This is a genomic window from Streptomyces spinoverrucosus (assembly GCF_006539505.1).
GTDB lineage: Bacteria > Actinomycetota > Actinomycetes > Streptomycetales > Streptomycetaceae > Streptomyces > Streptomyces spinoverrucosus.
The window spans coordinates 1-45,069 of record NZ_BJND01000073.1 but is presented as its reverse complement, the minus strand read 5'-3'; the positions used below and the strand labels follow the sequence as shown (position 1 = coordinate 45,069).

At 71.2% G+C, this 45,069-nt stretch carries 33 protein-coding genes, 1 other RNA gene and 1 pseudogene; 18 read left to right on the top strand and 17 right to left on the bottom strand.

All coding sequences use genetic code 11. The annotated features are described in order from the left end of the window. Window positions 1-247: 247 nt before the first annotated feature. A complete protein-coding gene (locus SSP24_RS35755) occupies window positions 248-814 on the bottom strand; it encodes a DJ-1/PfpI family protein (protein WP_141314269.1) in 567 nt (188 codons plus the stop codon). Window positions 815-1,416: 602 nt separating this feature from the next. On the opposite strand from SSP24_RS35755, the gene SSP24_RS35750 reads away from it, so the two are divergent. Continuing rightward, the gene (locus SSP24_RS35750) at window positions 1,417-6,342 is read left to right on the top strand and encodes an NAD-glutamate dehydrogenase (RefSeq protein ID WP_141314267.1); all 4,926 of its coding nucleotides are present in this window, start codon (window positions 1,417-1,419) and stop codon (window positions 6,340-6,342) included. A gap of 81 nt (window positions 6,343-6,423) precedes the next feature. Here the strand turns inward: SSP24_RS35750 and SSP24_RS35745 are convergent, their stop codons facing one another. Both SSP24_RS35745 and SSP24_RS35740 read right to left on the bottom strand, forming a co-directional pair. Then, entirely contained in the window at window positions 6,424-7,260 is an 837-nt protein-coding gene (locus SSP24_RS35745) for an ABC transporter ATP-binding protein (RefSeq protein ID WP_141314265.1), read from the bottom strand. Then, window positions 7,253-8,182: an ABC transporter permease gene (locus tag SSP24_RS35740; protein ID WP_141314263.1), complete on the bottom strand. Its 930-nt coding sequence runs from the start codon at window positions 8,180-8,182 to the stop codon at window positions 7,253-7,255. The genes SSP24_RS35745 and SSP24_RS35740 overlap by 8 nt, the downstream gene beginning before the upstream one ends. Before the next feature lie 172 nt (window positions 8,183-8,354). On the opposite strand from SSP24_RS35740, the gene SSP24_RS35735 reads away from it, so the two are divergent. Continuing rightward, window positions 8,355-8,993: a TetR/AcrR family transcriptional regulator gene (locus tag SSP24_RS35735; RefSeq protein ID WP_141314261.1), complete on the top strand. Its 639-nt coding sequence runs from the start codon at window positions 8,355-8,357 to the stop codon at window positions 8,991-8,993. A 44-nt stretch (window positions 8,994-9,037) separates the two neighbouring features. On the opposite strand, the gene SSP24_RS35730 is transcribed toward SSP24_RS35735, so the two are convergent. The 3 genes from SSP24_RS35730 to SSP24_RS35720 all read right to left on the bottom strand — a co-directional run bounded on the left by SSP24_RS35730 (window position 9,038) and on the right by SSP24_RS35720 (window position 12,839). Beyond that, window positions 9,038-9,958, bottom strand: coding sequence for an ADP-ribosylglycohydrolase family protein (locus SSP24_RS35730; RefSeq protein WP_141314277.1), 921 nt, complete (start codon window positions 9,956-9,958; stop codon window positions 9,038-9,040). Between the two features lie 546 nt (window positions 9,959-10,504). Continuing rightward, window positions 10,505-11,485: a UDP-glucose 4-epimerase GalE gene (gene galE, locus SSP24_RS35725; RefSeq protein WP_141314259.1), complete on the bottom strand. Its 981-nt coding sequence runs from the start codon at window positions 11,483-11,485 to the stop codon at window positions 10,505-10,507. 88 nt (window positions 11,486-11,573) lie between these two features. Beyond that, window positions 11,574-12,839, bottom strand: a complete 1,266-nt coding sequence (locus SSP24_RS35720; protein ID WP_141314257.1) for a glycosyltransferase family 87 protein — start codon at window positions 12,837-12,839, stop codon at window positions 11,574-11,576. A 92-nt stretch (window positions 12,840-12,931) separates the two neighbouring features. Between SSP24_RS35720 and SSP24_RS35715 the strand changes: the two genes are divergently transcribed. After that, a complete protein-coding gene (locus SSP24_RS35715; RefSeq protein ID WP_308439636.1) occupies window positions 12,932-14,698 on the top strand; it encodes a glycosyltransferase family 39 protein in 1,767 nt (588 codons plus the stop codon). Here SSP24_RS35715 and SSP24_RS35710 read toward each other — a convergent pair. Then, on the bottom strand, window positions 14,616-15,119 hold the full coding sequence (locus tag SSP24_RS35710) for a MarR family winged helix-turn-helix transcriptional regulator (protein ID WP_141314255.1): 504 nt from the start codon (window positions 15,117-15,119) through the stop codon (window positions 14,616-14,618). The two genes, SSP24_RS35715 and SSP24_RS35710, sit on opposite strands and share 83 nt — an antisense overlap. Window positions 15,120-15,240: 121 nt before the next feature. Between SSP24_RS35710 and SSP24_RS35705 the strand changes: the two genes are divergently transcribed. Continuing rightward, window positions 15,241-15,654 carry an organic hydroperoxide resistance protein gene (locus SSP24_RS35705; protein ID WP_141314275.1) on the top strand — a complete coding sequence of 138 codons (414 nt, stop codon included), beginning with the start codon at window positions 15,241-15,243 and terminating at the stop codon, window positions 15,652-15,654. Window positions 15,655-16,098: 444 nt separating this feature from the next. On the opposite strand, the pseudogene SSP24_RS45370 reads toward SSP24_RS35705, so the two are convergent. The 5 genes and pseudogenes from SSP24_RS45370 to SSP24_RS35680 form a co-directional block, all read right to left on the bottom strand. After that, a pseudogene (locus tag SSP24_RS45370) lies at window positions 16,099-16,617 on the bottom strand (glycosyltransferase family 2 protein); the annotation flags it as partial. A 234-nt stretch (window positions 16,618-16,851) separates the two neighbouring features. Then, the gene (locus tag SSP24_RS35695) at window positions 16,852-17,742 is read right to left on the bottom strand and encodes a carbohydrate ABC transporter permease (RefSeq protein ID WP_141314253.1); all 891 of its coding nucleotides are present in this window, start codon (window positions 17,740-17,742) and stop codon (window positions 16,852-16,854) included. Next, window positions 17,739-19,019 (bottom strand): carbohydrate ABC transporter permease, encoded by a 1,281-nt coding sequence (locus SSP24_RS35690; RefSeq protein WP_141314251.1) that lies wholly within the window; start codon window positions 19,017-19,019, stop codon window positions 17,739-17,741. Before SSP24_RS35690 ends, SSP24_RS35695 begins: the two co-directional genes overlap by 4 nt. Window positions 19,020-19,095: 76 nt before the next feature. Further along, window positions 19,096-20,478, bottom strand: coding sequence for an ABC transporter substrate-binding protein (locus SSP24_RS35685; protein ID WP_141314249.1), 1,383 nt, complete (start codon window positions 20,476-20,478; stop codon window positions 19,096-19,098). A 160-nt stretch (window positions 20,479-20,638) separates the two neighbouring features. Further along, entirely contained in the window at window positions 20,639-24,145 is a 3,507-nt protein-coding gene (locus SSP24_RS35680; protein WP_141314247.1) for an FHA domain-containing protein, read from the bottom strand. Between the two features lie 355 nt (window positions 24,146-24,500). On the opposite strand from SSP24_RS35680, the gene SSP24_RS35675 reads away from it, so the two are divergent. From SSP24_RS35675 to SSP24_RS35660, 4 genes are all read left to right on the top strand, one after another. Beyond that, window positions 24,501-26,180 carry a serine/threonine-protein kinase gene (locus SSP24_RS35675; protein WP_141314245.1) on the top strand — a complete coding sequence of 560 codons (1,680 nt, stop codon included), beginning with the start codon at window positions 24,501-24,503 and terminating at the stop codon, window positions 26,178-26,180. A 122-nt stretch (window positions 26,181-26,302) separates the two neighbouring features. Further along, window positions 26,303-27,532, top strand: a complete 1,230-nt coding sequence (locus SSP24_RS35670) for a serine/threonine-protein kinase (RefSeq protein WP_141314243.1) — start codon at window positions 26,303-26,305, stop codon at window positions 27,530-27,532. A gap of 123 nt (window positions 27,533-27,655) precedes the next feature. After that, a complete protein-coding gene (prfB, locus tag SSP24_RS35665; RefSeq protein ID WP_141314241.1) occupies window positions 27,656-28,762 on the top strand; it encodes a peptide chain release factor 2 in 1,107 nt (368 codons plus the stop codon). Window positions 28,763-29,058: 296 nt separating this feature from the next. Next, window positions 29,059-29,661, top strand: coding sequence for an LPXTG cell wall anchor domain-containing protein (locus tag SSP24_RS35660; RefSeq protein WP_141314240.1), 603 nt, complete (start codon window positions 29,059-29,061; stop codon window positions 29,659-29,661). 87 nt (window positions 29,662-29,748) lie between these two features. On the opposite strand, the gene SSP24_RS35655 is transcribed toward SSP24_RS35660, so the two are convergent. Next, on the bottom strand, window positions 29,749-29,940 hold the full coding sequence (locus tag SSP24_RS35655; RefSeq protein ID WP_141314238.1) for a hypothetical protein: 192 nt from the start codon (window positions 29,938-29,940) through the stop codon (window positions 29,749-29,751). A gap of 233 nt (window positions 29,941-30,173) precedes the next feature. On the opposite strand from SSP24_RS35655, the gene ftsE reads away from it, so the two are divergent. The 6 genes from ftsE (at window position 30,174) to SSP24_RS35625 (ending at window position 35,203) form a co-directional block, all read left to right on the top strand. Further along, entirely contained in the window at window positions 30,174-30,863 is a 690-nt protein-coding gene (gene ftsE, locus SSP24_RS35650; RefSeq protein WP_141314236.1) for a cell division ATP-binding protein FtsE, read from the top strand. A gap of 54 nt (window positions 30,864-30,917) precedes the next feature. After that, the gene (ftsX, locus tag SSP24_RS35645; protein WP_141314234.1) at window positions 30,918-31,835 is read left to right on the top strand and encodes a permease-like cell division protein FtsX; all 918 of its coding nucleotides are present in this window, start codon (window positions 30,918-30,920) and stop codon (window positions 31,833-31,835) included. Window positions 31,836-31,902: 67 nt separating this feature from the next. Next, window positions 31,903-33,066, top strand: coding sequence for a S41 family peptidase (locus SSP24_RS35640; RefSeq protein WP_167529798.1), 1,164 nt, complete (start codon window positions 31,903-31,905; stop codon window positions 33,064-33,066). A 63-nt stretch (window positions 33,067-33,129) separates the two neighbouring features. Beyond that, window positions 33,130-33,609, top strand: a complete 480-nt coding sequence (gene smpB, locus SSP24_RS35635; RefSeq protein WP_141314232.1) for an SsrA-binding protein SmpB — start codon at window positions 33,130-33,132, stop codon at window positions 33,607-33,609. 100 nt (window positions 33,610-33,709) lie between these two features. Beyond that, window positions 33,710-34,078: a transfer-messenger RNA gene (gene ssrA, locus SSP24_RS35630) on the top strand. A 141-nt stretch (window positions 34,079-34,219) separates the two neighbouring features. Further along, window positions 34,220-35,203 (top strand): extracellular catalytic domain type 1 short-chain-length polyhydroxyalkanoate depolymerase, encoded by a 984-nt coding sequence (locus SSP24_RS35625; RefSeq protein ID WP_141314230.1) that lies wholly within the window; start codon window positions 34,220-34,222, stop codon window positions 35,201-35,203. 193 nt (window positions 35,204-35,396) lie between these two features. On the opposite strand, the gene SSP24_RS45000 is transcribed toward SSP24_RS35625, so the two are convergent. The 4 genes from SSP24_RS45000 to SSP24_RS35610 form a co-directional block, all read right to left on the bottom strand. Continuing rightward, window positions 35,397-35,531, bottom strand: a complete 135-nt coding sequence (locus SSP24_RS45000) for a hypothetical protein (protein WP_268255088.1) — start codon at window positions 35,529-35,531, stop codon at window positions 35,397-35,399. 122 nt (window positions 35,532-35,653) lie between these two features. Then, window positions 35,654-36,664 carry a LacI family DNA-binding transcriptional regulator gene (locus SSP24_RS35620; RefSeq protein ID WP_174864781.1) on the bottom strand — a complete coding sequence of 337 codons (1,011 nt, stop codon included), beginning with the start codon at window positions 36,662-36,664 and terminating at the stop codon, window positions 35,654-35,656. Further along, window positions 36,664-38,913, bottom strand: coding sequence for an alpha-xylosidase (gene yicI, locus SSP24_RS35615; RefSeq protein WP_141314228.1), 2,250 nt, complete (start codon window positions 38,911-38,913; stop codon window positions 36,664-36,666). Before yicI ends, SSP24_RS35620 begins: the two co-directional genes overlap by 1 nt. A gap of 121 nt (window positions 38,914-39,034) precedes the next feature. Then, complete coding sequence (locus tag SSP24_RS35610; protein WP_141314226.1) at window positions 39,035-40,249, bottom strand: MFS transporter; 1,215 nt, start codon at window positions 40,247-40,249, stop codon at window positions 39,035-39,037. Between the two features lie 83 nt (window positions 40,250-40,332). Here SSP24_RS35610 and SSP24_RS35605 point away from each other — a divergent pair, with 83 nt between their 5' ends. The 4 genes from SSP24_RS35605 (at window position 40,333) to SSP24_RS35590 (ending at window position 44,796) form a co-directional block, all read left to right on the top strand. Then, window positions 40,333-41,301, top strand: coding sequence for a LysR family transcriptional regulator (locus SSP24_RS35605; RefSeq protein ID WP_141314224.1), 969 nt, complete (start codon window positions 40,333-40,335; stop codon window positions 41,299-41,301). 54 nt (window positions 41,302-41,355) lie between these two features. After that, window positions 41,356-42,018, top strand: coding sequence for a hypothetical protein (locus SSP24_RS35600; protein WP_141314222.1), 663 nt, complete (start codon window positions 41,356-41,358; stop codon window positions 42,016-42,018). A gap of 116 nt (window positions 42,019-42,134) precedes the next feature. Next, a complete protein-coding gene (locus SSP24_RS35595) occupies window positions 42,135-43,520 on the top strand; it encodes a nitrate/nitrite transporter (RefSeq protein ID WP_141314220.1) in 1,386 nt (461 codons plus the stop codon). 103 nt (window positions 43,521-43,623) lie between these two features. Then, window positions 43,624-44,796: a uroporphyrinogen-III synthase gene (locus SSP24_RS35590; RefSeq protein WP_141314218.1), complete on the top strand. Its 1,173-nt coding sequence runs from the start codon at window positions 43,624-43,626 to the stop codon at window positions 44,794-44,796. The last annotated feature ends 273 nt before the right edge of the window (window positions 44,797-45,069 follow it).

The window sequence follows — 45,069 nt, the reverse complement described above, 5'->3', positions numbered from 1 at the left end:
TGAGTGGGGTTCGGTGCGGTGCCGTCGGAGCTGCCTGAGTGGGGTTCGGTGCGGTGCCGTCGGAGCTGCCTGAGTGGGGTTCGGTGCGGTGCCGTTGCGAGCCGCCTGAGTGGGGTCCGGTGCGGTGCCGTTGCGAGCCGCCTGAGCGGGTTCGGGTGGTCCGTCGCCTGCTTGCGGGGGTCCCAGCGTCCCGGGGGCGGCGCAGCGCGCCTGGCGTGACGCCCCCGGGACCTAGAGGGACGTTGCGTCAGGTCACCGGGGCCTTGGCGCGGAGCACGTTCAGGAATTCGCGCATCCACGCGGGGTGGTCCGGCCAGGCGCGGGACGAGACCAGGGTGCCGTCGACGACCGCCTCGGTGTCCTTGAAGGTGGCGCCGGCCGCCTGCATGTCGAGTTCCAGCGCGGGGTACGCGGTGACGCGGCGGCCGCGGAGGCTGTCGATCGCGGCGGTGAGGAGGGGGCCGTGGCAGATCTGGGCCACGGGTTTGTCGGAGTCGAAGAAGGACTTGAGGATCTTGCGGAGTTCGGGGTCGTTGCGGAGGTACTCCGGGGCGCGGCCGCCGGGGATGACCACGGCGGCGTACTGGCCGGGGTCGACCTCCGAGAAGGCGAGATCGGCCGGCCAGGTGTAGCCGGGCTTCTCGGTGTAGGTGTCGAAACCGGGCTCGAAGTCATGGACGACGAACTGCAGCATCTTGCGGGTGGGGGCGGCGATATGGACCTCGTAGCCCTCCTCGCGAAGGCGCTGGTAGGGGTAGAGGACTTCGAGGGACTCTGCGGCGTCGCCCGTGAGGACAAGGATCTTGGCGGTCATGGGGGTTGCTCCCCTTTGAGGTGGCTTTGTGAGTGCTTTGGGTTCCACTGCCAACGTGCCTCGGGGGTGCGGCCTTGCCTAGGGGACGCGCCGGTTTTCCGGATGCCGCTGTGTCGGATCCGAGTCGGATACGAGCCGGATGCGAGCCGGATACGACGCATCCCGCTTCCCCGCCCCTGTGCAGACTGTCAAAGTTCCACCCCCGGATTTGTACACATACGGCTCATGACGGGCCCCCCGTAAGGAGCGATAGCCTTGTGGCGTGATCAGCGCGATAGTTCGCGGGGGCCTCGGTGTCCCTGCCCTGCGCCCGGGGAGCATGGGAGACATCCGTGTCCGGGCGGCAGTCGCTGATCCTCGCGGGCGGGGCGGGGCTTTCGAGGGCTCCGCGGTGCCGCGCACACCCCGGGAGCGGACGCCGTCGAGAGCAGCGTCACACTCCCCGGGCGTGTGGGATATGGCCGATAACCCCCCGCTCATCTCACCTTGCGGCATAGCGTCGAAACGGACCGGACACCCCGCGTCACGGCGTCGCGTCGGAAGGCCGGAGACAGTACTTCCTTCTACGTCACGCAACGGCGCGCGACAGGAGCCAGAGGACAATGCAGACCAAGCTGGACGAAGCCAAGGCCGAGCTGCTCGATCGGGCCGCCCGGGTAGCTGAGAACAGCCCGGTCGGGGGGCACCTACCGACTGGGACGACGGAACACGGCACCCCGGACCGGGCCGCCGTGCTCGCGTTCCTCCAGCGCTACTACCTGCACACCGCCCCGGAGGACCTCACCGACCGCGACCCGGTCGACGTCTTCGGAGCCGCCTACTCCCACTACCGACTGGCCGAGAACCGCCCCCAGGGCACGGCGAACGTCCGGGTGCACACCCCGACGGTCGAGGAGAACGGCTGGACGTGCAGCCACTCCGTCGTCGAGGTCGTCACCGACGACATGCCCTTCCTGGTCGACTCCGTCACCAACGAGCTGACCCGGCAGGGCCGCGGCATCCACGTCGTCATCCACCCGCAGATGGTGGTGCGCCGTGATGTCACCGGCAGGCTCATTGAGGTGCTCACCACCCCGCCCACCGGTGTCCTCCCGCACGACGCCCACGTCGAGTCCTGGATCCACGTCGAGATCGACCGCGAGACCGACCGCTCGGACCTGAAGCAGATCACCGCCGATCTGCTGCGCGTCCTGTCCGACGCCCGCGAGGCCGTCGAGGACTGGGGCAAGATGCGGGACGCGGCGCTGCGCATCGCCGAGGGCCTGCCCGATGAGCCCATCGCCGGCGATCTGCCGCAGCAGGAGATCGAGGAGGCCCGCGAGCTGCTGCGCTGGCTGGCCGCCGATCACTTCACGTTCCTCGGCTTCCGCGAGTACGAGCTGCGCGACGACGACTCCCTCGCCGCCGTCCCCGGCACCGGCCTCGGCATACTGCGTGCGGACCCGCACCACGAGGCCGGCGAGAGCCACCCGGTCAGCCCGTCCTTCGAGCGGCTGCCCGCCGACGCCCGCGCCAAGGCCCGGGAGCACAAGCTGCTCGTGCTGACCAAGGCGAACAGCCGGGCGACCGTGCACCGGCCGTCGTACCTGGACTACATCGGCGTCAAGAAGTTCGACGAGCAGGGCAACGTCGTGGGCGAGCGGCGCTTCCTGGGCCTGTTCTCCTCCGCCGCCTACACCGAGTCCGTCCGCCGGGTTCCTGTCATCCGCCGCAAGGTCGACGAGGTGCTGGCCCGCGCCGGGTTCTCGCCCAACAGCCACGACGGGCGCGATCTGCTGCAGATCCTGGAGACGTACCCGCGCGACGAGCTGTTCCAGACCCCGGTCGACGAGCTGCAGGCCATCGTCACCTCCGTGCTGTATCTGCAGGAGCGGCGCCGGCTGCGGCTCTACCTGCGCCAGGACGAGTACGGCCGCTACTACTCGGCCCTCGTCTACCTCCCCCGCGACCGCTACACCACCGGCGTCCGGCTCAGGATCATCGACATCCTGAAGGAGGAACTGGGCGGCATCAGCGTCGACTTCACCGCCTGGAACACCGAGTCGATCCTCTCCCGGCTGCACTTCGTGGTGCGTGTCCCGCAGGGCACCGAGCTGCCGCAGTTGTCCGACTCCGACAAGGAGCGCATCGAGGCCCGCCTGGTCGAGGCCGCCCGCTCCTGGATGGACGGATTCGCCGAGGCGCTCAACGCCGAGGTCGGCGAGGAGCGCGCCGCCGAGATGCTGCGCAGCTACCACAACGCCTTCCCCGAGGGCTACAAGGCCGACCACACCCCGCGCGCGGCGGTCGCCGACCTGGGCCATCTCGAACGGCTCGACCAGGACAAAGACTTCGCGCTCAGCCTGTACGAGCCGGTGGGCGCCGGCCCCGACGAGCGCCGCTTCAAGATCTACCGCAAGGGCGACTCCGTCTCCCTGTCCCGCGTGCTGCCGGTGCTCAACCGGCTCGGCGTCGAGGTGATGGACGAGCGGCCGTACGAACTGCGCTGCGCCGACCGCAGCGTCGCCTGGATCTACGACTTCGGCCTGCGCATGCCCAAGGCGAACGGCACCGACTACCTCGGCGACGACGCCCGTGAGCGGTTCCAGGAGGCGTTCGCCGCCAGCTGGACCGGCAAGGCGGAGAACGACGGCTTCAACGCCCTCGTGCTGAGCGCCGGGCTGACCTGGCGGCAGGCGATGGTGCTGCGGGCGTACGCGAAGTACCTGCGCCAGGCGGGGTCGACTTTCAGCCAGGACTACATGGAGGACACCCTCCGCAACAACGTCCACACCACCCGGCTGCTCGTCTCCCTGTTCGAGGCGCGGATGTCGCCGGACCGGCAGCGCGCCGGGCGCGAGATCGTCGACGCCCTGCTGGAGGAGCTGGACGCCGCCCTCGACCAGGTCGCGAGCCTCGACGAGGACCGGATCCTGCGGTCCTTCCTCACCGTCATCAAGGCCACCCTGCGCACGAACTTCTTCCAGGAGGCGCGGGGCGGCAAGCCGCACGCGTACGTGTCGATGAAGTTCGACCCGCAGGCCATCCCGGACCTGCCGGCACCGCGCCCGGCGTACGAGATCTGGGTGTACTCGCCGCGCGTCGAGGGCGTCCACCTGCGCTTCGGCAAGGTCGCCCGCGGTGGCCTGCGCTGGTCCGACCGCCGCGAGGACTTCCGTACCGAGATCCTCGGCCTGGTCAAGGCGCAGATGGTGAAGAACACCGTCATCGTGCCGGTCGGCGCCAAGGGCGGCTTTGTCGCCAAGCAGCTGCCGGACCCGTCCGTGGACCGGGACGCATGGCTGGCGGAGGGCATCGCCAGCTACAAGACGTTCATCTCGGCGCTGCTGGACATCACCGACAACATGGTCGCGGGCGAGGTCGTCCCGCCGCCGGACGTCGTCCGGCACGACGAGGACGACACGTACCTGGTGGTCGCCGCCGACAAGGGCACGGCGACGTTCTCGGACATCGCCAACGAGGTGGCCGAGTCGTACAACTTCTGGCTCGGCGACGCCTTCGCCTCCGGCGGCAGCGCGGGCTACGACCACAAGGGCATGGGCATTACCGCGCGCGGCGCCTGGGAGTCGGTCAAGCGGCACTTCAGGGAGCTGGGCGTCGACACGCAGACCGAGGACTTCACGGTCGTCGGCATCGGTGACATGTCGGGTGACGTGTTCGGCAACGGCATGCTGCTCAGCGAGCACATCCGGCTGGTCGCCGCCTTCGACCACCGGCACATCTTCATCGACCCGGACCCGGACGCGGCGACCTCGTACGCGGAGCGCCGCCGCCTGTTCGAGCTGCCGCGCTCGTCGTGGGCCGACTACAACACCGACCTGCTGTCGGCGGGCGGCGGCGTCTTCCCCCGCAGCGCCAAGGCCATCCCGGTCAACGCGCACATCCGCGCCGCCCTCGGCATCGAGGACAAGGTCGCCAAGCTGACCCCGGCCGACCTGATGCGGGCGATCCTCAAGGCGCCGGTGGACCTGCTGTGGAACGGCGGCATCGGTACGTACGTCAAGTCGTCCGTCGAGTCCCACACCGACGTCGGCGACAAGGCCAACGACCCCATCCGCGTCGACGGCTCCGACCTGCGCGTCAAGGTCGTCGGCGAGGGCGGCAACCTGGGCCTGACCCAGCTCGGCCGGATCGAGTTCGCGCACCACGGCGGCAAGGTCAACACCGACGCCATCGACAACAGCGCGGGCGTGGACACCTCCGACCACGAGGTGAACATCAAGATCCTGCTCAACAGCCTGGTCGCGGACGGCGACATGACCGTCAAGCAGCGCAACAAGCTGCTCGCCGAGATGACCGACGAGGTCGGCAGCCTGGTGCTGCGCAACAACTACGCGCAGAACACGGCCATCGCCAACGCCCTCGCCCAGTCCAAGGACATGCTCCACGCCCAGCAGCGCTTCCTGCGCCATCTGGTGCGCGAGGGCCACCTCGACAGGGCGCTGGAGTTCCTGCCGACCGACCGCCAGATCCGCGAGCGGCTCGGCCAGGGCCAGGGCCTGACCAGCCCGGAGACGGCGGTCCTGCTGGCGTACACGAAGATCACGGTCGCCGAGGAGCTGCTGCACACCTCGCTGCCGGACGACGCGTACCTGCGCGAACTGCTGCACTGCTACTTCCCGGCCGCGCTGCGCGAGCAGTTCCCCGAGCACATCGACAGCCACCCGCTGCGGCGCGAGATCACCACGACCGTGCTGGTCAACGACACGGTCAACACGGGCGGTACGACGTATCTGCACCGGCTGCGCGAGGAGACCGGCGCCTCGCTGGAGGAGATCGTCCGGGCGCAGACCGCGGCCCGCGCGATCTTCCGCCAGGCGCCGGTGTGGGACGGGGTGGAGGCGCTCGACAACAAGGTCGAGGCCGTCGTCCAGACCCGTATCCGACTGCACTCGCGGCGGCTCGTCGAGCGCGGCACGCGCTGGCTGCTCAACAACAGGCCGCAGCCGCTCCAGCTCGCCGAGACGGTCGACTTCTTCGCCGAGCGGGTCGAACAGGTGTGGGCGCAGCTGCCCAAGCTGCTGCGCGGCGCGGACCTGGAGTGGTGGCAGAAGATCTACGACGAGCTGAGCGCCGCCGGTGTCCCGGACGAACTCGCCACCCCGGTGGCCGGTTTCTCCTCCGCCTTCCCGACGCTCGACATCGTCTCGGTGGCCGACCGCATGGGCAGGGAGCCGATGGATGTCGCCGAGGTCTACTACGACCTCGCCGACCGTCTGACCATCACCCAGCTGATGGACCGCATCAGCGCCCTGCCCCGCACCGACCGCTGGCAGTCGATGGCCCGCGCGGCGATCCGCGAGGACCTGTACGCCGCCCACGCGGCCGTCACGTCGGACGTCCTGGCCGTGGGCAACGGCTCGGCGACGCCGGAGCAGCGGTTCAAGGTGTGGGAGCAGAAGAACGCGGCGCTGCTGGGGCGGGCACGGACGACGCTGGAGGAGATTCAGAGCTCCGAATCGTTCGACCTGGCGAACCTGTCGGTGGCGATGCGGACGATGCGCACCCTGCTGCGGGCGCACTCGTAAGCCTCGGTACAGGCTCAGTACGACAGTGAGGGCGCCCCGGGCCGGAAACGGCTCGGGGCGCCCTCGTGCGTGCAGCGTGGGTCAGGACGGCTGAGCCACCTTCGGCGCCGGCTTGGGCTTGGGCTTCGGCTTGTTGTCCCCGGTGAAGGCCTCGTACGCCTTCATGACCTCCTCCGTGGGCCCGTCCATGCGCAGCTCACCGCGTTCCAGCCACAGCACCCGGTCGCAGGTGTCGCGGATGGACTTGTTGTTGTGGCTGACCAGGAAGACCGTGCCGGCCTGCTGGCGCAGCTCGCGGATACGGGCCTCGGAGCGCTTCTGGAAGGAGCGGTCGCCGGTGGCGAGGGCCTCGTCGATGAGCAGGACGTCGTGGTCCTTGGCGGCGGCGATGGAGAAGCGCAGCCGGGCGGCCATGCCGGAGGAGTACGTCCGCATGGGCAGCGTGATGAAGTCGCCCTTCTCGTTGATGCCGGAGAACTCGACGATCTCCTGGTAGCGCTCCTTGACCTGCTCGCGGCTCATGCCCATCGCCAGGCCGCCGAGGTGGACGTTGCGCTCACCGGTGAGGTCGCTCATCAGGGCGGCGTTGACGCCGAGGAGGGACGGCTGGCCACCCGTGTAGATCCGGCCGTTCTCCACGGGGAGCAGGCCAGCAACGGCTTTGAGCAGGGTCGACTTGCCGGAGCCGTTGGTGCCGATCAGGCCGATGGCCTCGCCCTTGTACGCGACGAAGGAGACGTCCCGGACGGCGTGCACGGTGCGCACGCCGGCCGCCTTCTCGGCGTGCCCCCGGCGCAGCATGCGGTTGAGGGCGGCGGTGGCGGAGCCGCGGCCGGCGCCGGTGCCGTTGACGCGGTAGACGATGTCGACGTGGTCGGCGATGACGGTGGGGATCGGGTCGTTCGGGTTCTCAGCCACGGCCGTACGTCTCCTCAGCCTTCCAGAAGTAGATGAAGCCGCCGACGCCGGCGAGCAGGGCCCAGCCCGTGGCGAGCATCCAGACGTGGTCGGGCAGCTGGCTCGCGTGGAAGCTGTCGATCAGCGCGAAGCGCATCAGGTCGATGTAGACGGCGGCGGGGTTGGCCTGGAGCACCGGACCGACCCAGCCGGGCAGGCTGTTGTGCTGGCTGAGCAGGTGGTCGATGCTCCACATCACGCCGGAGACGTACATCCAGGTGCGCAGCACGAACGGCATCAGCTGGGCGATGTCCGGCGTCTTGGCGCCCAGCCGGGCCATGATCATGGACACGCCCGCGTTGAACGTGAACTGCAGGATCAGGGCCGGGATCGCCAGCACCCAGGACGCGGCGACCGGAACGCCGAAGACCAGCAGGATGACGACCAGGGCCGCCATCGAGAACAGCAGCTGCTGGAGCTGCTGGAGGCAGAAGGAGATCGGCAGGGCCGCGCGGGGGAAGTGCAGGGCGCGGACGAGGCCGAGGTTGCCGGAGATGGCGCGGGTGCCGGCCAGGATCGAGCTCTGCGTGAAGGTCCAGATGAACACGCCCGTGACCAGGAACGGGACGTAGTCCGGCACGCCCTTCTTGGTCTGCAGCAGCACGCCGAAGATCAGGTAGTAGACGGCCGCGTTCAGCAGCGGGGTCATCACCTGCCAGACCTGGCCGAGCTTCGCCTGGCTGTACTGGGCGGTGAGCTTGGCCGTCGCGAACGCCGTGATGAAGTGGCGGCGCGCCCACAGCTGGCGGACGTACTGGGGCAGGGAGGGGCGGGCGCCGCTGACCGTGAGGCCGTGGCGGGCGGCGAGGGCCGCGAGGTCGTCGTCGGCCGGGGTGGTGGGGCGGGCCGTCGTCTGGGGCGGTGTGTCGAGGACCTGGCTCACATCCGCTGCTTTCGGTCGGGGGGTGGAGGTGCGGCGCGGCCCGGGCAAGCGTCGTCCGGCGTTTTCTCACGCGTTTCTTCACGTCTTCTTACGTCGGGACGGGACCGTATCGTCGCAACGTGAGCGTAGGCCTTGTGAACGTCGGAACGCAACCGTTTCGTCGTAACGCCCTATGCTGGTCCGCATGACGACGAACGCCGACGGGCACCAGCCGCGCCCGCGCCGCCGGGCCCCCGCGGGGGCGGCTGTGCTGCGGGCGGATGTGACGGAAGCCATCCGGGCCGCCGTCTTCGAGGAGCTCGCGGCCGTCGGCTATGCGCGGATGTCGATCGAGGGCATCGCCCGCCGGGCCGGGGTCGGCAAGACCGCGGTGTACCGGCGCTGGCGCTCCAAGCTGCACCTGGTGCTGGACGTCGTGTCGGCGATCGCCGTGCAGGGCCTGCCCGCGCCGGACACCGGCTCCCTGGAGTCCGACCTGCGGCTTCTCTACGAGGTGACGTCCCGCGCGCTGCGGCACCCCGTGGCCTCGCAGATCCTCCCCGACCTCCAGGCGGAGGCGGCCCGCAACCCCGAGATCGCCGACGCCGTCCAGAAGGCGTTGCGCGAGGGGCAGGAGGGCGTCGCCAGCAAGATCGTGGCGGCGGCGGAACAGCGCGGGGAGGTCGGTTCGGGCTACGACCACGACCTCGCCCTCGACCTCATCTCGGGGCCGCTGTACTGGCGCTCGGTGGTGATCCGCAGCCCGAAGCTGCCGAAGGGGTACCTGGCGTCGTTGGCACGGTCGACTGCGGCGGCGCTCAAGGCGCTGTAGGGGTTGTAGGGGCTGGGTGGCTTTAGGGGCTGTAGCCGGGGCGCCTAGCCGTTGAGCCGCCGGGCCAGTTCCGCCAGGTCCGGGGTTCGCAACACCCGCTCGTCGAAGCCGGGCAGTGGCACGTGCAGGGTGTCGGTCCAGCGGGCGGGGATCGCGTCCACGCCGTACACCGCCCCGGCGAGCCCGCCCGTCACGGCCGCGACGGTGTCCGTGTCGCCGCCGAGGTCGATCGCGGCGCGCACGGCGTCCTCGTACGACGACGTGGTCCGTACGGCCCACAGGGCGGAGCCGAGACAGGGCCACACCGCACCGTTGAACTCGGTCGCCAGGTCGGGATGCCAGCCCGGGTCGAGTACGACGGCGTACCGCTCCCGGTGCCCGGGGTGGACGAGCGCGAGCGTCTCCGGTACGGCCCTCAGCGGGTCGCCACCGTCCAGCGCGACCCGCACCAGCTCGTGGAAGACCGCCGTGCCCTCCCACGCCGCCCGGTCGCCGTGCGTGAGGGCGGCCAGACGGCGGGCGGCGTCCATGGTGGCGTCCCGGCCGTGGGCCGCGAAGTACACGGCGGAGGTGGTGGCCCGCATCAGCGAACCGTTGCCCGCGGCCCGCTGGTTCACCTGGAAGTGCAGCGCGGCGGCCGTGTCCCAGGGATCGCCGCTGCTCAGCACGGCCTCGGTCTGCAGGCCGATGTCCTTGGGCCCGGCGGCGGCCCACCGCTGGAACCGGCGGAAGACGTCCGGCAGATCCAGGCCGCCCCGCTCCAGCAGAGACTCCCCGACGAGTACGGCCATCTGCGTGTCGTCGGTCGCCTCGCCCGGGTCCCAGCCGCCGCCCCCGCACATCTCACCGCCCTGCCCGGGTCGGGGGAAGCGGACGGAGAACGCCCCTTCGGGCCCGAACTCGAAGGGCGCCCCCAGGGCGTCGCCGACGGCCGAGCCGACGACGGCACCAAGCGCACGGGTCAGGCGGTGGGGTTCGGCTGGGCGGTGGGCATCGGTGGGGCGCTGGGGGTCGGTCGGGCCCTGGGAGTCGGTGGGGCGCTGAGGGTCGGTTGGGCGGTGGGGCTCGGTCGGGCGGTGGGAGTCGGTCGGGCCCTGGGAGTCGGTGGGGTGGTGCGCACCGGTCGGCCGGTGGGAGTCGGCCAGTCCCTGGGGGCCGGTGGGGCGCTGGGGCTCGGCCAGGCCCTGGGAGTTGGCGAGGTCCTGAGAGTCGGTGGGGCGGTGGGCACCGGTCGGCCGCTGGGAGTCGGCCAGGCCGTGGGCATCGGTCGAGCAGTGAGCACCGGTCGGGCGGTGAGCGTCGGTCAGGCGCTGGGAACCGGTCAGGCGCTCGGAGTCGGTCGGGCGGTGAGCGTCAGTCCGGCGCTCGGAGTCGGTCCGGCGCTCGGACCCGGTCAGGCGCTCGGAGTCGGTCCGGCCGTGGGCATCGGTCACCCGCCGCACGCTAGTCCAGTGCCGCCCTCGGATGCCTCCGCACGCTAGTCCAGCGCCGCCCTCGGATGCCTCCGCACGCTAGTCCAGCACCGCCCCCGGATGCCTCCGCACCCACCCCTCCCACGCCGAAGCGATCATGTCCTGGACGTCGTACCGGGCCTTCCATCCCAGCTCCGGGGTGATGCGGTCGGCGGAGGCGACGACGCGGGCGGGGTCTCCGGGGCGGCGTGGGGTGACGATTGCGGGGCGGTGGTGGCCGGTGACCGTGTTGATGCGGTCGATCATGTCGCGGACCGAGACGCCCTCGCCGCGGCCGATGTTGAGGGTGAGGTCGCGGCCGGGGGCGGCCCGCAGGGCGCGGGCGACCGCCACATGGGCCTCGGCCAGGTCGACCACGTGGATGTAGTCGCGGATGCAGGTGCCATCGGGGGTCGGGTAGTCGTCGCCGAAGATGCGCGGGGGCGCGCCCTCGGTGAGTTTCTCGAAGACCATGGGGATGAGGTTGAAGACGCCCACGTCCGCCAGCTCCGGGCTCGCCGTGCCCGCCACGTTGAAGTAGCGCAGGGACGCCGTGGCCAGGCCGGTCGCCCGGCCCGTCGCCCGGACCAGCCACTCGCCGGCCAGCTTCGTCTCGCCGTACGGGCTCATCGGCACGCACGGCGTCTCCTCCGTGACCAGGTCCACGTCCGGCATGCCGTACACGGCCGCGGAGGAGGAGAAGACGAACGACGGGACCCGCGCCGTCGTGACCGCTTCGAGCAGGATCCGCAGGCCCTCGACGTTCTCCCGGTAGTAGTGCAGCGGGCGGTCCACGGACTCGCCGACCTGCTTCTTCGCCGCCAGGTGAACGACCCCGGTGACCTGGTGATCCGCCAGCACCCGGCCCAGCAGCCCGCCGTCCAGCGTCGAGCCGACCACCAGGGGGACGCCGTCCGGGACGCGCTCGGCGAGGCCGGTGGACAGGTCGTCGTACACGACCGCCCGCTCGCCCGCCTCGGTCATCGCCCGCACCACGTGCGCCCCGATGTATCCCGCGCCGCCGGTGATCAGCCAGGTCATGTGCGGTCGTCCCCTCGTCCGTTGCCCTGTGAGCCGTTCCCTGTGAGCCGTCCGCCTCAAAGCGAAGTCGCCTCACAGTGAATTCGCCTCACAGTGAAGCAGGTGACGGGGCCCCCGCCTCGCGATCGTCGCTCCTCGTACGACCGTCGGCACAGGTGGCATCGGTTCCGGGCACGGACACCGTCGTGCGCCACAGACGGGTGAACGACAGGACGGCCGCCGCCGCCAGCAGTCCGTTGCGTACGACCATCAGCGCGCAGCCGGTCCAGGTGCTGTGCACGACCTCCGCGTACAGCCCGGGATACGCGACCGCGCTGACCGCCGTCGCCGCCACCAGCAGCACCGCCACCGGGCGTTGCGTGGTGTGCCGGGAGGTGAGGCACACGGCCGCCAGGCCGAGCAGCCACACCATGTACTGCGGGCTGATCATCCGGCTGGTGACGGTGAACAGCAGCACCGCGGTGAGGGCCGCGTCGTACGGCACCGCCTCACCGAAGGCGTCCGCCCGCGCCCTGAGCCGCCACAGCAGGAGGAGGGCGAAGGCGACGGCCGTGAGCGCGAGCGACGCCGCCGCCACGGCAGAGACGTACGGGCCGGTGAACTCCATCGCCCCGTACTGGTACTTCACCTCGCCCGGCCAGCCCACATGCGTCGCGAGGCCGAGCAGAGTGCCGCCGAACGACTCGATCTGCACGCCCCGCTCACCCTGGTGGAGCAGGAAGGCGAGGGGATTGTTGAACAACACGCACAGGAGCAGCAGTACGGCCGTCCCGGACACCGCCGCCCACCCCCACGCCGACCTGCTGACCCGCCCCTTCGGCGTACCCAGCAGCACCAGGGCCGGCCACACCTTCACCAGCGCCCCCAGTGCCGCGAACACACCGCACGCGCGCGTGGAGCGGCCCAGCGTCAACAGGGAGATGACGGCAAGGGCCGTGACCTGCACGTCGTAGCGCGCGAGCGGGATGTGCAGCAGCAGGGGGAGCGCGAGGATCCAGAGGGCGGCACCGAGGAGCGTGCGGCCGGGGCGGGTCCCCGCGCGGGTCAGCGCCAGGGCGATCACGGCATCGGCGACGAGCGTGAGAGCGACGAACGCCCGGAAGTACGTCAGGCCCGGAAGCAGCGCGGGGGAGAGCAGCACGGGGCCCGCGCCCGGCGGGTACTGCCACAGCGGGTCGTCGGCCGGGAAGGCGCCCTGGGCGAGCGCCTCGTACCAGCGGTGATAGGTGACCCACACCTCGCGCGCCACGGCCCCATGGCCCAGCAGGGGCTGTGAGTTGTGGGCGAGCAGCCACAGCATCAGGGCCCGGGTGAGGAGCCAGGCGGTGGCGAGAGCGAGAGGGTGACGTCTCATCACCGGCGGATCGTAAGCCGCAGGAGGGTCGTATCAGCGCCGATACGCCGTCAATCACCTGCATTCGTCAGAAAATAGTACAAACTGGCCCTGTGGTGAACGGGGAACCGGAAACGAAAGGAACCGGCCGGGTCGGCGTCGCGGTCGTCGCGATGCCCGCGTTCGTCATGCTCGGCATCGGGCTGTGGGGCCTCGACCGGGGCGGGATGTGGCGCGACGAGGCCGTCACCTTCCAGGTCGCCCGGCGCTCGTTACCGGAGATCTGGCGGCTGCTGCACAGCGTGGACGCCGTGCACGGCCTGTACTACCTGCTCATGCACCCCGTCCTCGCCCTCCGCGCCGACGAGGTCGTCCTGCGCCTGCCGTCGGTGTGTGCGGCTGCCCTCACCGCGGGTCTGGTCGCGGCCCTCGGTGCCAGGCTGGCCCGGCCGCGCGTCGGCCTCTGGGCGGGGTTGCTGTACGCGGTGACACCCATGGCGGGCCACTTCGCCCAGGAGGGCCGCTCGTACGCACTCGTCGCCGCCTGCGCGGCCGGCGCGACGCTGCTGCTGGTGCGGGCGGTCGCGGGGGCCGCCTGGTGGCCGTACGGGCTCGTCGTCGCTGTCACCTGCCTGCTGCACGAACTGGCCGTGCTCGTGCTCCTCGCCCACGCGCTGACATTGGCCCACGCGCGCGTGCCGCGTGCCGTATGGGGGCGGTGGGCGCGCGCGGCAGTGGGCGCGGTGCTGGTGCTGGTGCCGCTGATCGTCGTCTCGTGGACGCAGGCCGAGCAGGTGGCATGGCTGCCGGTGCCCCGCATGGGCAGCGTGGAGCGGCTGCTGCGGTCGTTCACGGGGGCGGAGGGTGAGGTCTTCTGGGCGTACGTCATTCTGATCGCCGCCGCTCTGTGGCCGGGGCGGGGGCGTGCGACGCTCCCCAGGAGGCGCCCGTCCCTCGTCGGCGTCGCCCTGCCCCTGATGACCGTGCCGCCGCTCACGCTGATCGCGGTGTCGCAGATCAAGCCGATGTACGACGACCGGTACGTGCTGTACGCGCTCGCCGGGGCACCGCTGCTGGCCGCCGCCGGGGCCGACCGGCTGCTCCGGGGCGTCGGGCGCTCCCCCCTGGCCACCGTCACCGGCGTCCTCGCGGTGGGGCTGGCGTTCGCCCACCAGTTCCCCCTGCACCGCCAGGAACGCACGCCCTCCGTGCGCGCCGACAACCTCTCCACCGTCTCCGCCGACGCCGCGCGCGAGCTGAGCCCCGGCGACCCGGTGCTGTTCGTGCCGGCCATCGGGCGGCGGGCCGCGCTGGCCTACCCGGAGGCGTTCCGGGGCGTGTGGGACGTGGCGCTCGGGGTGCCCGCGCCGGAGTCCGGGACGCTGTACGGGGAGGAGGTCCACGCCGCCGAACTGCGCCGCAGGCTCGCCGGGCTGGACCAGCTGTGGGTGGTGGCCGAGCTGTACGCGCGGCGGGCGCGCTGGGTCCCCCGGGATCCGGCCGAGCGCGTGAAGCTCACCGTGGTGGCGGAGCAGTTCGTGCCGTACGAGCCGCGGCAGGAGTTCGTACGCGGGGGTGCGACGCTTCGGCTCTACGTCCGCAGGGCGGGGGCTGCGAGCCCCACGGCGCTCACGGCGAGCGTATGGGGCGTACGGGGCGGCGCCGGAAGCCCGGCGTCGACGGGGAGTGCGCCGGGTGCCGCCGTGGGCCCGGCGTCGACGGGACGCATGACGGAGGCCACGCGCAGCAGGCTCGACCCCGCCGGACGCCCCGTACCGGCCACCGGCACCCCCGGCCTCACCGCGGCTCCGCAGCCGCCGCCCCTGCTTCCGCCCCAGCCGCCGCCTCCGCCTGCGCCGCCGCGTCGAGCGCCGTCGTGAGCTCGTCGAGGCGGGCCCGCAGCTCGCGGATCTCGTCGACGTCGAACCCGGTCGCCGCCATGATCCGGCGCGGCACCTGAAGTGCCCGCTCGCGCAGCGCGACGCCCTCCTCGGTCAGCCGCACCTCCACCGAGCGCTCGTCGCGCACGCTGCGCTCCCGGCGTATCAGACCGGCCGCCTCCAGCCGCTTGAGCAGCGGCGACAGCGTGCCGGAGTCGAGGCGCAGCTGCTCGCCCAGCTTCTTCACCGGCAGGTCGCCGTGCTCCCACAGCACGAGCATCACCAGGTACTGCGGGTAGGTGAGCCCGAGGTCCTTGAGGAGCACGCGGTAGACCCCGCCGAAGGCGCGCGAGGCCGCGTTCAGGGAGAAGCAGATCTGCTGGTCGAGGCGGAGCCAGTCCGCTGTGGGCGTGGTCGTCATGCGCCCAGGGTAGCTCGTGCCCGCCATTTAGTTGTGCGCAATTGAATTGTGTGCTCTACTTTCTGTTGTCAGGCTGGCCGGACAGGCCGCCGGTACATGACTTGAGAGGGATGGTTTCTCCATGGACGCGCTCTACACCGCCGTCGCCACCGCCACCCACGGCCGCGATGGTCGTGCCGTCTCCTCCGACGGCAAGATCGACCTCAAGCTGGCCCCGCCGGTGGAGCTGGGCGGCAACGGCCAGGGCACCAACCCCGAGCAGCTCTTCGCCGCCGGGTACGCGGCCTGCTTCGGCAGCGCCCTCGGCCTGGTCGGCCGGCAGGCCAAGGTCGACGTCAGCGAGGCCGCCGTCACCGCCGAGGTCGGCATCGGCAAGCAGGGCGAGGGCTTCGCGCTCGCCGTCACCCTCCGCGTCGAGCTGCCCGACACCGTCGACCAGGCGACCGGCCGCAAGCTGGTCGAGCAGGCCCACCAGGTCTGCCCCTACTCCAACGCCACCCGCGGCAACATCCCGGTCGAGCTCGTCATCGAGTAACCGGCCGCGCAACGGCAGCGCGCGGAAGGTCGTGTAGGCACCGGCCCACAGGAGCCACTGCCGCACCCCCGGCGGCCGGTGCCCGGCGGGCCGGTAACGCCGATACAGCACACCCGCCTGCCGGAAGAAGGCGCGCCGCCGACGCGCGGGCAACCGGCGTGCATCGGCCGCCACTTCCACCACCACGGCGAACAGCTGGTCGAACAGCGCCCGCGACCGCGCCGCCGACACCCGCTCGGCATCGGCCTGGAACAGCACCAGCTCGACCTGGTCCAGCAGGTCGAGCTGGTGCTCACTAGGAACGTCGAGCAGACTCCCCGGCGCCCGCATCAGATGCCGTACGACCACCGACGGCAGCACCGCCACCCGCTCCGCCAGCACCGTCACCATCCCGCCCCACCCGAGGTCGGTGAAGTGGCCGTAGGGAAAGGCGAGTTGGTGCACCGCCAGAAACCCGCGCCGGTAGGCGGCGCTCCACACGGGCCGGTTCACCACTGTGAGCCAGGGGGCCGCGTCGGGGTGAAAGGTTCCTGGGGGCGCGGGCGGGCAGGCGATGGGGCGAGCGCCCAGTCGTTCCCTCAACGCCCGCGCCGACGCCCGCTCGTGCGCGTAGTGCAGCACATCCACCGGCCCCGTCTCCCGCAGCCGGGCGTCCAGCGCCGCCAGCGCCCCCGGTACGAGGACGTCGTCGCCGTCGAGAAACAGCAGATAGGCACCGGAGGCCGCGCGCAGCCCGGTCGTGCGGGCCGCGCTCAGACCGGCCGAGGGCGGTGAGTACGCCGGTCTCACCCGGCGGTCCCGCCCGGCGTACCCGGCGGTGATGTCCGCCGCGAGGGCATCCGGCTCGTCACACACCGTGATCAGCTCGAAGTCGCCGAAGGACTGGGCCAGAACCGACTCCAGGGCCCGGGCCAGCCGGCCCTCGACCCCGTGAGAGGGAACGATGATGCTGAAACGGGGCATTGCGCTCTTTCCGTCTTCGTCGTCCGTGCTCGGCGGGAGGCGCGCGGGGCATTCGGACTCCCGGTAGGTGAACGGCGGTCGGTGGCGTTCGGTGACGGTGAAATGACCAGAAGGTTGCGAAATAGTGGCTGCCGGGGGATTGAGGGGCATCCATGGGTCAGTGCGGGGGATTTCACCGGGAACGCGAAGGGGCGGGCCGTTGTCCGGCCCGCCCCGACGTCGTTGCTTCTGCCGCTACTTCACCGCGCCCGCCATCACACCGGACACGAACTGCCGCTGGAACGCGAAGAACACGGCGAGCGGAATCACCATCGAGATGAACGCGCCGGGCGCCAGCACGTCGATGTTGTTCCCGAACTGCCTCACCTGCGTCTGCAGCGCCACCGTGATCGGCTGGTTGCCGGAGTCGGAGAACACCAGCGCGACCAGCATGTCGTTCCACACCCACAGGAACTGGAAGATGCCCAGGCTCGCGATCGCAGGCCCGCCCAGCGGCATCACCACCCGTGCGAACAGCCGCAGTTCACCGGCGCCGTCCAGCCGGGCCGCCTCCAGCAGCTCGCGCGGGATCTCCGCGAAGAAGTTCCGCAGCAGGAACACCGCGAACGGCAGCCCGAAGCCCACGTGGAAGAGGATCACGCCGAGCAGCGAGCCGAACAGTCCGATGTTTCCGAACAGTTCGGCGATCGGGATCAGCGCCACCTGCACGGGCACCACCAGCAGGCCGACCACGCCAAGGAACCACCAGTCCCGGCCCGGGAACTCCATCCAGGCGAAGGCGTATCCGGCGAGCGAGCCGATGACCACGACCAGCACCGTCGCCGGGACCGTGATCAGGACCGTGTTCACCAGGGAGTCGGTGATGTCGCTGTTGTTGAGCAGCTTCTCGTAGCTCTCGAAGGTGAGTTGGGCGGGCTTGGTGAACACCGTCCACCAGCCGCTCTCGTTCATGTCCGCCGGAGTGCGCAGCGAGGAGAGCAGCAGCCCGATGGTCGGCACCAGCCAGAACAGGCCGACGACGATCAGGAAGACGCGGACCAGACCGCCGCTGACGCCCTCCGCGAGACGAGAGCCGAGGGACGCCCTGGCCTTGCCGGACTCCTTGGTCACGGCCTGCGTGCTCATCGCCGCACCTCCCGCCTGAGCCTGCGGATGTTGAACCACATCACCGGGATCACCAGAAGCAGCAGGAACACCGCGATGGCGCTGGCGATGCCCGGCTGGTCCTCGGAGAAGCCCTTGCGATACAGCTCCAGGGCGAGCACGTTCGCGTCGTCCTGGGAGGAGCCCGGGGCGATGATGAAGACCAGGTCGAAGATCTTCAGCACATTGATCATCAAGGTGACGGTGACCACCGCCAGGACCGGCGCGAGCAGCGGCACGGTGACCCGTCTGAACACCTGCCACTCATTGGCCCCGTCGACCCGCGCCGCCTCCAGCAGCTCACGGGGCACCCCCGCCAGCCCTGCCGCGATCAGCACCATCGCGAAGCCCGCCCACATCCAGATGTACGACCCGATGATGGCCGGCGTGACCAGCGACGGGCCGAGCCAGTCCAGGCCGTTGTACGGCTCCTTGAAGTTGTCGGCGGGCAGCCGCAGTTGAGCTCCGTCGGCGGCGGCCGGGAGGGAGAAGGTGCCGTCGTCGGCGGCCGTGGTCGAGGCGACGACCTTGCCGTCCTTGACCGCCTCGATCTTCATGCCGGGATAGCCCAGCTCCGACGGGTCCGGGGCGCCGAGGGTGCCGACGCCCTCGCCGCGCGTGAAGTCCTGCCAGGTGGTGCCTGTGACCTTGCCCGGGTCGGGCCGCGCCGCCACGGCCTTCGCGGCGTCGTCGGGCATCTGGTCGGGGGCGACCCCCACGAGAGGCAGGTTGACCGGCTCGCCCAGGCGGACCGGTTCCTTGGTGATGAAGCCGCCTTGATCCACCGTGAGCGGCGACTCCCGGCCCGGGTGCGCCTTCGGGAACGCCGACGCCTCGGCGAACGTGTCGTGCACACCCACCCACACCGCGTTCGCGACGCCCTTGTCCGGATCCTGGTCGTACACCAGACGGAAGATGATGCCCGCCGCGAGCATCGAGATCGCCATCGGCATGAAGACGACCAGCTTGAACGCCGTGCCCCAGCGCACCCGTTCGGTCAGCACCGCGAAGATCAGCCCGAGCGCGGTCGCGACCGTCGGCGCGAACACCACCCAGATGATGTTGTTCTTCAGCGCCGTACGGATGCCGTCGTCGGTGAACAGGGCCTGGTAGTTGTCGAATCCGGCGAAGCCGTCGCCGGACTGGTCGTAGAAGCTGCGGACGACCGAGTACCCGATCGGGTAGACCACGAGCGCGCCCAGCAGCACCAGGGCGGGCAGCAGGAACAGCGCTGCCACGGTCCTGCGGGTGCCGGTCACGCTCTTGCGACTCCGGGGAGGGGTCCCGGCCTTCCTCGGCGGGACCCCTGCCGTGGATGCCGACGCCATGGCCGGCTCAGTTTCCGTACGCCGCGGCCGCGTCGGCCTCCAGCTGTTCCTGGGTGCCCTTGATGTCCTTCGGGTTCTTCAGGAAGTCCTGCAACGCTTTCCACTCGCCCTTGCCGGGCGTGCCGCCGAAGGCCTGCGGGGCCTGGTCGGACATGTCGAAGCGGAAGTCGTCCCCGGCCGCGACCAGCGACTTGGCCATCTCCTGCTGCACCGCGTTCGGGTACGCCGACGGGTCCACGTTCTTGTTCGGCGACAGATAGCCGCCGAGCTTCGCCTGGATGGTCGCCGCGTCCGGCGAGGCGAGGAAGGTGGCCAGGGCCTGCGCGGCCTTGGAGTCCTGAAGGATGACCGCCGCGTCACCGCCGGAGACGACCGGCTCGGTGTCGCCGACCTTCGGGAACGCGAACACCTTGGCGTCCGTGCCCACCTCCGCGTCCGTCTCCGCGATGTTGACCTGCACGAAGTCGCCCTCGAAGACCATGCCGGCCTTCGGCTGGTCGCCGCCGGTGAAGGTCTGCGTCACAGAGGCCGGGAACTCGGTCTGCAGCGCGCCGCTCGCGCCGCCCGCGATGTAGTCCTGCTTGCCCCAGATCTGCGCCAGCGTCGTCAGGGCCTCGGTGACGGACGGGTCTGTCCACTTGATCTCGTGCTTGGCCAGCTGGTCGTACTTCTCCGGGCCCGCCTGCGAGAGGTAGACGTTCTCGAACCAGTCGGTCAGCGTCCAGCCGTCGGCGCCGCCGACGGAGAACGGGGTGACACCGGAGTCGTAGATCGTCTGCGCGGTGGAGAGCAGGTCCTCCCACGTCTTGGGTTCCTCGGCACCCGCGTTCTCGAAGACCTGCGTGTTGTACCAGATCAGGGACTTGTTGGCGGCCTTGTAGTAGACGCCGTACTGCTTGCCGTCGACCTTGCCGAGGTCCTGCCAGCCCTGGGAATAGTTCTTGCCGAGCTGCTCCTGGGCCTCCGGCCCGATCGGCTTGGCCCAGCCCTTGTCCACGGCCTGCTGGATGGCGCCGACCTGGGGAAGCATCGCGATGTCCGGTGGCGCGCCGCCCGCGATCTTCGAGCCGAGGAAGTTGATGATCGGGTCCTGCGCAGGCACAAAGGTCACCTTGGCGCCGGTCCGCTTCTCGAACTCCTCCAGCACCTTCTTGAAGTTGGCCTGCTCCGGGCCGGTCCAGACGGCGGCGACCTCCAGGGTCTCGCCGTCCAGCTTGGGGAGGGTGACGGTGGTGGCGGCCTCGTCCGTACCGCCGCTGCCTTCGTTTCCACTGCTGTCGTCGCCTCCGCAGGCGCTGAGCGAGAACGCGAGCGCTCCCGCCAGTGCGGCCGCGGCGGCGCGGGCGGTCCTGCGTGTCCGGGTGCGGCTGGTGCTGATGCTGCTGTGCATTACGGCCCCGTTCTTCGTTCCTCGTCGAACGTTCGAGCGCTGTCCCGTGGGACTGGTCTACGCCGGGTCTGTGGGGTCGGCAAGAGCGCGAACCGTGTCAAGACGGTGATCGTGACCGCGTCGTGACTGTTCAGGGGGGCACCGACAGGTCCTAGGGTCCTTACAACAGCGACGGCACCTCCGGAGCGGAGACTTCCCGGGCCGCCCGCTCCAACGCGCTTGCCAGGAGGGCGAGATCCGTGGGTCCGTTGCCCAGCTCGCGGACCGGGCGGCGGGCGGGCGGGTCGCCCATGCGGTGCCACTCCAGCGGGACGACGGTCGGTCGCAGGGTGGCCGTGCGCGGGATACGACCCGTCACCCGGCCGCCCTGGAACGGCGTGACCCTGCCGTCGGGGTGAGCCAGACGCCCCCGGCCCGGCGCCGGTTCGTCGGGGCCGGGCGCGGGTGCGTCGAGGGTGACGCGCAGGGTGGCCCGTCGGGCGGGTTCGGTCTCGGCGGTACGACCGCCTGGACCGGCGGCGGCCACCAGGTGCACGCCGAGCCGCTCGCCGTCGCGGGCCACCGCCTCCAGCGCACGCATCACGGACCCGGCCGCGGGTCGGCCCGGGGAGCCCAGCGGGGGCGAGACCAGGGCGTCCAGGTCGTCGACGACCACGACGAGGCGGGGCAGCGGCGGCACGTCGTCCGTCGGGCGGCGGCCGGCGGACGGGCGCAGTCGCAGGGTGGTGCTGGGCGGGGTGTCCAGGTCCCCGGCACCGGTCCCGGCACCGGCGGTGGGCACCGAGCGCTGGCTGACCATACGGCCCGACACCGCGCGCCCGGTGTGCCACTCGGCGAAGTCCGAGCGGCCGAGCAGCTCGGCGCGGCGCTTCAGCTCGGCGGTCAGGGACTGGGCGAACTCCCGCATGCGGACCGGGTCGTTGGCGAGGAGGTGCGTGGTGACGTGCGGGATGTCCATGCACAGGTGCAGACCGTCGCCGTGCCCGCTGCCCGCGCCCACGCTGTCCCGGCCGTCCATCAGCACCAGGCTCAGCCGGTCCGGCCGCTCGGCGGCGGCGAGCGAGGCGACGACGGCCCGCAGCAGTTCCGTCCGTCCGCTGCCGGGTGGCCCCTCGATCAGCAGATGCGGTCCCTCGGTGACGAGGTCCACGGCGACCGCGCCACGCGGGCCGGCCCCGAGGACGGCGTGCGCACGGCCGCCGAGTGCGTCGGTGTCGTCGGCGGCGTCGGCCCAGCGGGCCATGAGCGAGGCGGGGGTGGCGCGGGCGAGGCCCAACTCGTCGAGCAGACGGGCGGCTTGGGGGAGGGGGGCACTGACGCGCGCGTGCCGGGTGCCGGTGGCGGTCGCGTCGGTGCGCAGGGGGGCCAGCGCGCGAGCGAAGCGCTCGGCCCAGGCGGGGGAGACGGCGTCCACGGCGCCTACTGTGCCGTGGCCCACGGGGGCGGGGGATCCCGTGCCGGTTCCGGTGCCGGTTCCGGCTCGGGCGACTCGGACCAGTCGGAGGGCTGTCGCCACGTCGCCGCTGAGCAGGGCGACGGCTCCGCATGCGCGAAACGCCGGGGCCGCGGCGCAGGCTGCCTCGTAGGTCTCGGTGACCGGGGAGGCGGGCGAGGCGGGCGCGGTCTCGGCGAGGCAGATGACGTGGATCCCGGCCTGCGGGCCTTCCAGCGCCAGCCGCGCGACGGCCTCACGGAGACCGGCGCCGCCGGGGTCGCCGTCGACGAGGAGAACGGCATAGGGGCCGGTGTAAGGGGTGGGGTGTGCGGTGTCGCTGGGCGAGTCGTCGTCCGGGCGGGCCCAGGAGGGGCGGCGGGGTGGGGTGGTCGAGGTGCGGGTCGGTGCCTCGGTGTTCTCGGGGTGGCGTTGGCCCGACGTCACCGGTGCCGATGTGACGGCCTTCACGGTGGTGCCGCCCGCGCCGCCCCGCACCTCGACCGCCTTCCCAGCGGAGCTGTTCCGCTCCGCGAGGTGGTCGTCCAGGCGGCGGAGGAGTTCGTCGGTGCGGGCCGCGGCCTGTTCGCGGTCGTGGGCGAGAAGGAGGCGGCAGTCCTGGCCGTGGGCCGGGCGCAGATGCGGGAGCCAGCCGAGCCAGGCCCACTCGGCGGTGCGCTCCTCCAGGGAGCGCGCGCGGTCCGTGCTGATCAGGATGATTTCCAGGGCGTCGGGCGAGTGCAGCGCGGCAAGCTGGGCCACGACAGCGCGCGCCAGCCCGCCCAGGCGCGGGCGCGGACCGGCCAGGCCCAGGGCACCGGCCTCCCGCAGATCGGCGGTGACCGGCACCGCGGGCAGCAGCCCCGAACCGTCCGGTGCGGCCCGGTCGGCCGTACCGAGCCGTACGGTGAGCGCCTCGGGGTGGCCCGGCCCGCGCTCCCACAGCCGGGGCCCGGGGCCCAGCGCGGTCAGCAGCAGCGCGGCCGGATCCGGCCAGGTCTCCGGCGCGTCGGCGCTGACGGGCGGTAGCCCCGCTCCACCGGCCGACTCCTCGTCGTACCGCCCATGCCCGACCGCTTGCTGTTCGCCGCCGCGCCCACCGGCCAGCCGCCGTGCCCACCCCGTGAGCCCGCCCCGCTTGCGCACGCCCTGCGGTACATCGATGCCGCGCAGGGGCGTGCCTTTGCGGCGGCTCGGGGTGGCCGCGGGGGCGTCGGCCGCACCCACGCCGAGTCGTCCACCGTGCGTTGCGTCACTGGGCGGCGTCGCGTGGGGATCCTCTCGGCTCTCGATCCCCGGCGGCCTGCCCTGCTCGGGCACGAGGGGCGGCTCGACGGGTGAGTGCTCCCTGGCCGCGGTGCCCGTATGCGCCGCTTGCGTGTGCTCGTCGTGATCCGTACGCGCCGGGTCGGCAGCGGCGGCGCCCGTCAGCCCCGTTCCTTCACGAGAGACATCGGCAGCCGCGTCTTCAGGCACCCCCCAGCCCTCGGAGTCCCCGTACGCATGCCCCGTCTTACCGGCCGGTCGTCCCCCCGCCCGTACACCCGAAGCCCCGGCCGCAGGCGGCTCCCCGTCCCTCGCCCCGACCCGCACGCACCCCTCCCCATCAGGCGCGGTCCCCACCCGCCGCCCCGGCCCCCCGGCCGGCGCCAGCCGCAGTGTGGACTCCCCGATCCGCAGCAGCGCCCCCGGCATGAAGCGCGTCGGGCGGGTCCCCACGCGCGTGCCGTCGAGTGTCGTGCCGTTCGTGGAGTCGAGGTCGGCGACCGAGACACGGCCGTCCGCGTTCAGGGTCACCGCGCAGTGGACGCGGGAGACGTCCGGGTCGTCCAGCGGCACATCCGCCTCGGCGGAGCGGCCGACGCGGATCTCGCCGCCGTGCAGCAGGTGGACGCCGCCGGCGTCGGGCCCGGCGATCACGTCGAGGCGGGCCGGGGCGTCGTCCAGCTCGGGATGCGGCTCGGGGGCGGCCGGGCCGCCCACGGACAGCACGGCGCCGTCGAGCAGCGGCGGCTCGCCCAGGGTGCAGCGCTGCGGGTCGAGCCGCTCCGCACCGGCGTACAGCACGGCGGGCCCGGACGGGGCGTCGCCGGAGATCGCCGCGGCCAGCGCCGAGGCCACCGCGGACAGGGCCGTGCCGGCGGGCGCCGTGACCAGCACGTCGCGGCTCGCGGCCCGGCCCGGCGCCTCGTGAGGCGGGCCCAGCGGGTCTACGACGGTCAGCCGGATCTGCATCGCCGTCAGCGGTCCCTTCTGCGCGGGCGCCCGCGGGGCAGGGGGCCGAGTCCGCCCCGCGGTCCCCCACCGCGGACTTCCCCCACCACCACACGAGCACGTCGGCCAGTACTGCACGCATCCTCGCACCTGCCACTGACAACGCGCCCGCCGCTCCAGAACAAGTGATCTTGATTGGTCGGCTCTGCCCGCAAAAGTGCCTGCCCGGGGCGGCATCGGCGACCGGTTGAGATCGGTCACGTCCGCTTTCGGCAACCTGAAGACCGAGGCGAGCGTCTTTCCTTCGAACGCGGTCCCTCGCACCACGGCACTACAGTGGGTCGGACCATGCAAGCAAGCAGCAGGGAGCCATGACGTGCGGCCGGTAGGGAGCAAGTACCTCCTTGAGGAGCCGCTGGGACGCGGCGCCACAGGCACCGTCTGGCGAGCCCGCCAGCGGGAGACCGCGGGGGCCGAGGCGGCGGTGCCCGGTCAGCCCGGTGAGACCGTCGCGATCAAGGTGCTCAAGGAGGAGCTGGCGAGCGACCCCGATGTCGTGATGCGCTTCCTGCGGGAGCGGTCCGTCCTCCTCCGGCTCACCCATCCGAACATCGTCCGGGTCCGCGACCTGGTCGTCGAGGGCGACCTGCTGGCCCTCGTCATGGACCTCGTCGACGGCCCCGACCTGCACCGCTACCTGCGCGAGAACGGCCCCTTCACGCCCGTCGCCGCCGCCCTGCTCACCGCGCAGATCGCCGACGCGCTGGCCGCCAGCCACGCCGACGGCGTCGTCCACCGCGACCTGAAGCCCGCGAACGTCCTGCTCCAGCAGTACGGCGGCCAGATGCACCCGCTGCTGACCGACTTCGGCATCGCCCGCCTCGCCGACTCACCCGGCCTCACCCGCACCCAGGAATTCGTCGGCACGCCCGCGTACGTCGCGCCGGAGTCCGCCGAGGGCCGCCCGCAGACCTCCGCCGTCGACATCTACGGCGCCGGAATCCTGCTGTACGAGCTGGTCACCGGGCGTCCGCCGTTCTCCGGGGGCTCCGCCCTGGAGGTCCTGCACCAGCACCTGAGCGCCGAGCCGCGCCGCCCCTCCACCGTCCCCGAACCGCTGTGGACGGTCATAGAGCGCTGTCTGCGCAAGAACCCCGACCAACGGCCCAGCGCCGAGAACCTCGCGCGCGGGCTGCGGGTCGTCGCCGAGGGCATCGGCGTGCACGCGAACTCCGCGCAGATCGCCGCCGCCGAGGGCGTCGCCGCGCTCCTCGCACCCGACCCGGCCCCCGCCCCCGTACCCGGGACGCCCGGCGCGGCCGACCCGACGCAGGTGCTGCCGCACGGCACCCCCGGGTACGACCCGAACGCGGCGACCAGCGTGCTGCCGCACACCGGCGGCCCGGTCGGTGCCGCCGACCCCACCGCCGTACTGCCGAACACCGGGCCCGGCGGTGCCGACCCGACCCAGGTGCTGCCGCAGGGGCAGCAGCCCGAGCAGCCGCACCCCTGGCAGACCCAGCTGCGCGCCGCGCGCGACCGCAACGAACAGACGCAGGTCCAGTACCTCGACCCCAGCCAGGACCCGCTGCGCCGCCGCCCGCAGCGGCAGGTCGCCCGCCCGCAGCAGCAGCCGCGGCCCCAGCAGCGTCCTCAGCAGGGCCCGCCGCAGGGACCCCCGCCGGGGTACGGCTATCCGCCGCAGCAACAGCCGCAGCAGTACGCCCCGCAGCGCCCGCAACAGCAGCCGCCTCAGCGGTACGCCCCACCGCCCACGCCCGAGCCGCAGCGGCCGGCGCGGGAGCCGCGACAGCGCAGCGCCAATCCGATGCGGATCCCGGGGCTGGGCTGTCTGAAGGGGTGCCTGTTCACGATCGTCATCCTGTTCGTGGCGGGGTGGCTGATCTGGGAGCTGAGCCCGCTGCAGTCGTGGATCGGCACGGGCAAGGGCTACTGGGAACAGCTCACGGACTGGTTCGGCACGGTGACCGGATGGATCGGGGACCTGGGCGGGGATTCCGGCGGTTCCGGGGGCACGGGTACGTCCACGCCGTAGCCGGTCTGCAGTAGCGGGTGTGTTGATTTGTCGACACCTGGCGGGTGATTTCCGCCTCGGCGGTGAACGTGGGCTCTTCGGACGCGTAGTTTTAGCGACAACACGCGTCTGTAGGAGCAGTCTTGGCACGGAAGATCGGCAGCCGGTACACCGCGAACCAGATCCTGGGGCGGGGCAGCGCCGGCACGGTGTGGCTGGGTGAGGGGCCCGAGGGGCCCGTCGCCATCAAGCTGCTGCGTGAGGATCTCGCATCCGACCAGGAGCTCGTCGGACGCTTCGTGCAGGAGCGCACGGCCCTGCTCGGGCTCGAACATCCGAACGTCGTCTCCGTCCGCGACCTGGTGGTGGACGGCAACGACCTCGCCCTCGTCATGGACCTGGTCCGGGGCACCGACCTGCGCACCCGGCTGGACCGGGAGCGGCGGCTGGCGCCCGAGGCGGCGGTCGCGATCGCGGCGGACGTCGCGGAGGGGCTCGCGGCGGCGCATGCGGCGGGCGTCGTGCACCGGGACGTGAAGCCGGAGAACGTCCTGCTGGACATGCAGGGCCCGCTCGGACCCGGCGGCTCGCACCGCGCGCTGCTGACGGACTTCGGCATCGCCAAGCTGATCGACTCCCCGCGCCGCACCCGCGCCACGAAGATCATCGGTACGCCCGACTACCTCGCGCCGGAGATCGTGGAGGGCCTCCCGCCCCGGGCCGCGGTGGACATCTACGCGCTCGCGACGGTGCTCTACGAGCTGCTCGCCGGCTTCACCCCGTTCGGCGGCGGCCACCCCGGCGCCGTCCTGCGCCGCCACGTCACGGAGACGGTCGTACCCCTCCCCGGCATCCCCGAGGAGCTGTGGCAACTGCTGGTGCAGTGCCTGGCGAAGGCACCGGCGTCGCGGCTGCGGGCGTCCGAGCTGGCGTCGCGGCTGCGGGAGCAGCTGCCGGCGCTGCGGGGGATGCCGCCGCTGGACGTGGACGAGCCGGACGCGGAGCCGGAAGAGCCGTCTCAGACGCCGCCCGCCGGGCCGCCGGAAACGCCGGTACGGGTACGCCGGGGCGCGGTCCCCCTGGTCCCCGGCGCGAAGCCCGACTCCAACCGCGACACCCATACGTCGATGAGGGTCCCGGCGCCGGACGAGCTGGCGGGCGGTGCGCGGGGGACGGCACGGGCACCCAGGGCCGCGGGAGCCCCCCGTCCCGGCTCCGCCCGGCACCGGGCGACCACCCGACGCCGACGCCTGATCCTGGCGGTAGCCGCCGTCGCGGTCGCCGCGGCCGCGGGCACTGGCGCCTGGCTGGCCACGTCGGACGAGGCGGCCTCCCCGCAGGACACGAAGAACACGGCCCCGGCGTCACCCTGACGACGCAGGGGGCTATGCCCACCCACCACCCGTTTACTGTCGGTCAAGAGCCGACCCCCCTCAGCCACCAGCCCACCCCACAGCGCGGCCGAGGTCGCTTGCCGCAGCCGTTACGCTGGAGGCGTGGCAGTCGTCGATGTATCCGAAGAGCTCAAGTCCCTCTCCTCGACCATGGAGTCGATCGAGGCCGTCCTGGACCTCGACAGGATGAGGGCAGACATCGCCGTGCTCGAGGAGCAGGCGGCCGCGCCGTCCCTGTGGGACAACCCGGACGAGGCGCAGAAGATCACCAGCAAGCTCTCCCACCTCCAGGCCGAGGTCAGGAAGGCGGAGGCACTGCGCGGGCGGATCGACGATCTCGCGGTGTTGTTCGAGATGGCCGAGGAGGAGGACGACCCGGACACCCGCGCCGAGGCGGAGTCCGAGCTGGCCGCCGTCCGCAAGGCCCTCGACGAGATGGAGGTGCGGACGCTTCTCAGCGGTGAGTACGACGCCCGGGAAGCGCTCGTGAACATCCGCGCCGAGGCCGGTGGCGTCGACGCCGCTGACTTCGCCGAGCGGCTCCAGCGGATGTACCTGCGCTGGGCCGAGCGGCACGGCTACAAGACCGAGGTCTACGAGACGTCGTACGCGGAGGAGGCGGGCATCAAGTCCACCACCTTCGCCGTGCAGGTGCCGTACGCCTACGGCACCCTCTCCGTCGAGCAGGGCACGCACCGCCTGGTGCGCATCTCGCCCTTCGACAACCAGGGCCGCCGCCAGACCTCGTTCGCCGGTGTGGAAGTGCTTCCCGTCGTCGAGCAGTCCGACCACGTCGAGATCGACGAGTCCGAGCTGCGTATCGACGTCTACCGGTCCTCCGGGCCGGGTGGTCAGGGCGTGAACACCACCGACTCCGCGGTGCGCATCACGCACCTGCCGACCGGCATCGTCGTCTCCTGCCAGAACGAGCGGTCGCAGATCCAGAACAAGGCCACCGCCATGAACGTCCTCCAGGCCAAGTTGCTGGAGCGGCGCCGCCAGGAGGAGCAGGCCAAGATGGACGCCCTCAAGGGCGACGGCGGCAACTCCTGGGGCAACCAGATGCGTTCGTACGTGCTGCACCCGTACCAGATGGTCAAGGACCTGCGCACCGAGCACGAAGTCGGCAACCCCGAGGCCGTGTTCAACGGTGAGATCGACGGGTTCCTGGAGGCCGGAATTCGCTGGCGCAAGCAGCAGGAGAAGTAACAGAAGCGTTTTGTCGACAAGGCAACTGCCGCCCATCCGGCGGCAGTTGCCTTTTCCATACCTGGATGTCTGGGTTTTACATCACACTCACAGGCTTCAACGCCCGGCAAAGAACCCGTACCTGGACATCGCGTACGCAACGGCCTTGACGTTGCTTTGAAAAATGGGAAGGGTGAAGCGTGGCATGCGTATCTCTGGGGCGCATGTGAACCGGGGGGCATCAGCACAGCTACTCCCGTCGATCACGGCCCCGAGCGCCGCCTCAATGACGATCAGCTACTGGGGGTAGCAAGCACATGACCAACAAGACGCGCATCCGTGTCGCGCGGATCGCGGCCGGCACCGTGATCGCGGCCGGCGCCTCGCTGACCGCCGCGGGTGTGGCTTCCGCCGACGAGACCGACGACTGCATTCTTCTGAATATCTGCATCTCGCCGAGCCCGACGTCCACGGAGACGACGCCGACGGTGGAGCCGACTGCGACGGAGACCGTGACGACGCCGCCCACGATCCCGACGGGCAACCCGACCGTCCCCACGGGCAACCCGACCGTCCCCACGCTTGAGCCCACCGAGTCGGACAACCCCACCGCGGACCCGTCCGAGTCCTCGGACGACGACACCACCGCCCCCGGCACCGGTGGCGGCGGCGACAACACCGACCCCGACGGCGGCTCCGGCCCGTCCACGCAGGACGAGGGCTCCTCGTCCCTCACGGACACCGGTACGGAGATCCCGGCGGCCGACACCTCCGCCCAGGGCGGCGGCGACGAGCTCGCCGAGACGGGTGCCACGCAGACCACGTTCCTGCTGATCGGTGCCGCGACGATGATCGCCGGTGGCGTCGCCTTCCGTGTGCTGCCGCGCATGATGGCCGGCCGTGGCGGTGCGGCTGCCTGACGGTAGCCGAGCGTAACCGTCGAAGGGCCCGGAGCAGTCGCTCCGGGCCCTTCGACGTTAGGTCTGCTCCGCGTAGCTCTGCGGTCGTTACGCGGTCTGGTGCGCGAGGAGCGCGACCGCCGCGATCAGCACCACCAGCAGGGCGATCAGGGTCATGGGGTTGAGAGCCGCGAGGGGGTTCTGCTGCTGAAGCCGCTCGCGGTTGGCCCGGCACACGGGGCAGCGGCCCTCGGTCACGGGCGCGGCACAGTTCGCGCACACCAGCCGGTCGTACGTCATGTGCTCGCCTCCTTGCACCGGTACCAGTTCATTGTGACAACGCCTGGGGGAACGCAAACGTTCCCCCACCACTGTGCCAGGTTCCTCCGGAAAGAGCGCGGGCGCCTACGGAAGGGGGCACCTCACCGGCACAAAAAGGCACAAGCAGCTCACATCCCCACCTGTGCCTGCGCTTGCGTACCCGCTTCGCGTATGGTCACGCACATCTACCCCCGGCGACCCGTGGTGCATCCGTGATCCGATTCGACAACGTCTCCAAGGTCTACCCCAAGCAGACCCGCCCCGCCCTCAGGGATGTCTCCCTGGAGGTGGAGAAGGGCGAGTTCGTGTTCCTCGTGGGGTCCTCCGGCTCCGGAAAGTCCACCTTCCTGCGGCTGATCCTCCGCGAGGAGCGGGCCAGCCACGGGCAGGTGCACGTTCTGGGCAAGGACCTCGCCCGGCTCTCCAACTGGAAGGTGCCGCACATGCGGCGGCAGTTGGGAACGGTGTTCCAGGACTTCCGGCTGCTGCCGAACAAGACGGTCGGCGAGAACGTCGCGTTCGCGCAGGAGGTGATCGGCAAGTCGCGCGGCGAGATCCGCAAGTCCGTGCCGCAGGTGCTCGAACTCGTCGGGCTCGGCGGCAAGGAGGACCGCATGCCGGGCGAGCTGTCCGGCGGTGAGCAGCAGCGCGTCGCCATCGCGCGGGCGTTCGTCAACCGGCCCAAGCTGCTGATCGCCGACGAGCCGACCGGCAACCTCGACCCGCAAACCTCCGTCGGCATCATGAAGCTGCTCGACCGGATCAACCGGACGGGCACGACCGTGGTGATGGCCACCCACGACCAGAACATCGTGGACCAGATGCGCAAGCGCGTGATCGAGCTGGAGAAGGGCCGCCTCGTCCGCGACCAGGCCCGCGGCGTCTACGGCTACCAGCACTGAGAGAGCACCGCAGACCCCTCGCAGACGTCCCCGGAAAGGCTTGAAGCAGACGCCATGCGCGCCCAGTTCGTTCTGTCGGAGATCGGTGTCGGTCTCCGCCGCAATCTGACGATGACCTTCGCGGTCATCGTCTCCGTCGCCCTGTCCCTGGCCCTGTTCGGCGGTTCGCTGCTGATGAGCGACCAGGTGAACACCATGAAGGGCTACTGGTACGACAAGGTCAACGTCTCGATCTTCCTCTGCAACAAGAGCGACGCCGAGTCCGACCCCAACTGCGCCAAGGGCGCGGTCACCGAGGAGCAGAAGGACCAGATCCTCACCGACCTCAAGAAGATGTCGGTCGTCGACACGGTGACGTACGAGTCCCAGGACCAGGCGTACAAGCACTACAAGGAGCAGTTCGGCGACTCCCCGCTGGCCAGCTCGCTCACGCCGGACCAGATGCAGGAGTCGTACCGCATCAAGCTGAAGGACCCGGAGAAGTACCAGGTCATCGCGACCGCCTTCAACGGGCGGGACGGCGTGCAGTCCGTGCAGGACCAAAAGGGCATTCTGGACAACCTCTTCGAGTTGCTGAACGGCATGAACTGGGCCGCGCGCGCGGTGATGGCGCTGATGCTGGTGGTGGCGCTGATGCTGATCGTCAACACCGTGCGCGTCTCGGCGTTCAGCCGGCGGCGTGAGACCGGCATCATGCGCCTGGTCGGCGCCTCGGGCTTCTACATCCAGGCGCCGTTCATCATGGAGGCCGCGGTCGCCGGACTCATCGGCGGGACGGTCGCCTGTGGATTCCTGGTGATCGCGCGGTACTTCATCATCGATCACGGACTGGCGTTGTCCGAGAAGCTGAATCTGATCAACTTCATCGGCTGGGACGCCGTTCTGACGAAGCTGCCGCTCATCCTCGCGACCAGCCTGCTGATGCCCGCCTTGGCCGCCTTCTTCGCGTTGCGCAAGTACCTGAAGGTGTGACGCATGCCAAGAGAGCCGTACGGTCAACCGCCCGTACGGCCCTTGGCGTTGTCCTAGACTCACCGGCATGTCAGGTCGTGACCTGTTCTGTCAGCCCCGCCGTTTCGGCCGCGGGGCCGCCCTGACATTGGTGTTCGCGAGCGTGCTCGTCGCCGGTGCCGCGACCGGCTCGCTGCCGGGGGGCGAGCGCAGGCCCGCGCCCGGTACGACGCCCGCCGCGGCCCCCGTCGGCAGCCACCAGGACGTCGCCCGCGCCGCCGCCGAGGCCATGGCCGAGGGCAAGTCCCCCATCGAGGCCGCGCAGCGCGCCGTCAGCCGCAGCGGCAACCGCTGGGACGCGGTCTACTCCGAGGGCGAGTACGAGGAGTTCCAGGAGGCCCTCGACGGCGAGTACACCGGCGTCGGCCTGTCCGCCCGCCGCGAGCGGGACGGACGTATCGAGGTGACGAAGGTGACCGCCGGTTCGCCCGCCGCCGAGGCCGGGATCCGCGCCGGGGACGGGCTGCGCAGCGTCGACGGGAAGAAGGTCGACGGGCGTCCGGTCACCGAGGTGGTCTCCTTACTGCGCGGCGACGCCACCGACGCGGCCGCCGGTACGATCGTCCGCCTCGGTCTGGAGCGCGGCACGCGCGCGTGGACCGAGACCCTGCGCCGGGCCCGCCTGTCCACCGACTCCGTCACCGTGCGCGCCCTCGCCGACGGCGCCACCGTGATCAGGATCGCCGCCTTCACCAAGGGCTCCGGCGAGGTCGTCCGCGATGCCGTACGGCAGGCCCCGGCCACCTCCGGGATCGTCCTCGACCTGCGCGGCAACTCCGGAGGCCTGGTCACCGAGGCCGTCACCGCCGCCTCCGCCTTCCTCGACGGCGGCCTGGTCGCCACCTACGACGTCGACGGCGAGCAGCTCGCCCTGCACGCCGAGCAGGGCGGCGACACCGCAAGACCCCTGGTCGCGCTCGTCGACGGCGGCACGATGAGCGCGGCCGAGCTGCTCACCGGCGCCCTGCAGGACCGCGGCCGCGCGGTCGTCGTGGGCTCCCGCACCTTCGGCAAGGGCTCGGTCCAGATGCCCAGCCGGCTGCCCGACGGCTCCGTCGCCGAGCTCACCGTCGGCCACTACCGCACCCCCTCCGGCCGCGGCGTCGACGGCCACGGCATCACCCCCGACCTGGAGGCCGACGAGCAGGCCCTGCGGCGGGCGGAGACCATCCTCGGCGGCCTCGGCCAGTAGCGGCCCCGGCACGATAAACGACTTCCCGCACACCCCCTGCGTGGTGCGAAAATGGTCGGCACTATGGCTAAGGAAAAAGGGCGCAAGCTGATCGCGCAGAACAAGAAGGCGCGGCACGACTACCACATCCTCGACACCTACGAGGCCGGTCTGGTCCTCACGGGCACCGAGGTGAAGTCGCTGCGCCAGGGCCGTGCCTCGCTGGTCGACGGCTTCGTCCAGCTGGACGGGCACGAGGCGTGGCTGTACAACGTGCACGTGCCGGAGTACAGCCAGGGCACCTGGACCAACCACAGCGCCCGGCGCAAGCGCAAGCTGCTCCTGCACCGCGGGGAGATCGACAAGCTGGAGTCCAAGTCGGGAGAGACGGGTCACACCATCGTGCCGCTCGCCCTGTACTTCAAGGACGGCCGGGCCAAGGTCGAGATCGCGCTGGCCAGGGGCAAGAAGGAGTACGACAAGCGGCAGACGCTCCGCGAGAAGCAGGACCGCCGTGAGGCGGAGCGGGCGATGTCGGCGGTGCGGCGCAAGCAGCGGGCGTAACCCTGCGGTCGCCGGGAATACGCTGGCATGTGGCTGCGTTGATCCCGTACGATGGCATCAACACCGGTCACGGTCGGTGTGCGCATTGAAAAATCAACATGGGGATGATCGGTTTCGACAGCGGCTGTCGAAGCAGGGGAAGCGTGTCGAGGAAGCGGCCATGATCTCGTAAACCACAGGCCGAAAAAAATAATCGCCAACACCAAGCGCGATTCCTTCGCCCTCGCTGCCTAAGTAGCGACTTGCGAAGTGTCAGCCCGGGGCTGTTCCCGACCCGGATCCTGGCATCAGCTAGGGAACTAAACCTTGATCCCGGTCACGGGGTGAAGAGGGAAACCAAACAGTGACTGAGCCCGTCGGAGACTTGTCCGCGTGATCTCCGGGGCCGAGAAAAGCACAGCGGACTGCACACGGAGAAGCCCTGGTTCCGCACCGTTGGACGCGGGTTCGATTCCCGCCATCTCCACGATCTTCGTGATCTCCATGTGACGACGGCCCGGTGGTTCGACCACCGGGCCGTCGTTGTGGTTTTTGCCCACCGGGCCCTCGTCGTGTTTATGGGGTCCCACTCCATATCGAGGGGTCGTTCACGGTTCTACGGTCCCTCCCCATGACACAGACCAGAGCCGCACAGCCCCGTATCGCCGTCCTGGCGACCCTGCTGGTCGCCCTGATCGCCGCCGTCCTCACGCCGGGGCGAGCCGCAGCCGCCTCCCTCCAGGAGGTCACCGGGTTCGGGTCCAATCCCGGCGCCCTGAAGATGTTCCGGTACGTACCCGACGGGCTGCCCGCCGGGCGGCCCGTTGTCGTCGCGCTGCACGGATGTACCCAGAACGCCTCCGGGTACGGCACCGGCAGCGGCTGGCTCCAGCTCGCCGACCGCTGGGGCTTCTCCGTCGTGCTGCCGCAGCAGCAGAGCGCCAACAACCTCTCGTCCTGCTTCAACTGGTTCCAGACCGGCGACATCGCCCGCGGCCAGGGCGAGGCCGCGTCCCTCGCGCAGATGGTCGACCGGCAGCTCGCCGACGTCTCCGGCGACCGGGGGCGGGTGTACGTCACCGGGCTGTCCGCGGGCGGTGGGATGACCGCCGTGATGATGGCGGCGTACCCGGAGAAGTTCGCCGCGGGCGGCGTCGTCGCGGGGCTGCCGTACGGGTGCGCGCAGGCCGCCGGGTCGCCGTATGTGTGCATGTACGTCGGTGCCACCCAGACCCCGAAGCAGTGGGGCGACCGGGTGCGCGCCGCGCGGCCGGGGTACGCCGGGCCCTGGCCGACGCTCACCGTCCTGCACGGCACGGCCGACTACACCGTCAAGCCCGTCAACATGACCGACCTCGTGAAGCAGTGGACCGATGTGCACGGCGCCGACCGGACGGCCGACGTGACCGACTCCGTCGCCGGGTACCCGCACCAGGTGTTCCGGGACGCGGGCGGGCGCGCGGTGGTCGAGACGTACGGCATCACCGGGATGGGGCACGGGCAGCCCGTCGATCCGGGGAGCGGGAGCGAGCAGTGCGGGAGCGCCGGGGCGTACTTCCTGGACGTGAATCTGTGCGCCGCGTACCGGATGGGGCGGGCGTGGGGTTTGGGCTGAACGACGAGCCTCTTGAAGTACGCGGCATGGAAGGCGCGTTGGAGCCGCTAGCATTTGTCCTGTGACGCACCCTATGGGTGCGTCCTCCCTTCATTTCCGGGCCCCGTCCCCTCGGGGCCCGGCCCGACGAGAGCGGTCCCGGGACCCTGACTGGCCGCCTCACGTCGAAGGGAGGACGCCCCAGCATGTGCCGTCACGAGGAGCAGAAACTGACTCTCGTCATGCGGCTGATCCGGCTCTTGCCGGAGAGGGCGGCGAAGCACGCGAGGAGGTGGCTGCTCTGGTGGCTCAGCAGGTAGTCGGATATCCCCACAGGGCCTGGGGACATCCGACACGCTCCTGGTGAGCTTGGGCATCCGCCTGAGCAAAGCATCACGGTCCCCAAGCGGCGCCCTCTGCATCCAAGTACAGCACACCAGCCCCCCACCCGGCACCACGATCAGCCACTGTTCACGAAGCCGCCCGCCGCCCCGTACTCCCCCTCTCCGTCATCCTCGGCGCCAGCAACGTCGCTTCCGGCACGCCCTTCCCGTCCAGCTTCCGCATCAGCAGTTCCACCGCCCGCGAGCCCACCTCGGCGGACGGCAGCGCGATCGACGTGACCGGTACGCGCAGTGACTCGGCCAGCTCGTCGGGGCAGATCGCGGTGATGGACAGGTCGCCCGGCACGCGCAGGCCCAACTGCTCGAAGGCGTCGGTCAGTGGCTCCAGGATCGCCTCGTTGTGGACGACGACCCCCGTCAAGGCCGGTTGCTCGCTCAGCAGTTGCTCGGCGACCGCGCGGGCCGCCGCCGGTGACGCCTCGCACGGACGCACCGCCGACGACAGCCGGTGCCGGTCGGCCGCCGCCGTGAAACCCTGCACCACCCGCTGGGCGAACGCCGTCTGCCGCACGTACACCTCAGGCGGCGAGCCGACCAGCGCCACCACGCGGTGCCCCAGCCCTGCCAGATGCTCCACGCAGGCTTCACCCGCCGCCTTGAAGTCCAGGTCGATGCAGGTCAGCCCGGACGGCGCGGCCGGGAAGCCGATCATCACCGACGGGCGGTCCAGGGAGCGCAGCAACGGCAGCCGGGGGTCGTGGAGTTGGACGTCCATCACGATCAGCGCGTCCACCAGCGCCGTGTCCGCGACCCTTCGCAGGCCCTCCTCGCCCTCCTCCTGAGTGAGCAGGAGTACGTCGTGGTCGTGGCGGCGTGCCGTGGTGACGACCGAGACGGCGAACTGCATCACCACCGGGACATGGATGCCCGCCCGTAACGGCACCACCAGCGCCAGGACGTTCGACTTGCTGCTCGCCAGCGCGCGGGCGCCGGCGTGCGGGCGGTAGCCGAGGGCGCGGATGGAGGCCTCGACCCGGCGCCGGGTCTCATCCGAGATCGGGCGTTTGCCGCTGATCGCGTAGGACACCGTGCTGGGGGAGACGCCCGCGTGCCGGGCCACGTCCGTGATCTTGACCATCAGTCCAGCTCCAGGGAGAGAAATCCGGTGCCCGCCGTCGCCCGCGCCACCCGCTCCCCGGCGGCCAGCGCCCACGGCGCCGACGGATCGCTGCAAGAGGCCCGGAGCACGTCCCCCTCCCGTACGACGGTGAAGGCCACGTCACCGACGGGCACCGTCACCTGCGCACCCCGCCGCAGCCCGTACGCCCGCAAGGTCACCCCGTCGGCGTGCGGATAGTCGGGCCGGTCGTCCACCGCGCCCACCGGGATCACCGCCCCCGGCCGCACCAGCAGCGGCACGCTCAGGAAACCGTGCCGCTCCCGCACCCACCGCGGCCCGGTCACCGTCTCCCCGCTCAGAAAGTGCGTCCACGTCCCCTCGGGCACGTAGTACGTCACGTCCCCCTCGTCGCTGAACACTGGCGCCACCAGCAGATCCGGCCCGAGCATGTACTGCCGGTCCAGGAACGCGCACCCCGGATCCTCCGGGAACTCCAGCACCATCGCCCGCATCACCGGCACCCCCTCGGTGTGGGCGGCGCGGGCGGCCTCGTAGAGATAGGGCATGAGGCGGAGCTTCAGCCGGGTGAAGTGCCGGGCCACGTCCACCGACTCCTCGTCGAACAGCCACGGCACCCGGTAGGAGGCGCTGCCGTGCAGCCTGCTGTGCGAGGACAGCAGACCGAAGGCCAGCCACCGCTTGAACAGGGCCGGTGTCGGGGTGCCCTCGAAGCCGCCGATGTCATGGCTCCAGTAGCCGAACCCGGACATCCCCAGCGACAGCCCGCCCCGCAGCGACTCCGCCATCGCCTCGTACGTCGACTCGCAGTCCCCGCCCCAGTGCACGGGGAACTGCTGGCTGCCCGTGGTCGCCGACCGGGCGAAGACGACGGCCTCCTCCTCGCCGCGGTGCTCGCGCAGCACGTCGAAGACGGTGCGGTTGTACAGGTACGTGTAGTAGTTGTGCATCCGCTCCGGGTCGGAGCCGTCGGACCAGGTCACGTCCACCGGGACCCGTTCGCCGAAGTCGGTCTTGAAGCAGTCCACGCCCTGTGCGAGCAGTGCCCGCAGCTTGGAGGCGTACCACTCGCGGGCCGCCGGGCTGGTGAAGTCGACCAGGGCCATGCCGGGCTGCCACAGGTCCCACTGCCACACGCTCCCGTCCGGCCGCCGCAGCAGATGCCCGAGCGCCTTGCCCTCCGCGAACAGCGGGGAGCGCTGGGCGATGTACGGGTTGATCCAGACGCAGACCCGCAGGCCTCTCTCCTGAAGGCGCTTCAGCATCCCCTCCGGGTCCGGGAAGACCCTCGGGTCCCACTGGAAGTCGCACCAGTGGAACTCGCGCATCCAGAAACAGTCGAAGTGGAAGACGGACAGCGGGATCTCACGCTCCCGCATGCCCTCGATGAACGAGGTGACCGTGTCCTCGTCGTAGGAGGTGGTGAACGACGTCGACAGCCACAGGCCGAACGACCAGGCGGGCGGAAGGGCCGGGCGGCCGGTGAGGGCGGTGTACTTGCGGAGGATGTCCTTGGGGGTGGAGCCGTGGATGACGTAGTACGTCAACTGCTGCGCCGCCACGCTGAACTGCACCCGCGACACGGCCTCCGAGCCGACCTCGAAGGACACCTTGCCCGGATGGTCGACGAAGACGCCGTAGCCCGCGTCCGTCAGAAAGAAGGGGACGTTCTTGTAGGCCTGCTCCGTCGCCGTGCCGCCGTCGGCGTTCCAGATGTCGACGACCTGGCCGTTCTTGACCAGGGGACCGAAGCGTTCGCCGAGGCCGTAGACGTGGGTGCCGACGCCGAGGCCGAGCTGTTCGCGCAGATAGTGGGCGCCGCTGGCGTCCCGCATGATGCCGATGCCCTTGGGGCCGCTGGTGGTGAGGGTGCGGCCGTGGGCGAGGAAGTCGACGTGCCAGGGGCCGGTGCGGGCGATGCGGACGGACAGCTCGCCGGAGGTGAGGATCGCGTGGTCGTCGTCGTACGACACCTGCGGCGTGAAGGACTCCCTCGTCACCTCGAACTCGGGGCCGCGCGGCTGCTCGCCCTCGAAGTGTGTGAGCGTGACGCCGATGACGCCCGGCATCGGAGCGTGCGCGGTGATGGTCACGACCGGTCCCTTCAGCAGGTCGCCGCGGTGGCGGACGGGCTGGGTCGGCGCGTGGATCTCCAGCGTGCCGTCGGTGGCGGTGACGTCGAGGACCTGGACCGGGTGCGCCGCGGTGACGCCCTCGCGGAGCAGCCAGTAGCCGTCGGTGAACTTCAAGCCCGGACCCCTTACTCGACAGGTTGGCGGTTGTCGAACCTGGTTCGATGCGGGACGTCGAAGCGCTTCGACGGCTGAAGATAGGGGCGCCCGGTGAGGGCGTCAATCGTTCGGTCAGCCTTTAGGGAAGCGGTTCGACAGCCCGTACGCGCCCGACGGCGATCAGCAGCGCCGCCCCCGCTGCCGCGACCGGCACCCCGTATCCCGCCGTCACCGACCCATGCTCCACCGTCCAGCCGCCGAGTGCGCTGCCGCCCGCGATACCGCCGAGGAGGGCGGTCACGGCGAGGGTCATGCCCTCGTTGAGGCGGTCGGCGGGGGTGCGGTGCTGGATGAGCGCCATGCCGGTGACCATCGTCGGGGCGGTCGCCATACCGGCGAGGAGGAGGGCGGGGGCGAGGGCGAAAAGGGAGGAGGTGGCGGTGGCGGCGAGGAGCGGGAGGGTCAGCAGGGCGGCCATGGCGGCTATGCACCAGGGAAGGCGGTGGGCAGCCGGTGTCGTGAGTTTCAGCGTGCCGAAGAGCAGACCGGCCGCGCAGGAGCCCGCCGCCTGGAGGCCGAGCAGCACGCCCGCCGCCGTGCGGTGACCCTGTGCGTCCGCGAACGCGATCGTCACCACCTCCATCGCGCCGAACACCGCGCCGGTGGCCAGGAAGGCGGCGAGCAGTGACGGCATGCCGGGGGAGCGCAGCGGCGAGCGGGCCTTCGTGCGCGGCGCGACGGGCGGTTCCGTGACGCGCTGGGCGGTGAACAGGAGCATGCCGGTGAGCAGCAGCACGCCCCCGACCAGCGTGCCCGCCTCCGGGAAGAACGTCCCGCAGAGGAAGGCCGCGAGCACCGGGCCCAGCATGAAGCACAGCTCGTCGGCGGCCTGCTCGAAGGAGTTGGCGGTGTGCAGGGCGTCGGGGTCGCCCTTGAGGAGGTGGGCCCAGCGGGCGCGGGACATGCCGCCGATGTTGGGGGTGGTGGCGGTGGCGGCGTAGGCGGCGAAGAGGGTCCAGTCCGGGGCGTCGTAGTGCAGGCAGAGGATGAGGGCCAGGCCGCCCAGCGCGGCGCACAGCGTGGCGGGGACGGCGACGCGGGCCTGGCCGTGGCGGTCGATGAGCCGGGCGACCCAGGGGGCGATCAGCGCGGTCGCGGCGAGGCCGGTCGCGGTGACGGCACCGGCGAGGGCGTACGAGCCGCGGGAACCGGCGATCATCACGACCGCGCTCACGCTGAACATGCCCATGGGCAGGCGGGCGATGAGGTTTCCGAGTGTGAAGGCCCGGGTGCCGGGATGGGTGAACAGGCGGCGGTACGGGTTGGGTTGGAGCCCAGTGGCGGATTGCGGCATGCGGCAACCGTCGCCCGTGGCCGATCAAGGGGTCCAACACCTACTCGGTGCCGATTCACGCACTCCCGTTGTAAGTTCCCACCATGCCCGCTCCCGCCCACCACCTCGACCCCCGCCTCCTGCGCGCCTTCGTCACGGTCGCCGAGGAACTGCACTTCACCCGCGCCGCGACCCGGCTGTACGTCGCCCAGCAGGCGCTGAGCAGGGATGTACGGCGGCTGGAGCGGGAGTTGGGCACCGAGCTGTTCGTCCGGACGACCCGGCAGGTGACGCTGACCGCGGACGGGGAGCGGCTGGTGCCGTACGCCCGCCGGATGCTCGCGGCGCAAGAGGAACTGCTCGCGGCCTTCGGGCAGGTCAGGCCCCTGCTCGTCGACCTGAACTCCCCCGGCCTCGGCACTCCCCGCCGGGTGCTGCACCGCGCCCGTGCGCTCGCCCCCGAGTACGAGCTGATGGCCCGCTACGAGAGCGGTCTGACCGGAGCGGCCGGGGAGCTTCTGGCGGGGCGGATCGACGCGTCGTTCGGGCGGTTCGCGGGACTGGATCCGGCGCTGCGGCGGCAGTTGGCGCACCAGCTCGTCCGATACGAGCCGATGGCGATCGTGCTGCCGGAGGACCATCGGCTGGCGTCACTGGAGGAGGTGCCGCTGGCCGCGCTGGCGGGGGAGACGGTGTACGCGGGGGCCGGGAATCCGCGGACACCGGAGTGGACCGATCTCGCCCGGCGGCTGTTCGACGGGCGCGGGATCGAGATCGCGGCGCCCTCGCCGCTGGCGGTGGGGGACGAGGAGTTCCAGCGCGTGATGGCCAGGACGCGGTGTCCGGTCCTCGCCGTGGTGGACTTCCCGGCCATGCCCGGGTCGGTACGGCGACGGCTGGTGGGCCCCGTGCCGTTGTCGCCGGTGTCGCTGGTGTGGCGGAAGGGGGCGGAGCATCCGGCGCTGGATGTGCTGCGGCGGGCGGCGGGGGAGGTCGGGCGGGAGGAGGGGTGGTCGCGGGTGCCGGACGGGGGATGGATGCCGGAGGCGGACAGGCTCGCGTGCGGCGACTGAGGGTGGCAGACTGCCCCGGTTGCGCAGGTGAATCAGAGTGATCGGGGGATTCCGGTGAGTAAGCGCCAGGTGCGGAAGATGCTGGGGCTGATGGCGAGCGGGGGGCCCGTCGAGGTCACGAGCACGATGTCCGTGAAGAAGCTCGCGCGGCTCGCCTTCTTCGCCCAGCAGTTCGGGTACGAGTACGTCGACGTACGGCAGGCCGGGTCGCGGAACAACGCGATGGTGATGCTGATCATGCCCGACCCCAGCCCCGTCGCACGGACGCGGGCCGCACAGAACTGGGCGCAGTATCCGAACGCCGCTGACGGCGTCTCCCTGCCGCCCGTCGTCCCCAACGCCCTTGAGCTGCTCAAGGCCCGGATCAACTTCGACCTCACTGGCCGGCACTCCGAGAAGCAGCGGCTGGTGTACGCGGCGCTCGCCGTCACCGTCGGCAGCCTGCTGGTCGGGCTGAGGATCGGCGGTGACAGCCGCTTCCTGGTCGCCGGGATCATGTGGGGCTCGTGCCTGAGTCTGCTCGCCGTCGCCTTCACCTTGGGCCGCCGGCGCAACGCCAGGTATGCCGCCCGCCTCCAGGCCGCCGGGTTCACGCCGGTGACGGACGAGAAGGGGCGGCTGCGGTATCTGCCGCCGGGTGCGCGGACGCCGGGGCACCCGTTCGCGAGCGGGCCGTACGGCGAGCCCGACCTCTCAGCCCGCCCCCACCCGGGGTGAGAGCAAAGTTCCCTTCCGGTCACCCACCGCCACAGACCGGAAACGCGCCCTCCCTACCTTCGGGACTCAGCCACTGAAGAGCAGCACGACTGAGCCCGGAGCACCGTGGAGGCGTCATGACAGCCCCGAGTACAGCCCCCGCATCCAGCAGCAGGGGAGGCCGCTGGATCGAGCACTGGGATCCCGAGAACGAGACCTTCTGGAAGGAGACCGGGGAGAAGGTCGCCCGCCGCAACCTGATCTTCTCGGTGCTCTCCGAGCACATCGGTTTCTCCATCTGGACCCTGTGGTCGGTCATGGTGCTGTTCATGGGCCCGGAGTACGGCCTCACCCCGGCCGACAAGTTCGTCCTGGTGTCGATGGCCACGCTGGTCGGCGCGATCGTCCGCGTCCCCTACACCTTCGCCGTCGCAATCTTCGGCGGACGGAACTGGACGATCATCTCGGCGAGCCTGCTCCTCGTCCCCAGCATCGCCGCCTTCGTCGTCATGGAGCCGGGGACCTCGTACACCACCTTCCTGATCTGCGCGATGCTCACCGGTATCGGCGGCGGCAACTTCGCCTCCTCCATGACCAACATCAACGCCTTCTACCCGCTGCGGAAGAAGGGCTGGGCGCTCGGCCTGAACGCGGGCGGCGGCAACATCGGCGTGCCGGTGATGCAGCTCGTCGGGCTGGCCGTGATCGGTGCGAGCGGTGGGCCGCGGGTGCTGCTCGGGATCTACATCCCGCTGATCGTCGTCGCCGCGGTGCTCGCCGCGATGTACATGGACAACATCGCGTCCCTCAAGAACGACTCCGGCGCCGCCAAGGAGGCCGTGCGGGCCGGCCACACATGGATCATGTCCTTCCTCTACATCGGCACCTTCGGCTCGTTCATCGGCTACAGCTTCGCCTTCGGCCTGGTGCTCCAGACCCAGTTCGGGCGTACGCCGCTGCAGGCCGCGTACGTCACCTTCATCGGCCCGCTGCTGGGCTCGCTGATCCGGCCGGTGGGCGGCGCGCTCGCCGACAAGTACGGCGGTGCGAAGATCACGCTGTGGAACTACGTCGCCATGGCCGCCGCCACCGGCGTGATCATCCTGGCGAGCATGCAGGAGTCGCTGCCGCTGTTCACGGTCGCCTTCATCGCGCTGTTCGTGCTGAGCGGCGTCGGCAACGGGTCGACGTACAAGATGATCCCCGGCATCTTCCAGAACAAGGCCCTGGCCATGGGCCTCGAAGGGGAGGCGGCCGCGGCCTACGGACGGCGGCTGTCCGGGGCGTCCATGGGGCTGATCGGCGCGGTGGGCGCGCTCGGCGGGCTCGGGATCAACCTGGCCTTCCGGCAGTCGTTCCTGAGCGTGGGCTCCGGCACCGGCGCGTTCGTCGCCTTCCTCGCCTTCTACGGCCTCTGCTTCGCGGTCACCTGGGCCGTATACCTTCGCCGCCCGGCCGGCCAGGTTCCGGCCACCCAGGCCACCGCCGAGGCGAAGCCGCAGCTCAGCTACGCCGAGGTGTGACGTAACACCGACGACATCAAGCCGAACCGAGCCTGTCACGCGCCGTTGACAGGCTCGGTCGCATGTAGGTGCACACGACTCGAGTGCGGGACGAGAGTTAGCTATGTACGAGCAACAGCGACGGCCGGAACAAGCAGCGCAAGGGGCGGAGCACGGGCCCCTGGCCGGGTTCACCGTGGGCGTGACGGCCGCGCGCCGGGCCGATGAACTCGGGGCGCTGCTCCAGCGGCGTGGTGCTGCCGTACTGCACGCGCCCGCCCTGCGGATCGTGCCGCTCGCCGACGACAGTGAGCTGCTGGCCGCCACCAAGGAGCTGCTCGACCGGGTGCCGGACGTGGTTGTGGCGACGACCGCGATCGGTTTCCGGGGGTGGGTCGAGGCCGCCGACGGGTGGGGGTTCGGGGAGGCGCTGCTCGACAGACTGCGGGATGTGGAGCTGCTCGCCCGTGGGCCGAAGGTGAAGGGCGCGATCCGGGCCGCGGGGCTGACCGAGGACTGGTCGCCGTCCTCCGAATCCATGGCCGAGGTGCTGGACCGGCTGCTGGAGGAGGGCGTCGACGGGCGGCGCATCGCCGTACAGCTGCACGGTGAGCCGCTGCCCGGGTTCGTGGAGTCGCTCAAGGCGGGCGGGGCCGAGGTCGTCGGCGTGCCCGTCTACCGGTGGATGCCGCCGGAGGATCTCTCGCCCGTCGACCGGCTGCTGGACGCCACCGTCTCGCGCGGCGTCGACGCGCTCACCTTCACCAGCGCGCCCGCCGCCGCGTCGCTGCTGTCCCGGGCCGAGGAGCGGGGGCTGCTGGCGGAGCTGCTCGCCGCCCTCAACCACGACGTGCTGCCGGCCTGCGTCGGCCCGGTCACCGCGCTGCCGTTGCAGGCCCTCGGCATCGACACCGTCCAGCCCGAACGCTTCCGGCTCGGCCCTCTCGTCCAGCTCCTCTGCCAGGAACTGCCCGCCCGGGCCCGCTCGTTGCCCCTCGCCGGGCACCAGGTGGAGATCCGCGGCCACGCGGTCCTGGTGGACGGCGAACTCAAACCCGTACCGCCCGCAGGCATGTCCCTCCTGCGCGCCCTGTCCCGCCGCCCGGGTTGGGTGGTCCCCCGCTCCGAACTCCTCCGCGCCCTCCCCGGCGCCGGCCGCGACGAACACGCGGTGGAAACAGCGATGGCCCGCCTGCGGACGGCCCTGGGAGCACCGAAGCTGATCCAGACGGTCGTCAAACGCGGCTACCGCCTGGCCCTGGACCCAGCAGCGGACGCGAAGTACGCGGACGCCTGAGATCAGCGCGGGGCTTTGGGGCGGCGGGGGCACGCCTGCGAGTTTCGGCGCGGGCCCGCTGCCGGGCACCCTCCTCCGCGCCCGCGCGAGTTCGGCGCGCACCCGCTCGACGGTCCGGTCGCGCTCAGCGATCCCCAGCCTGGCCTGTCTCAAGGGCGCGGCTACGGCCGCCAACCACGCCGACGGCTGCCGGGGCGAGCGAGGGTGCGCACCTGTGCGGCCCACCTCGCGCCGTTGCCGTAAGCATCCGCGGGTGGCGGAGTCGTGGAGGGT

Excerpts from the sequence above, each read along its gene's own strand:
- SSP24_RS35640 (WP_167529798.1), top strand. The coding sequence starts at position 31,903 with ATGTCAGGTCGTGACCTGTTCTGTCAGCCCCGCCGTTTCGGCCGCGGG.
- SSP24_RS35755 (WP_141314269.1), bottom strand. The coding sequence starts at position 814 with ATGACCGCCAAGATCCTTGTCCTCACGGGCGACGCCGCAGAGTCCCTC.
- SSP24_RS35620 (WP_174864781.1), bottom strand. The coding sequence starts at position 36,664 with ATGGTCAAGATCACGGACGTGGCCCGGCACGCGGGCGTCTCCCCCAGC.
- SSP24_RS35710 (WP_141314255.1), bottom strand. The coding sequence starts at position 15,119 with ATGACGACCACGCCCACAGCGGACTGGCTCCGCCTCGACCAGCAGATC.
- SSP24_RS35680 (WP_141314247.1), bottom strand. The coding sequence starts at position 24,145 with ATGCAGATCCGGCTGACCGTCGTAGACCCGCTGGGCCCGCCTCACGAG.
- ftsX (WP_141314234.1), top strand. The coding sequence starts at position 30,918 with ATGCGCGCCCAGTTCGTTCTGTCGGAGATCGGTGTCGGTCTCCGCCGC.
- SSP24_RS35625 (WP_141314230.1), top strand. The coding sequence starts at position 34,220 with ATGACACAGACCAGAGCCGCACAGCCCCGTATCGCCGTCCTGGCGACC.
- SSP24_RS35695 (WP_141314253.1), bottom strand. The coding sequence starts at position 17,742 with ATGAGCACGCAGGCCGTGACCAAGGAGTCCGGCAAGGCCAGGGCGTCC.
- SSP24_RS35610 (WP_141314226.1), bottom strand. The coding sequence starts at position 40,249 with ATGCCGCAATCCGCCACTGGGCTCCAACCCAACCCGTACCGCCGCCTG.
- SSP24_RS35685 (WP_141314249.1), bottom strand. The coding sequence starts at position 20,478 with ATGCACAGCAGCATCAGCACCAGCCGCACCCGGACACGCAGGACCGCC.
- SSP24_RS35720 (WP_141314257.1), bottom strand. The coding sequence starts at position 12,839 with ATGAGACGTCACCCTCTCGCTCTCGCCACCGCCTGGCTCCTCACCCGG.
- smpB (WP_141314232.1), top strand. The coding sequence starts at position 33,130 with ATGGCTAAGGAAAAAGGGCGCAAGCTGATCGCGCAGAACAAGAAGGCG.
- galE (WP_141314259.1), bottom strand. The coding sequence starts at position 11,485 with ATGACCTGGCTGATCACCGGCGGCGCGGGATACATCGGGGCGCACGTG.
- SSP24_RS45000 (WP_268255088.1), bottom strand. The coding sequence starts at position 35,531 with ATGTCCCCAGGCCCTGTGGGGATATCCGACTACCTGCTGAGCCACCAG.
- SSP24_RS35735 (WP_141314261.1), top strand. The coding sequence starts at position 8,355 with ATGCTGGTCCGCATGACGACGAACGCCGACGGGCACCAGCCGCGCCCG.
- SSP24_RS35605 (WP_141314224.1), top strand. The coding sequence starts at position 40,333 with ATGCCCGCTCCCGCCCACCACCTCGACCCCCGCCTCCTGCGCGCCTTC.
- SSP24_RS35590 (WP_141314218.1), top strand. The coding sequence starts at position 43,624 with ATGTACGAGCAACAGCGACGGCCGGAACAAGCAGCGCAAGGGGCGGAG.
- SSP24_RS35655 (WP_141314238.1), bottom strand. The coding sequence starts at position 29,940 with ATGACGTACGACCGGCTGGTGTGCGCGAACTGTGCCGCGCCCGTGACC.
- SSP24_RS35750 (WP_141314267.1), top strand. The coding sequence starts at position 1,417 with ATGCAGACCAAGCTGGACGAAGCCAAGGCCGAGCTGCTCGATCGGGCC.
- SSP24_RS35660 (WP_141314240.1), top strand. The coding sequence starts at position 29,059 with ATGACCAACAAGACGCGCATCCGTGTCGCGCGGATCGCGGCCGGCACC.
- SSP24_RS35595 (WP_141314220.1), top strand. The coding sequence starts at position 42,135 with ATGACAGCCCCGAGTACAGCCCCCGCATCCAGCAGCAGGGGAGGCCGC.
- SSP24_RS35705 (WP_141314275.1), top strand. The coding sequence starts at position 15,241 with ATGGACGCGCTCTACACCGCCGTCGCCACCGCCACCCACGGCCGCGAT.